This window comes from Halococcus dombrowskii (assembly GCF_022870485.1).
GTDB classification, from domain to species: Archaea; Halobacteriota; Halobacteria; order Halobacteriales; family Halococcaceae; genus Halococcus; species Halococcus morrhuae.
On record NZ_CP095005.1, the window covers coordinates 2,665,665 to 2,721,970 of the forward strand.

General features: G+C 63.7%; 54 protein-coding genes and 2 pseudogenes (2 of these 56 cut by a window edge). 26 read left to right on the forward strand and 30 right to left on the reverse strand.

The genetic code is table 11. From position 1 onward, the window contains the following. Positions 1–1,067 carry the 5' portion of a hemolysin family protein gene (locus MUK72_RS13835; RefSeq protein ID WP_244702197.1) on the reverse strand. The gene continues 277 nt to the left of window position 1, outside the view, so 1,067 of the gene's 1,344 nt are visible here — the first part of the coding sequence; it begins with the start codon at positions 1,065–1,067; the stop codon falls past the left edge of the window. Positions 1,068–1,462: 395 nt separating this feature from the next. Here MUK72_RS13835 and MUK72_RS13840 point away from each other — a divergent pair, with 395 nt between their 5' ends. From MUK72_RS13840 to MUK72_RS13850, 3 genes are all read left to right on the forward strand, one after another. After that, positions 1,463–2,044 carry an HdeD family acid-resistance protein gene (locus MUK72_RS13840; RefSeq protein ID WP_343749945.1) on the forward strand — a complete coding sequence of 194 codons (582 nt, stop codon included), beginning with the start codon at positions 1,463–1,465 and terminating at the stop codon, positions 2,042–2,044. A 126-nt stretch (positions 2,045–2,170) separates the two neighbouring features. Continuing rightward, positions 2,171–4,273: an acetate--CoA ligase family protein gene (locus MUK72_RS13845; RefSeq protein ID WP_244702200.1), complete on the forward strand. Its 2,103-nt coding sequence runs from the start codon at positions 2,171–2,173 to the stop codon at positions 4,271–4,273. Then, the gene (locus MUK72_RS13850) at positions 4,270–5,331 is read left to right on the forward strand and encodes a phosphotransacetylase family protein (RefSeq protein WP_244702202.1); all 1,062 of its coding nucleotides are present in this window, start codon (positions 4,270–4,272) and stop codon (positions 5,329–5,331) included. Before MUK72_RS13845 ends, MUK72_RS13850 begins: the two co-directional genes overlap by 4 nt. A gap of 11 nt (positions 5,332–5,342) precedes the next feature. On the opposite strand, the gene MUK72_RS13855 is transcribed toward MUK72_RS13850, so the two are convergent. The 4 genes from MUK72_RS13855 to MUK72_RS13870 all read right to left on the reverse strand — a co-directional run bounded on the left by MUK72_RS13855 (position 5,343) and on the right by MUK72_RS13870 (position 9,433). After that, positions 5,343–6,596, reverse strand: a complete 1,254-nt coding sequence (locus MUK72_RS13855; RefSeq protein ID WP_244702204.1) for a M20 family metallopeptidase — start codon at positions 6,594–6,596, stop codon at positions 5,343–5,345. After that, the gene (locus MUK72_RS13860; RefSeq protein ID WP_004053799.1) at positions 6,589–8,007 is read right to left on the reverse strand and encodes an APC family permease; all 1,419 of its coding nucleotides are present in this window, start codon (positions 8,005–8,007) and stop codon (positions 6,589–6,591) included. The genes MUK72_RS13855 and MUK72_RS13860 overlap by 8 nt, the downstream gene beginning before the upstream one ends. Positions 8,008–8,095: 88 nt before the next feature. Continuing rightward, complete coding sequence (locus MUK72_RS13865) at positions 8,096–8,794, reverse strand: helix-turn-helix domain-containing protein (RefSeq protein WP_244702206.1); 699 nt, start codon at positions 8,792–8,794, stop codon at positions 8,096–8,098. A gap of 105 nt (positions 8,795–8,899) precedes the next feature. Further along, positions 8,900–9,433 (reverse strand): inorganic diphosphatase, encoded by a 534-nt coding sequence (locus MUK72_RS13870; protein ID WP_244702208.1) that lies wholly within the window; start codon positions 9,431–9,433, stop codon positions 8,900–8,902. A gap of 181 nt (positions 9,434–9,614) precedes the next feature. Here MUK72_RS13870 and MUK72_RS13875 point away from each other — a divergent pair, with 181 nt between their 5' ends. Next, positions 9,615–9,965, forward strand: coding sequence for a PadR family transcriptional regulator (locus tag MUK72_RS13875; RefSeq protein WP_004053794.1), 351 nt, complete (start codon positions 9,615–9,617; stop codon positions 9,963–9,965). A 160-nt stretch (positions 9,966–10,125) separates the two neighbouring features. Beyond that, positions 10,126–11,364, forward strand: a complete 1,239-nt coding sequence (locus MUK72_RS13880) for an RNA-guided endonuclease InsQ/TnpB family protein (protein ID WP_049916189.1) — start codon at positions 10,126–10,128, stop codon at positions 11,362–11,364. 1 nt (position 11,365) lies between these two features. Here MUK72_RS13880 and MUK72_RS13885 read toward each other — a convergent pair whose 3' ends face one another. After that, a complete protein-coding gene (locus tag MUK72_RS13885) occupies positions 11,366–11,914 on the reverse strand; it encodes a DUF7108 domain-containing protein (protein ID WP_244702210.1) in 549 nt (182 codons plus the stop codon). Then, entirely contained in the window at positions 11,907–12,497 is a 591-nt protein-coding gene (gene rnhA / locus MUK72_RS13890; RefSeq protein ID WP_244702212.1) for a ribonuclease HI, read from the reverse strand. Before rnhA ends, MUK72_RS13885 begins: the two co-directional genes overlap by 8 nt. A 150-nt stretch (positions 12,498–12,647) precedes the next feature. On the opposite strand from rnhA, the gene MUK72_RS13895 reads away from it, so the two are divergent. The 5 genes and pseudogenes from MUK72_RS13895 to MUK72_RS13915 all read left to right on the forward strand — a co-directional run. Then, the gene (locus tag MUK72_RS13895; protein ID WP_049916188.1) at positions 12,648–13,613 is read left to right on the forward strand and encodes a transcription initiation factor IIB; all 966 of its coding nucleotides are present in this window, start codon (positions 12,648–12,650) and stop codon (positions 13,611–13,613) included. 187 nt (positions 13,614–13,800) lie between these two features. Next, on the forward strand, positions 13,801–14,085 hold the full coding sequence (locus tag MUK72_RS13900) for an AbrB/MazE/SpoVT family DNA-binding domain-containing protein (protein WP_244702214.1): 285 nt from the start codon (positions 13,801–13,803) through the stop codon (positions 14,083–14,085). Beyond that, positions 14,078–14,302: pseudogene (locus MUK72_RS13905) on the forward strand (hypothetical protein); the annotation flags it as partial. The gene MUK72_RS13900 and the pseudogene MUK72_RS13905, both read left to right, overlap by 8 nt. 163 nt (positions 14,303–14,465) lie before the next feature. Beyond that, the gene (locus tag MUK72_RS13910; RefSeq protein WP_244702218.1) at positions 14,466–15,707 is read left to right on the forward strand and encodes an RNA-guided endonuclease InsQ/TnpB family protein; all 1,242 of its coding nucleotides are present in this window, start codon (positions 14,466–14,468) and stop codon (positions 15,705–15,707) included. 16 nt (positions 15,708–15,723) lie between these two features. Then, positions 15,724–15,966: pseudogene (locus tag MUK72_RS13915) on the forward strand (hypothetical protein); the annotation flags it as partial. Between the two features lie 28 nt (positions 15,967–15,994). Here the strand turns inward: MUK72_RS13915 and MUK72_RS13920 are convergent. Next, complete coding sequence (locus MUK72_RS13920; RefSeq protein ID WP_244702222.1) at positions 15,995–17,185, reverse strand: MFS transporter; 1,191 nt, start codon at positions 17,183–17,185, stop codon at positions 15,995–15,997. A 111-nt stretch (positions 17,186–17,296) separates the two neighbouring features. Between MUK72_RS13920 and nreA the strand changes: the two genes are divergently transcribed. Both nreA and MUK72_RS13930 read left to right on the forward strand, forming a co-directional pair. After that, the gene (gene nreA, locus MUK72_RS13925) at positions 17,297–18,565 is read left to right on the forward strand and encodes a DNA repair protein NreA (protein WP_244702224.1); all 1,269 of its coding nucleotides are present in this window, start codon (positions 17,297–17,299) and stop codon (positions 18,563–18,565) included. 38 nt (positions 18,566–18,603) lie between these two features. Further along, on the forward strand, positions 18,604–19,359 hold the full coding sequence (locus MUK72_RS13930) for a CPBP family intramembrane glutamic endopeptidase (protein ID WP_244702226.1): 756 nt from the start codon (positions 18,604–18,606) through the stop codon (positions 19,357–19,359). 6 nt (positions 19,360–19,365) lie between these two features. On the opposite strand, the gene MUK72_RS13935 is transcribed toward MUK72_RS13930, so the two are convergent. Together MUK72_RS13935 and MUK72_RS13940 are read right to left on the reverse strand one after the other, a co-directional pair. Further along, the gene (locus MUK72_RS13935) at positions 19,366–19,962 is read right to left on the reverse strand and encodes a CPBP family glutamic-type intramembrane protease (RefSeq protein ID WP_343749946.1); all 597 of its coding nucleotides are present in this window, start codon (positions 19,960–19,962) and stop codon (positions 19,366–19,368) included. 73 nt (positions 19,963–20,035) lie between these two features. Next, positions 20,036–20,332: a DUF5789 family protein gene (locus MUK72_RS13940; RefSeq protein WP_244702236.1), complete on the reverse strand. Its 297-nt coding sequence runs from the start codon at positions 20,330–20,332 to the stop codon at positions 20,036–20,038. A gap of 406 nt (positions 20,333–20,738) precedes the next feature. Between MUK72_RS13940 and MUK72_RS13945 the strand changes: the two genes are divergently transcribed. Beyond that, the gene (locus tag MUK72_RS13945; RefSeq protein WP_244702238.1) at positions 20,739–21,404 is read left to right on the forward strand and encodes a type I 3-dehydroquinate dehydratase; all 666 of its coding nucleotides are present in this window, start codon (positions 20,739–20,741) and stop codon (positions 21,402–21,404) included. Here the strand turns inward: MUK72_RS13945 and MUK72_RS13950 are convergent. Then, a complete protein-coding gene (locus MUK72_RS13950) occupies positions 21,401–22,543 on the reverse strand; it encodes a DUF373 family protein (RefSeq protein ID WP_244702240.1) in 1,143 nt (380 codons plus the stop codon). The genes MUK72_RS13945 and MUK72_RS13950 overlap by 4 nt on opposite strands. 87 nt (positions 22,544–22,630) lie before the next feature. Here MUK72_RS13950 and MUK72_RS13955 point away from each other — a divergent pair, with 87 nt between their 5' ends. The 4 genes from MUK72_RS13955 to MUK72_RS20240 all read left to right on the forward strand — a co-directional run bounded on the left by MUK72_RS13955 (position 22,631) and on the right by MUK72_RS20240 (position 24,467). After that, positions 22,631–22,873, forward strand: a complete 243-nt coding sequence (locus tag MUK72_RS13955; RefSeq protein WP_244702242.1) for a nucleoside deaminase — start codon at positions 22,631–22,633, stop codon at positions 22,871–22,873. A 107-nt stretch (positions 22,874–22,980) separates the two neighbouring features. Beyond that, on the forward strand, positions 22,981–23,109 hold the full coding sequence (locus tag MUK72_RS20235) for a hypothetical protein (RefSeq protein WP_256686301.1): 129 nt from the start codon (positions 22,981–22,983) through the stop codon (positions 23,107–23,109). Positions 23,110–23,112: 3 nt separating this feature from the next. Continuing rightward, complete coding sequence (locus MUK72_RS13960) at positions 23,113–24,339, forward strand: RNA-guided endonuclease InsQ/TnpB family protein (protein WP_244702244.1); 1,227 nt, start codon at positions 23,113–23,115, stop codon at positions 24,337–24,339. Then, a complete protein-coding gene (locus MUK72_RS20240) occupies positions 24,336–24,467 on the forward strand; it encodes a hypothetical protein (RefSeq protein ID WP_280518307.1) in 132 nt (43 codons plus the stop codon). The genes MUK72_RS13960 and MUK72_RS20240 overlap by 4 nt, the downstream gene beginning before the upstream one ends. 12 nt (positions 24,468–24,479) lie before the next feature. On the opposite strand, the gene sppA is transcribed toward MUK72_RS20240, so the two are convergent. From sppA to MUK72_RS13975, 3 genes are all read right to left on the reverse strand, one after another. Beyond that, positions 24,480–25,388, reverse strand: a complete 909-nt coding sequence (gene sppA, locus MUK72_RS13965; RefSeq protein WP_244702246.1) for a signal peptide peptidase SppA — start codon at positions 25,386–25,388, stop codon at positions 24,480–24,482. A gap of 78 nt (positions 25,389–25,466) precedes the next feature. Further along, entirely contained in the window at positions 25,467–26,357 is an 891-nt protein-coding gene (locus MUK72_RS13970; protein WP_004053769.1) for a coiled-coil protein, read from the reverse strand. A 188-nt stretch (positions 26,358–26,545) separates the two neighbouring features. Next, positions 26,546–28,207 carry a glycoside hydrolase family 2 protein gene (locus MUK72_RS13975; protein ID WP_244702247.1) on the reverse strand — a complete coding sequence of 554 codons (1,662 nt, stop codon included), beginning with the start codon at positions 28,205–28,207 and terminating at the stop codon, positions 26,546–26,548. 93 nt (positions 28,208–28,300) lie between these two features. Between MUK72_RS13975 and MUK72_RS13980 the strand changes: the two genes are divergently transcribed. Continuing rightward, positions 28,301–28,714, forward strand: coding sequence for a DUF371 domain-containing protein (locus MUK72_RS13980; RefSeq protein WP_244702249.1), 414 nt, complete (start codon positions 28,301–28,303; stop codon positions 28,712–28,714). Positions 28,715–28,744: 30 nt separating this feature from the next. Then, positions 28,745–29,548: an endonuclease III domain-containing protein gene (locus tag MUK72_RS13985; RefSeq protein WP_244702251.1), complete on the forward strand. Its 804-nt coding sequence runs from the start codon at positions 28,745–28,747 to the stop codon at positions 29,546–29,548. A 41-nt stretch (positions 29,549–29,589) separates the two neighbouring features. Here the strand turns inward: MUK72_RS13985 and MUK72_RS13990 are convergent, their stop codons facing one another. From MUK72_RS13990 to MUK72_RS14005, 4 genes are all read right to left on the reverse strand, one after another. Beyond that, positions 29,590–30,534 (reverse strand): BMP family protein, encoded by a 945-nt coding sequence (locus MUK72_RS13990; protein ID WP_244702253.1) that lies wholly within the window; start codon positions 30,532–30,534, stop codon positions 29,590–29,592. Positions 30,535–30,709: 175 nt separating this feature from the next. Next, positions 30,710–31,612 (reverse strand): DMT family transporter, encoded by a 903-nt coding sequence (locus MUK72_RS13995; protein WP_244702255.1) that lies wholly within the window; start codon positions 31,610–31,612, stop codon positions 30,710–30,712. Positions 31,613–31,786: 174 nt separating this feature from the next. After that, a complete protein-coding gene (locus MUK72_RS14000) occupies positions 31,787–32,080 on the reverse strand; it encodes a hypothetical protein (RefSeq protein WP_244702258.1) in 294 nt (97 codons plus the stop codon). 133 nt (positions 32,081–32,213) lie between these two features. After that, positions 32,214–34,124: a beta-CASP ribonuclease aCPSF1 gene (locus MUK72_RS14005; RefSeq protein ID WP_004053753.1), complete on the reverse strand. Its 1,911-nt coding sequence runs from the start codon at positions 34,122–34,124 to the stop codon at positions 32,214–32,216. A gap of 264 nt (positions 34,125–34,388) precedes the next feature. On the opposite strand from MUK72_RS14005, the gene MUK72_RS14010 reads away from it, so the two are divergent. Further along, positions 34,389–34,865: a DUF7984 family protein gene (locus tag MUK72_RS14010; RefSeq protein ID WP_244702260.1), complete on the forward strand. Its 477-nt coding sequence runs from the start codon at positions 34,389–34,391 to the stop codon at positions 34,863–34,865. Here the strand turns inward: MUK72_RS14010 and MUK72_RS14015 are convergent. The 4 genes from MUK72_RS14015 to MUK72_RS14030 form a co-directional block, all read right to left on the reverse strand. Then, a complete protein-coding gene (locus MUK72_RS14015) occupies positions 34,862–37,600 on the reverse strand; it encodes a TRAP transporter permease (protein WP_244702262.1) in 2,739 nt (912 codons plus the stop codon). The two genes, MUK72_RS14010 and MUK72_RS14015, sit on opposite strands and share 4 nt — an antisense overlap. Further along, on the reverse strand, positions 37,597–38,103 hold the full coding sequence (locus MUK72_RS14020) for a DUF1850 domain-containing protein (protein WP_244702264.1): 507 nt from the start codon (positions 38,101–38,103) through the stop codon (positions 37,597–37,599). Before MUK72_RS14020 ends, MUK72_RS14015 begins: the two co-directional genes overlap by 4 nt. 63 nt (positions 38,104–38,166) lie before the next feature. Next, entirely contained in the window at positions 38,167–39,375 is a 1,209-nt protein-coding gene (locus MUK72_RS14025; protein ID WP_244702266.1) for a TAXI family TRAP transporter solute-binding subunit, read from the reverse strand. 156 nt (positions 39,376–39,531) lie between these two features. Then, on the reverse strand, positions 39,532–40,044 hold the full coding sequence (locus MUK72_RS14030; protein WP_244702275.1) for a macro domain-containing protein: 513 nt from the start codon (positions 40,042–40,044) through the stop codon (positions 39,532–39,534). A 182-nt stretch (positions 40,045–40,226) separates the two neighbouring features. Between MUK72_RS14030 and MUK72_RS14035 the strand changes: the two genes are divergently transcribed. After that, complete coding sequence (locus MUK72_RS14035) at positions 40,227–41,696, forward strand: MDR family MFS transporter (RefSeq protein ID WP_004053741.1); 1,470 nt, start codon at positions 40,227–40,229, stop codon at positions 41,694–41,696. Between the two features lie 94 nt (positions 41,697–41,790). On the opposite strand, the gene MUK72_RS14040 is transcribed toward MUK72_RS14035, so the two are convergent. Then, positions 41,791–42,726 (reverse strand): pre-peptidase, encoded by a 936-nt coding sequence (locus tag MUK72_RS14040; RefSeq protein ID WP_342346232.1) that lies wholly within the window; start codon positions 42,724–42,726, stop codon positions 41,791–41,793. A gap of 201 nt (positions 42,727–42,927) precedes the next feature. Then, positions 42,928–43,533 (reverse strand): zinc ribbon domain-containing protein, encoded by a 606-nt coding sequence (locus tag MUK72_RS14045; protein WP_244702277.1) that lies wholly within the window; start codon positions 43,531–43,533, stop codon positions 42,928–42,930. A 546-nt stretch (positions 43,534–44,079) separates the two neighbouring features. Here MUK72_RS14045 and MUK72_RS14050 point away from each other — a divergent pair. Further along, positions 44,080–44,232: a DUF2080 family transposase-associated protein gene (locus MUK72_RS14050; RefSeq protein WP_004053736.1), complete on the forward strand. Its 153-nt coding sequence runs from the start codon at positions 44,080–44,082 to the stop codon at positions 44,230–44,232. 9 nt (positions 44,233–44,241) lie between these two features. Further along, positions 44,242–45,468: an RNA-guided endonuclease InsQ/TnpB family protein gene (locus MUK72_RS14055; protein ID WP_244702279.1), complete on the forward strand. Its 1,227-nt coding sequence runs from the start codon at positions 44,242–44,244 to the stop codon at positions 45,466–45,468. Positions 45,469–45,694: 226 nt separating this feature from the next. On the opposite strand, the gene MUK72_RS14060 is transcribed toward MUK72_RS14055, so the two are convergent. From MUK72_RS14060 to MUK72_RS14070, 3 genes are read right to left on the reverse strand one after another with little or no spacing between them, the layout of a single operon-like run. Then, on the reverse strand, positions 45,695–47,239 hold the full coding sequence (locus MUK72_RS14060) for an alkaline phosphatase family protein (protein WP_244702281.1): 1,545 nt from the start codon (positions 47,237–47,239) through the stop codon (positions 45,695–45,697). A gap of 39 nt (positions 47,240–47,278) precedes the next feature. Further along, the gene (locus MUK72_RS14065) at positions 47,279–48,313 is read right to left on the reverse strand and encodes a lysylphosphatidylglycerol synthase transmembrane domain-containing protein (protein ID WP_244702283.1); all 1,035 of its coding nucleotides are present in this window, start codon (positions 48,311–48,313) and stop codon (positions 47,279–47,281) included. Positions 48,314–48,317: 4 nt separating this feature from the next. After that, positions 48,318–49,196 (reverse strand): polysaccharide deacetylase family protein, encoded by an 879-nt coding sequence (locus MUK72_RS14070; RefSeq protein ID WP_244702285.1) that lies wholly within the window; start codon positions 49,194–49,196, stop codon positions 48,318–48,320. A 149-nt stretch (positions 49,197–49,345) separates the two neighbouring features. Between MUK72_RS14070 and MUK72_RS14075 the strand changes: the two genes are divergently transcribed. Beyond that, a complete protein-coding gene (locus MUK72_RS14075; RefSeq protein WP_244702288.1) occupies positions 49,346–50,443 on the forward strand; it encodes a DUF2304 family protein in 1,098 nt (365 codons plus the stop codon). Positions 50,444–50,551: 108 nt separating this feature from the next. Next, positions 50,552–51,412 (forward strand): glycosyltransferase family 2 protein, encoded by an 861-nt coding sequence (locus MUK72_RS14080; protein ID WP_244702290.1) that lies wholly within the window; start codon positions 50,552–50,554, stop codon positions 51,410–51,412. 27 nt (positions 51,413–51,439) lie between these two features. Here the strand turns inward: MUK72_RS14080 and MUK72_RS14085 are convergent, their stop codons facing one another. Then, positions 51,440–52,243: a class I SAM-dependent methyltransferase gene (locus MUK72_RS14085; protein WP_244702292.1), complete on the reverse strand. Its 804-nt coding sequence runs from the start codon at positions 52,241–52,243 to the stop codon at positions 51,440–51,442. A 126-nt stretch (positions 52,244–52,369) separates the two neighbouring features. Between MUK72_RS14085 and MUK72_RS14090 the strand changes: the two genes are divergently transcribed. Next, positions 52,370–53,749, forward strand: a complete 1,380-nt coding sequence (locus MUK72_RS14090; RefSeq protein WP_280518326.1) for an IS701 family transposase — start codon at positions 52,370–52,372, stop codon at positions 53,747–53,749. A gap of 747 nt (positions 53,750–54,496) precedes the next feature. Here the strand turns inward: MUK72_RS14090 and MUK72_RS14095 are convergent. After that, positions 54,497–55,258: a class I SAM-dependent methyltransferase gene (locus MUK72_RS14095; protein WP_244702297.1), complete on the reverse strand. Its 762-nt coding sequence runs from the start codon at positions 55,256–55,258 to the stop codon at positions 54,497–54,499. A 218-nt stretch (positions 55,259–55,476) separates the two neighbouring features. Then, on the reverse strand, positions 55,477–56,306 hold the 3' portion of the coding sequence (locus MUK72_RS14100) for an ISH3 family transposase (RefSeq protein WP_244698896.1). 340 nt of this gene lie beyond the right edge of the window; 830 of the gene's 1,170 nt are visible here — the last part of the coding sequence; its start codon lies beyond the right edge, outside the window — the gene reads right to left on this strand; it ends in the stop codon at positions 55,477–55,479.

The following is a 56,306-nucleotide window of genomic DNA, read 5'->3' on the forward strand; positions in this document are numbered from 1 at the left end:
GCATCGAACTCGTCGTGGATCTCACCGACGATCTCCTCGACGATGTCCTCGACGGTGAGGATGCCCTCGAACGATCCCCATTCGTCGATCACCGCGGCCATCTGCCGATCCTCACGCTGGAAGTCGGTGAACACGTCGTCGATGAGCTTGTCCTCCGGCACGATCAGGATGTCCCGGGCGAGATCGCCGGCGGTCGGTTCGGGCTCGTCGGGCGCTGTCCCCCGACGATCGATCTCGATTCGCAGCAAATCCTGGACGTGGACGAAGCCGATCGGATGTTCGCCGTCACCCTGCTTGACCACGGGATAGCGCATGTGATGGCCCGTGGTGGCGATCTCGTACAGCGTCGAGAGCGGCGTTTCGGTATCGACCGCCTCGACGTCGGGGCGGGGCACCATGATCTGCCGAGCGATGGTCTCTTCGAGATCGAAGACACCCTCGATCATGTTCAGTTCGTCAGTGTCGATGTGGCCCTGTGCTTGGGACTGTGAGGCGGCGGTTCTGAGTTCGGCTTCGGTCTGTGACGTGTCGACCTCGGACGCCGGCGGGACACCGAGTGCTCGCGTGAACAGGTTCGCCGTCCCGTTGAACAGCACGAGTCCGGGCAGGAACAGATAGTAACAGGCCTTCATGAGCGGGGCGACGAGCAGGGCCATCCGACCGGGGCGATGGATCGAGAAACTCTTCGCCGCGAGCTCGCCGAACGTCACGTGAAAGTACGTGACGACGAACAGTCCGATCACGCTGCTGATCGCGGCGACAGCCACCTCCGGAACCAACGACCCCACCACCGGTTCGATCACCACGGCGACGGCCGGCTCGCCGACCCAGCCCAACGCGAGCGACGCGATCGTGATCCCGAGCTGCGTCACGGCGAGATAGTCGTCCAGGTTTTCGAACCCCTCCTCGACGATCGAGGCGAACCGGCGGTTCTCCTCGACCAGCGTGTTCACCTTCGCGGCAGTGAGGCGAGTGAACGCGTATTCGGCGACCACGAACACGCCGTTCATCACCACGAGAAACAGCGCGAAGAGCAATCGGCCAGCCGCGGCGACGGCGTCAACCATCAGCAGTCGGCCGCTCGACCGGAAGGTCGATTTCCCTCATCAGGAGCAGTTATATCCAGTACGGTCCCGATGGCGTCTCGTGGAACGGGCGGTTCGGCTGTGTCGATACTCACTTGTGTTGTCTCAACATCGGTAAGTAGCGTCTAAAGCCTCACGCTATGGCTCCCTTTCCTAATTGATCGAAGGAGCGTCGTGTTTGCCACCGAAAACCTCGATCGAAATCAATTGGAGTCATCCCCTCCACCACCTCTTCAAAATAGTACCATATTTCAAATATTTCACTATCGAGATCGTCATTCTGCTTCTGCTTTGAATTTGTAAATATTCATGTACAATACTATCGACCATCCCAATCACTTATATTTCTGCTCGTAATATTACCGTTTAGATATATCATGAGCACTCAAACAGGGACGAACCCCAGTACGACGCCGTTGGCAACGACGTGGCGGTATCTCGCGGCTGTCGGACTCCTCATCTCGCTGTTGGGCGTGGTTGCGATCGTCGCCCCGTTGGTGACGGGTCTCGCGCTGTCCGCGCTTCTGGGAGCGTTGCTCGTCGTGAGCGGGGTCAGTCACGGGGTCCACGTGTTCTCCGCACGCGGCTGGATAGGTGCACTCAGCCAAGGGCTGCTGGCGCTGTTGTACGTCGTCGGCGGGATCGTCACGCTGGTCAACCCCGTGCTCGGACTGACGACGCTCACGCTCGTCCTGGCCGTCGTGTTCGTGTTCAACGGCGTGCTCGAAATCTTCATGGGACTCAGACTGCGTTCGCGGCCGAACTGGTGGTGGCCGATCGCGAGCGGAGTCCTCGCGCTGGCCGTTGGCGTGTTGCTGTGGATCGGCTGGCCGAGCACCGCCGAATGGGCGATCGGCCTGCTCTTCGGCGTGAACCTGCTGAGCTCCGGCCTTTCGATGGTGTTCCTCGCGCTGAACGGGCGACGTGCAGCACGTGATGGGTCTGCCATCGGTACTTGAACAGCTCTCTGCGTCGTCATCGTCAGTTCGGATCACGCCGAAATCCCGACGACGATCGGAACGAAGGCGCGAGCAAAGAGAGAAATGTACTAGTATCTTTACGCTGCGTCCCGATGGTCGCTAGTGATGAGTGAACTCCCGGGCCTGTTCGCCCCCGAGCGCGTCGCCGTCGTCGGTGCAACCGAGCGCGACGGGTCGGTCGGGCGGGCGGTCACGGCCAACCTCCTCGAATTCGACGGTGACGTGGTTCCCGTCAACCCGGGCACGGAGACGGTGTTCGACCGTGCGTGCTATCCCGATCTCGGCTCGGTTCCCGATCCTGTCGATCTCGCCGTCGTGGTCGTGCCGGCCGATATCGCCGTCGACGTCGTCCACGACGCCGGGGAGGCCGGTATCGAAAACGTCGTCGTGCTCACGGCCGGCTTCGGCGAGACCGGCAGCAAAGGGGCCACACGCGAGCGCGACCTCCAGGAGACGGCCAGCGAATACGGGCTGAATCTCGTCGGGCCGAACAGCGTCGGGGTCATGAGCACCGCGGTGAACATGAACGCGACGTTCGGTCCCGAGGCCGCCCAGGATGGGTCGATATCGTTCATGAGCCAATCGGGCGCGTTCATCACCGCCGTGCTCGACTGGGCCAACGACCGCGACATCGGCTTTCGCGACGTGGTGTCGCTCGGCAACAAGGCCGTCCTCGACGAGCGCGATTTCGTCGCGGCGTGGGGCGAGAGCGACGACACGAGTGCCGTCATCGGCTATCTGGAGGATATCGCCGACGGCAGCGGGTTCATCGAGACGGCCCGGGCGGTCACGCAGGAAACGCCGATCGTGGTGGTGAAATCCGGCCGGACGGAGGCAGGCGCGCAAGCGGCCTCCTCGCACACGGGAGCGATCGCCGGTAGCGAGCGCGCGTACGAGGCGGGTCTCGAACAGGCGGGCGTCATCCGTGCGGAGACGGTCGAGGAGCTGTTCGACGCCGCGACCATGCTCGACGGCCAGCCGCTCCCCGAGAGCGATGGGGTTGCCGTCATCACGAACGCCGGCGGACCGGGGGTGCTGGCGACCGATGCGATCGGCGACTCACAGCTGGAGCTGGCCTCGTTCACCGACGACACGCTCGATTCGTTCGCGGGGAGCCTCCCCGACGAAGCGAACATCTACAACCCGGTCGACGTTATCGGCGATGCAGCGGCCGAGCGCTTCAGCGACGCGCTCGACGTCGCGCTTGCCGATCCGAACGTCGGTGCGGCGCTCGTCCTCGCCTGTCCGACGGCCGTGCTCTCCTTCGAGGCGCTCGCCGAGATCACGACCGCGACGCAGGCCGAGCACGGCCTCCCGGTGGCCGCCTGTCTGATGGGTGGCGAGTCGACGGCGGATGCCCAGTCGGTCCTCGACGACGCGGGCATCCCGACGTATTTCGACCCGGCACGGGCGGTGACGGGTCTCGACTCGCTCGCCCGCTATCGAGAGATCTCGACCCGCGAGTACGAGGCCCCGACGACGTTCGACGTCGACGAGACGGCCGCTCGGGAGATCATCGAACGGGCGGCCGAACGCCCCTCGAACGCGCTCGGCATCGAAGCGATGGAGCTGCTCGATGCCTACGGTATTCCGACGCCCGAGGGAACCGTCGTCGACACGCCAAGCGATGCCGAACGCCGTGCGGCCGAGATCGACGGCGACGTCGTCATGAAGGTCGCCAGCCCGGACATTCAGCACAAATCCGATATCGGTGGCGTCCGTGTCGGCGTTCCCGACGACGCGGTGGCGGACACCTACGAGGATCTCGTCGCTCGCGCGAAGAACTACCAGCCGAACGCGACCGTGCTCGGTGTCCAGCTTCAGGAACAGATCGACCTCGACGCCGGAACCGAGACCATCGTCGGGGTGAACCGCGACCCGCAGTTCGGCCCCCTGCTGTTGTTCGGTCTCGGCGGCATCTTCGTCGAAACGCTCGAAGACATCGCCGTCAGGGTCGCCCCCGTGAGCGAACCGATGGCGGCGGCCATGATCGACGAGATCGATGCTGCACCGTTGCTTCGCGGCGCTCGGGGCCGTGATCCCGTCGACGAGGCGGCGCTCGTCGAGACCATCCAGCGCATCTCGCAGTTAGTGACCGATTTCCCGTCCCTTCTCGAACTCGATATCAACCCACTCGTCGCCACGCCGGACGGCGTCGTGGCGGTGGATCTCGCGGCGACGATCGACCCGGAGGAACTCGACCGATGAACCCGATACTATTCACCACGACCGACGAAAGCACCGGGAAGACGGCCATCGCACTCGCGATCGCACGGATCGCCGACGAGCGCGACGTGGACGCCGGCTACATGAAACCGAAGGGGACGCGCCTCCAGAGCAACGTCGGCAAGACGCTCGACAAGGACCCGCTGCTCGCGGGCGAACTGCTCGATCTCGATGCCGAGGTACACGACCTGGAGCCGGTGGTCTACTCACAGACGCTCGTCGAGACGGCACTGCGTGGCCAGGCCGACCCAGGGGAGTTGCGCGAGCGCGTCACCGAGAGCTACCGCGAACTCGCCGCCGATCGTGAGCTGATCGTGGTCGAGGGCGGCAGCCGACTCTCGACGGGCGGGATCATCGATCTCACCGATCGGGACGTCGCGGAGTTGCTCGACGCACGGGTGGTTCTCATCGCCCACTACGACGAGCCCGGCGACGTCGACGACGTGCTCGCGGCGACCCGACAGCTCGACGAGGTGGACGGCGTGCTGTTCAACGGCGTGTCGGACGACAACTACGACGAACTAACGACCGACGCCATCCCCTTCCTCGAAGACCGTGGGATACCGATTCTCGGGGTGGTGCCCCACCAGCGCGAGCTCGCAGGCATCACCGTGAGGGATCTCGCCGACGAACTCGGGGCACGGATACTCACCGACGAAGCACCGCTCGATGGACTCGTCGAACGGGTTTCCGTCGGTGCGATGGGCTCCGAAGCCGCACTCGGACAGTTCCGTCGCACGCGCTCGGCGGCGATGATCACCGGCGGTGATCGATCCGAGATCCAGACCGCGGCGCTGCAGGCGTCCGGCATCGCCTGTCTGCTTCTCACTGGCGGCCACAGTCCCCCACAGGCGGTTCTCGGTCGTGCTGAACAGGCCGACGTGCCGGTACTACGCGTCCCCTCCGACACGATCACGGCCGTCGACCGCGCCGAGGACGCCATCGCTGCCGGTCCCGCACGGAGCGCCGACACCATCGAGCGGATGCAGTCGCTACTCGTCGATCGGCTCGATATCGACAGACTCCTCGATCAGGATTGACACAGTAGCATTCAGCCGAGCAGGGAGACACAGCCAGCGGTGACGATACGGGCCACAGCAACCACGTCATCGGTGTGAACGAACTCGCCGGCACCATGGATGTTCTCGCCGTCGGGACCGACGATAACGGTCGGCAGACCGGCACGGTGGCCGAAGTAGTTGAAGTCACCGACGCTCGAAAAGTAGCCGATGGCTGGTTCGTCGTCGGTGACCGTTTCGACACCACTCGATAGTGCGTTCACGAGCGGGTCGTCGGCATCGGTGACGTAGGGACCGTAGCGAACGTCCGGGGCGGGCGCGTCCCGAAAGTCGATCTGTACGTCGGAGTCGAGATCGAGATCCGCGACGACGCGTTCTGCGTCCGCTCGGACGACGTCTTCGGTTTCACCGATAACGACGTGGCGGTCGGCAAGCAGACGGCACGATTCCGGTACGGACAGCGTCTCACCGCCACCCTCGATTTCGATCGGACAGACGGAGCCGTCGCCGAGTTTCTCGTGTGTGCCGACGTCCATCGCCGCGAGCGCATCGGCCAACCGTCCCGCATCGACCACGGCGTTCGTCCCCTTCTGTGGCTGTGAGCCGTGTGCGGCCTCGCCGGTCACGGTGATGTCGTAGAGGAACCGTCCGCGCGCACCGAGCAGCAGGGCGGGATTTTCGATGGTCGTTTGAGCGAGAATCGGGCCGGGTTCGGTGACGATAGCGGCGTCACACTCGTCGGTGATCCCGTCACGAACGAGTTGATTTGCGCCCAGTCCGTAGGGACCCTCCTCGTCGACGACCGCACTGAAGAGGAGATCGCCCGCGAGATCCACGTCGGCCGTGGCAAGTGCGTCGAACGCGACCATGATGCCCGCAAGACCGCCCTTCATGTCACAGGCCCCCTGGCCGTAGAGTTTGCCGTCCTCGATCCGTCCCGAGAGTGGGTCTTCCTCCCACGCCTCGACGATCTCGACAGTGTCCATGTGGGCGTTCAACAGCAGCGTTGGAGCCCCCGGGTCGGAGCCTTCCAGTCGGGCGAGGACGTTGTTGCCCTCGAATCCCGTGATATCGGGTTCGCTCACTGGATGGTACTCTGGATCGTGCCCTCGTGAATCGAGCCAGTCGTAGACGAACTCGGTGATTGCTTCCTCCTCGAAATACGGACTACGGATGCGAACGAGCTCCTGGAGGAGGTCGATGGTTTCGTCGTGATCGATCCGTCCTACGAGCGTGCCTGGGTCAGTCGTTGCAGTGTCGAGCATGTCGGCGGGATCGTCAGTCATCGGCGGTGGTCTCCTGAATATCGGGATCGTATTCGGCGGAGGGTACGCCCGGCAGCGTGTCGAGGATCGATTCGACATCGGTGCCGGCCTGCTGGCCACGATACCAGTAGATGCCGAACACGACAAGCCCGATAATCACCCACGGGACGTAGACCGTGAGGGTGCCCTGGTAGGCCTGGGTGAGCAATACGAATGCGCCGATCGCACCGACGAGGCCCGAAACGAGGAGACCGCTACGAGGGTTGAAATCCGCCTGTTCGACGATATCGGGCCGGGCGTACTGGGCATACAGCAACGATACCGAGACCGCGAAGTACGCGATGAGGTAGCTGAAGGTGGCGATCACGATCACCTGATTGAGTCCCGAGGCGTAGAACGTCAGTGCCGAGGAGACCACATACAGCGTGAGCAACGACCAGTGGGGCGAGCCGAACCGTTCGTTCACCATCGAGAACCGCTGTGGGAAGATCTCGTCCCACGACCACGAATATGGCATCTTGATGGCCGCCGCCATCACGGCGTTCACGCTCGATGCAGTGGCGAGCAGGCCGCCGAATGCAACGATGGCGGTCGCGTCCGTCCCGAGGAACGTCTCGGCGGCGGTGGCGAGCGGGCGCGCCGAGTTGGCGAGGACAGTATAATCGCCGACCACGCCGTAGATCACCGCTGCGGTCCACATATACAGCAGGGTGAGGATGATCGTCCCGCCGATCATCGCCAGCGGGAGGTTCCGACCGGGGTTTTTCACCTCAGCACCCATCTGGCCCGCGACGGCGATCCCGATGTAGGCGTAGAACAGCGGCGCGGCAGCGGCGAGGAAGCCGCTCGATCCCCCGGTGAAAAACGGCCGATAGTTCGCAGTATCGATTGAGAGTGATCCGGGGAGGACGAGCACGAGGATCGCGAGAACGAGCACTCCGAGAATGGCGCTCTGGGCGATGCTGTACCCGCGCGTTCCGACGAGATTGACCAAAAAGAGGACGGTGAGAACCCCGAACCCGGCGAGGGCGATCCCGGTCCGACCCGCGATGAGGTCGGGAAAGAACACCTGAAGATAGCTTCCGAAGCCGATGGCGAGGCTCGCGTCGGCGGCCATATACCCGAGCCATTTCGACCACGTGACGACGAATCCGGGCAGGCGGCTGTTGAACGTGCGCGAGACGTACGAGTACGATCCCGCCGCAGCGGGAAAGATCGTCGACATCCAGCTGTAGTTGATGGCGATAGCGGTTGCGATCACGCCCGCGAGCAACACCACGAGGATCACGCTCGGCCCGGTCGTGGAACTCGCGGTCCCGAGCGTGACGAACAGCCCCGCCCCGAGCGTCCCGCCGATGACGGTGCTCATCGCTCCATACGGTCCGATATCGCGTGCGAGACTACGGTCGTCTTTCTCGCTCGATTGTGCCATATGTTATCATACTATAGTGGGCCAATAAGCCACCTCCCTAGCATGAACGGGTTATCCACACAGCGAAATTTCATCATTCCGAACGAAGTCACTGGTGTCCGAAGAGTTTGGCCTCGGCTTTCCGGAGATGTTCGAGAAGAGTAGCCTTCGCAACGTCGAGTTCCTCGGCCAGCTCGGTGGCGCTCACTTCTCGGGGCCACGCGTAGTAGTTCCGACGACGGGCAAGATCGAAGACCTCTCGTTGGCGTCCTGAGAGGTCGTCGGTCGGGAGCACGCCGGGTCCGCCGCGAGGGACCACGATGTCCTCGATCCGAATCTCTGCGTCGTTCTCCGCGCGGACGGCGTCGAGACGCTTGCCGAGTGTCTCGCGGTCGGTCTGAACGATGACCGTCCAATACTCCCTCCCGCCGTGCATTCTGACCGGTTCGTCGGGGATGAAGCCGCGTGAGACGAGCGCATCGTTGATCGAGTTCTCGATCGCATAGCGGACGACGATCGCACGGGACGCGCTTCCGGGAACCGTCTCACTCGTGGCGTGAAGATGGTCGGTTTCCCAAACCGAGTCGGTGAGCGGCGAGTTCTGGATGGCGGCGACGAGCCGTTCGACCGCATCGGTCGTCTCGCCATAAACGGTAAATCGGCCAGTGGCGGCCCCGTCGATGGGATAGACACCGTGGCCGAGCAGGCCGCCGTCAGCGTCTTCGGTCACCGTGAGAGTCCAGCAGTCGGGGTGCCAGATGTCGAGGGTGACACGCAAGCCCACTGCGGACTGCGACGGCGGGACCATCGGGAGTGATAGGCCCAACGGAGTCAAAAACCGTTCGCCCGGTCGATCTCGTCACTGATCCGTTACGACGTGTCGAGACGAGCGCAGCGATCCCGCCGAAACGACTCAGGCGAACTGTTCGTCGTAGAGATCCTGGGCGTGTTCGATGGCGTCGTAGGCGGCCTGTCGATCCTCCCAGCCCTGCGTCTCGACTTCCTTGCCGGCTTCGAGGTTCTTGTACGTCTCGAAGAACTCGTCGATCTCGTCGAGTTCCTGCTGGGGGATGTCGTCGAGGTCTTCGATATGGTCGAATCGGGGGTCCTCGGCCGGGACGGCAATCACCTTGTCGTCCTGCTCGCCGTCGTCGTCCATGCGCATCAGCGCGACGGGGCGGGCCTCGATGATGCAGCCGGGGAAGGTCGCGTCCTCGACGAGCACCATCACGTCGAAGGGGTCCTCGTCGTCGTAGTACGACTGCGGGATGAAGCCGTAGTCGTTGGGGTAGTGGACGTTCGAGTGGAGCACGCGATCGAGAACGACACCGGGCACGTCCTTGTCGTACTCGTATTTGTTGCGCTCGCCCTTGAGACACTCGACGACGGCGTGGATCGTCTCGGGTGCGTTCGGGCCGGTTTCCAGGTCTTCCCAGAGGTTCGTCATCACCCCCTCGTCCGACGAGGCGACGAAAAAGCGTTTTCTATCGCATCGCCCGCGCCGACCGACGGTTCGACGGTAGTATTAATGAGTGGTACCACCTATTTATTCCAGTCACGTCCCCTATCTCGGACAACGTCCGTTATGGTTGCGAAGGATTAAATATGTGGGTGACATCTTCCTGCTGATGCCAGAGGCACAAGCGGTCCAGGACAGTGGTATCGCCCGCGATCTTACGGCGTTCCAACAGAACATCCTCGCCATCCTGTCGGACGAGCCGATGTACGGCCTTGCGATCAAGCGCCAGCTCGAATCGTACTACGACTCGGAGGTCAACCACGGTCGACTCTACCCGAACCTCGACGATCTCGTGGAGATGGATCTGGTCGAGAAATCCGAGCGGGACAAGCGCACCAACGACTACGCGCTCACCGACGATGGCTACGAGGCGGTCGTCGACCAGCTCGATTGGACACTCGACAAGTTCGTCACCGACGAGGAACGCGCCGAGACCGTCCGCGAGCTCATCGACAACTAACCACCGCTCGCGCGGTTTTATCCGTAACGCAGGACGCCAAGACCCCTTCCTCAGCGAGCGCCGCAGGCGCGAGCAGGGAGGGGATACGGCGTCCGTCATCATCTGATCTTTCGTCCGAAGCAGAACCCTTACTAATCGCAAGACATAAAGCCGATTCACCGTGCGCCGTACCCACAAATATCGTCTCAAGCCGCCCGACGCTCTCCGCAAGGAGTTGGACCGGCACCGCGATATTTGCAGGCAAGCGTACAACCACTTCCTCCACCGATTGAACCGCGTTGAGGGGACATCCCGATATGACGAACTCGGCGTCCTCACCGATCTCAAGGAGTGGTGGGATGCCCTCGGCGACGTGTATTCGCGCACGCTTCAGAACGTCGTTGAGAGGTTGTACGACAACCTCGAAACGCTTCACCGACTCAAAGAGGAGGGCCACCGCGTCGGCCACCTCCGGTGGAAGTCACCGCGAGAGTATCGGTCATTCACCTACCGACAGTCCGGCTTCAAGCTCCACGAAACGGGCGGTCGAACTGTCTTATCGCTCTCAAAAATTGGTGACGTGCCGATTACCCTCCACCGCGAGATACCCGACGATGCCGCACTAAAGCAAGTCACGGTGAAACGCGAACCCACGGGCGAATGGTTCGCGTCTATCAGTATCGAAACCGGCGACGACCCGCCCGCAAAACCCGACGATCCCGAGAAGTGTGTCGGCATCGACGTGGGCATCCTGAAATTCGCCCACGATACCGACGGGTTCGCACTCGGATCGCTTGACCTCTCGGACGAACGCAACCGTCTCGACCGCGAGCATCGAAAGCTCTCCCGCAAAGAGCACGGGTCGAACAACTGGGAACAGCAGCGGAAGGTCGTCGCCAAACGTCACGCCGACCTGAAACGGAAGCGTCGGGACTTTCTCCACCGCGTCTCGGCGTACTACGCACGAGAGTACGACCTCGTGGCTGTCGAAGACCTGAACATCAGCGGGATGCTTGAATCCCCGTCGAATAGCCGCAACACCGCGTCCGCTGCATGGGGTGAGTTTCGCCGGATGCTCGAATACAAGTGCGAGCGCGAAGGGACACACTTTGCAGCTGTTCGCCCCGGTGGAACCACCAAAGAGTGTTCCCGGTGCGGCGTCGAGACCGACAAACCGCTATGGGTGCGTGAGCACTCGTGTCCGGCGTGCGGTTTTCAGGCCGACCGAGACGCAAACGCGGCCCGTAACATCCTTTCTCGCGGCTTCGATGATGTAGGGGTGGTTCACCCCGAACGAACGCCCTCGGAGACTGCGACCGCTGTGGGAACCACGGTTTCGCCGGTTCCTGCACGTCGCGTCATGGAACAGGGAAGCCCCGCCCTCAACGAGTGCCCGCAGGGCGCGAGTAGGGCGGGGTAGTTCACCCGTTCGAATCGTCGATAGCGTCGGCTTCCGTCATGGCGAGCGACAGCGACTCCTCGATGGCCGCGCGCTGCTCGTCGGTCGGCCACGCGTTCCGGACGAAGTATTCGGTACGGAACTCCCGACGCTCGGCTTCGGTCGCCGACTCGACGGGCCGTGCGTAGTGGTTGCTCATGAAATCGGCGAAGGCCCGCGCGTTCGCACCGTGGATCGCGTCGTGTGCGGCGACGGCCTCGACGACCGCGTCGTTGTGTGCCGCAACCTGCCCCCAGTCGTCGGGATCGCCGGCCCCCGACAGCGAGCGCTCGACGGCCCGATCGGTGTCCTCGATGCGCTCGGGCCGGATCTTACCGTCGGCGAGCCACTCGTCGGGGTGACAGACGAGTGTGTCGTCGGCCTCGCGGACGCGCACCCGGAAGTCGTGCTCGGCGAGCAGTTCGCGGCGGCGCTCGCGGTAGGCCTCGCGTTCGTCTTCGTCGGTGACGGTGCGTGCCAGCCGCGTGAGTCGTTCGGCCTCGTCGACGACCGCTTCTGGAAGCTCACTCATCGAAGGCCTCGTTTGCGCGGGCGTCGGCCCGCTCGTTCGCCTCGCGCGGGACGTGCTCGATCGACCAGTCGTCGAACCGTTCGAGCAGCTCGCGCACCCGCACCCGGCGCTCGCGCAGCGCGGGATCGTTGGTCTGCCATGCACCCTTGACCTGCTCGACGACGAGCTGTGAGTCACCACGGAGTTCGACAGTGTCGAACCCGTAGTCGACGGCGCGTTCGAGCACCCGGGTGAGCGCGTCGTACTCGGCGCGGTTGTTGGTCGTCTCACCGATGCGCTCGCCGCCCTCGGCGACGATGCCACTGCTGTCGACGATCACCCAGCCGATGGCCGCCGGGCCGGGGTTACCACGCGACGCGCCGTCGAAATAGCAGTGTGCGCGCCCGCCGTCCTCTCGGAGCAACCCTTCGAGACGGGCCGGTGTTGCGCCCTGAATCACGACCTTTCCGTCGTAGGCGACGGCAGTCGCCTCCGCATCGACGGCTCGCCAGCGTTCGTGATCGGTGTTGCCCGGTTCGATCGCGACCCCGGCGGATTCGAGGCGCTCGCGGGCCTGATCGACGTCACACTCGATGACCGGCATTGCCGACACTCGCCGTAGCGGTCGCATAGCGGTTGCGATACGAGGCCATCGGAAGCACTATCGGACGAGCGGCGGCGATCCGATGGGTCGAATATCAACCGTTCGCCCCCAAGAGTTTATACGTTCTGAGGATACTACTATAAAAGTGCAATGACACGGTCCACTCGTCAGCGGGAGCGTCAGGCCGAACCGGAGCAGGTGGACGACGAAAACGAGGGGGTACGCCGCTGTCCGGAGTGTGATTCGGACAATCTCGCCAAGAGCACCGACCGTGGCGAGCTGGTCTGTGAGGACTGCGGGCTGGTCGTCGAGGAGGAGAACATCGATCCCGGCCCGGAGTGGCGAGCGTTCAACCACGCCGAACGCCAGCAGAAATCCCGTGTGGGTGCGCCGACCACCCAGACGATGCACGACAAGGGGCTCACGACCACGATCGACTGGAAGGACAAGGACGCATATGGGAGATCGATCTCCTCGAAGAAGCGCTCGCAGATGCACCGGCTGCGCAAATGGCAAGAGCGCATCCGAACGAAGGACGCCGGCGAGCGCAACCTTCAGTTCGCGCTCTCGGAGATCGACCGGATGGCCTCTGCATTGGGTGTTCCACGGTCGGTACGCGAGGTCGCCTCGGTCATCTACCGGCGCTCGCTCGCCGACGATCTCATCCGCGGGCGCTCGATCGAGGGCGTCGCCACCTCGGCGCTGTATGCGGCCTGTCGGAAGGAGGGCATCCCCCGAAGCCTGGAGGAAATTTCGGAAGTGTCGCGCGTCGAACGCAAGGAGATCGGGCGGACGTATCGGTACGTGTCCCAGGAACTCGCCCTCGAAATGCGCCCTGTCGACCCCAAAAAATACGTTCCCCGCTTCTGTTCGGAGCTCACCCTTTCCGAAGAGGTTCAGGCGAAGGCCAACGACATCATCGAGACGACCGCCGAGGAAGGTCTGCTCTCGGGAAAGTCACCCACCGGCTACGCCGCCGCGGCGATCTACGCCGCCTCCCTGCTCTGCAACGAGAAGAAAACCCAGCGCGAGGTCGCCGATGTCGCTCAGGTCACCGAAGTGACGATCCGCAACCGCTATCAAGAGCAGATCGAGGCGATGGGCATTCACAGCTGAGACCCGCAACCTGATTTTCGTTCGCGAGATTTACGCTTCCGATTCACCGCCTGTCCGGCGGAGGACCGACCTCGCGCAGTGAATGGGGAAATATTCCTCGACCGGCCCTCACAACGGGGAGCAGGTTCGAATACACGGAACGTCCCTAGACGAAACCGTTACGTGCTTTCCCACCAAAAGTGGGACGATGGTGACCGTCGATTCGAAAGGACGGATCGTTCTTCCCCGGGAAACGCGGGAACGGCTCGGGATCACTCCCGGGACGGAAGTGGTGATCCACGAGAAGGAGGGGAAAGCGGTCGTCGAGCCCGAAGACGCTCCCGAGCGGATCATCGAGCGCCTGGAGCGACTCGTCGAGGAGACGACGCCGGAGCGTGCGGCAACGTCGCCGCTTTCCGACGGGCCCGACCCGATCGCTCGACGACACCGGGACGCGATACGGCGCGGTGCGGAGCGCAGCAGCGATGAGTGACGCGGGCGGGCCCTATCTCTTCGACGTCGGGGTGATCGCCCTGGCGCACACCGAAGCCCCGGTTCGTGACGCCGCGCTCTCGTACGTTCGCGATGCCATCGCTGGCGACATCGAGGCCGTCGTCCCGTACCCTGCGCTGTTCGGGGCACACACCGTGCTGACGACGTATTACGGCCGCTCGAACGCGGCGGCAGCCCGACTACTCCGGAACTTCATACGAGGCTGAACAGCGCGGATACCACGGCCTTTAGGCCGTGGAGGAAGCGCATGCGCCGTCTCGCTCCCTCGTGTTGTTTGAATGCCGGTTCCGTGTCGACCAGCCGACTCCCCTTCGGGGGTCGGTATCGGCGTTTTTTAAGCATGCGCTCTCTACATGATGTATGGAGGTCCGGCGCACTGTTCCGGTCAAGCTCGACTTGAGCGACAGCGACGCCGACCTTCTTCACGAGACGATTGACGAGTTCCGATGGGCCGCGAACTACGTCGTTGACGCCGCGTTTGACGACGAGTACGCCGTTACGTCGAAGCGCAAACTCCACGACCGGACCTACCAACAGGTCCGCGAGGAGACGCGCCTGCACTCGAATCTCGTCCAAGCCGCGCGAAGCCGTGCCGCCGAGTCGCTGCAAAGCGTCGTCGCCAAGTGGAAGCGTGGGAAGTACGCGAGCCGGCCCTACTTCTCGTCGTCGTTCCTCGAATACGACAAGCGGAGCGCGACGTTCAACGCCGACTACGCTACCCTCTCGACCGTCGATGGGCGCATCACCGCCGAGTACGTGTTGCCCGACGAAGACCGCGACACGCCCCACGCCGAGTACCTGTTCGGCGACGAGTACGAGACGACGGGCGCAACGCTCCACTATCGCAATGGTGAGTTCTACCTCCACGTCCGAACAAAGGCGGACGTGGAAGACCCCGAACCCCCCGAGAACGGAACGGTTCTCGGCGTGGACCTCGGCGTCGAGAACATCGCCGTCACTTCCACAGGTAAGTTCTGGTCCGGCAACGAACTCAACCACTGGCATCGTGAGTACGAGAAGCGACGTGCATCGATGCAACAGCGCGGAACGCGGTACGCTCACGAAGCGATGCAACGTGTCGGTCGAAAGGAGACGGGGCGATTCGAGCAGATGCTCCACCGGATTGCGAACGGCATCGTCCGCGAAGCGCGCGAGAACGGCTGTTCGGTTGTCGCCTTCGAGGACTTGACGGACATCCGTGAGCGGATGGCGGGTGCGAAGCGACTCCACGCATGGGCGTTCCGCCGCCTGTTCGACTACGTGACGTACAAAGCCGAACGGTTTGGCATCGACACCGAACAGGTCAATCCGGCGTACACGAGTCAGCGGTGTTCCCGTATCGGTTGTGGGTTCACCGTCGATGCGAACCGTCCGTCTCAAGACACGTTTGAGTGCCAGAGTTGTGGATACGAGGCCCACGCCGACTACAACGCGGCGAAGAACATCGGTCTGAAGTATCTCCGTCGGTCGCACAGGTCTTCCGGCGGAGGCGCAGTCGTAGGCCTGCGCTTGAACACCGGGATGCTGAACGCGAGCGGGTTTACCTCCGCACCGTGCGAATCGGTTAGAGCGGGAGTCCATGGTGAAGGCCACGCCCTGTAGGGCGTGGTAGCTTACGGACGCGAAGCGAATCCGGTGGCACGGCACCATTCCCGAAGCCGTCGCTCGCGGGGGACTGTCCATGGCGGGTGAGGCGAACGTCGGCGGGTGGGACGGTTACTACGCCCAGGTGGCGATCACTGAAGGAGTGAACACCGTACTGACGATCGACGACGAGTTCGAGCGATTCGACGCGTTCGATACGCACGTCGTTCTCTCCACCGCCGAATTCCGCGAACTGAATCGATTCCTCGACCGCTGACGCCGTTCGCTGCCGACTCCCACGGTATTCACGCCTCCGATTCGCCCGCGTGCCGACCGCTCGGAAAGCCGACCGTGACCTGGACGCCGGCGAAGACGACGACGAACCCGAGCGCGGCGACGGCGAACCCGCGGAAGATCGTCGTGTAGGCGAGGCCGGCGTCGAGCAGCGCGCCGACGACGACGCTGCCGAGCGCGCTCAGCGTGATGATGCCCGCGCTGAACACCGCGTAGGCGCTCGCACGGTGGGCATCCGGTAGCGAGTCGAGCACGTAGGTGTCCATCGCCGGGAAGATGCTGTGGATGGCCAGCCCGAGCGCGACGCTCACGGCGACGAGCCCTGCGGTGGTCGTGACCACCGTCAGCCCGAGCAGCGAGGCGGCGAAGGCGGTGATGATGGCGAGCACGAGCGGGACGTAGGGCAGGCGATCGGCGAGGCGGCCGCCGAGGGTGAAGGCGGGAACGCCGGCGGCGAAGACGACCGCGAGCAGCGTCCGAGCAGTACCCTCGGCGATCGGCTTCTCGCTGACGAGGTAGGACACATAGAAGTTGAACACGCCGTTCCAGGCGAGATCGGTGAACCCCGCGAGGACGATCGCCCCGACGACGAGTTTCCACTGTTCGCGGACCGCACCGAGGAAGTTCCGACTCTCGCGCTCGCCGTTCGGCACGGTGCTACTGCGAGCGATGAGGAAGAACGCGAGCGTCGCGGCCGCGGCGGCCCCGCTCATCAGGACGAACACGGTACGCCACTCGCTCACGATCAGAACGGCGGTGACGAACAGCGGCGCGCCCGCCGCGGCGAGCTGGCTCGCGGTGCCGTGGACGCCGACCGCGCTACCGATGCGTGCCGGAAAGAGGTCGCTCAACAGCGGTTTGGCCGCGATGAAGTACATTCCGCTGGACAGTCCCATCAGGAACGCGCTCGCCCAGAGAACCGGGAGCGAGCTGGCCGTCGCGGCGAGCAGCGGCGAGATCGAGAGGGTCGTTCCGGCGGCGAGGATCACCGCGTGACGGGGAACGCGCGTGAGGAGATAGCCCGTCGGCAGGCGCGGCGAGGCGCTGCCGAGCCAGGCGAGCGTCGCCAGCAGGCCGACGCCCGTGGCCGACGCGCCGAAATCCGTCCGCACGGGTTCGAGCAGCGGCGCGAAGATCACTCGCGCGAGGTTCACCAGCAGCACCATCGAACACAGCGACCCGAACAGTCGTCGTCGTGACACTCTCCGAAGCGACGTGTGCGGCCGGGTCAAGCCTTTCGTCTCTCACGGTCGCTACCGCCGATTTCGACCGGTAGCGGAGGGTTCAAGCCGCTGAAACCCCTTCTCCCATCGATGCAGCTCGACGAATACTTCGAGGAGATCGAGCGCGACGAGCGCGACGAGCGCCGGCAGTTGGCGGCCGAGAAGTCCTACGCCATCACCGACTACCTCGACGACGTCGAGACGAACTTCGAGCGGCGGGTCTCCGACGACGCACTGCTCGGCAGCACCTCGCCCACGATCTTCGTCGGTCGCTCCTCGTATCCGAACGTCTCGACGGGTGTCCTCTCGCCCGTCGGCCACGAGGAACGCGCTGCCGACTTCGAGACGGGTGGTCACTGGTACGATCGGGACTTCTCGATCGAGGACGTCTTCCAGCACCGCACGGGGCTCGTGAACACCGCGAAGACGACCAGCGTGACGAACGTCGCCGACGCCTGGAACGGCTTTCTGGGAACGCAGCGCGAGGTCGCCATCGCCGACAGACCCGTCGACGTCGAGATCGGGCTCGACAGCTCGCTCGACGTGGATTTCTCCGTGTCAGCCGGGGACGTCACCTCGCCGACCGGGCCGCGTGCACGGGCCGAGAGCGCGACGCTGACAGAGAACCCACACGTCCCGCGCCCGGTCAAGAAGACTCTCGAAGACGACGACTGGCGCGCCGAGGGTGCAATGAACTACCTCTACAACCGTGGCTTCGACGTCTACGACATCAACACGATCCTCTCGGCCGGCGCACTCGGCGAAGGTGAGAACCGCCGGCTCGTCCCGACGCGCTGGTCGATCACCGCCGTCGACGACACGGTGGGACAGTTCCTCCGCGGACAGATCCGCAACGCGACGGCGGTGGACAAACCCGAACTGTTCTACAACGAGTATCTGGGGAACAAGTTCTGGATCCTGCTCACACCCGGCCAGTGGGAGTTCGAGCTGGTGGAATGCAAGGCTCCCGGCAGCGTCTGGAACCCCGCCCCCGAGCGAGGGATGATGCTCGCCGCCGATCGCGAGGGCCACGAGGGCCGGACGTCCTATGTCGACGAGACCGCCGGCGCGTACTACGCCGCCCGCTTGGGCGTGCTCGAACAGCTCGTCGAGCGCGGCCGGCAGGCGTCGGTGCTCGTCGTACGCCACGTGACGCCCGACTACTGGGGACCCACGGGCGTGTGGCAGGTCCGCGAATCGGTGCGAAACGCCTTCGACGGCGAATCGGGCACGGCCGAATCGTTCGGGGACGCCCTCCGCCAGCTCGAACCCCAACTGCCGATCTCGCTTGCGCGCCTCCGCCGAAAGTCATCGCTCGCGGCGGGCGTCCAGTCCAGTCTGTCGGCGTTCGGGAACTGAAAGGCAATCCTTTCGCCCCCGGCCACTCGAAACGACGTATGAGTGCCACAGGCGGGCAGACCGGTCGCGTGCGCGCCCTCGTCGTCGCGCTCGCCGTTGGGGGTCTCGGTATCGGGGTTGCGTCCGTTCTCGGCAGGGCGATCGTGCGCTCGCTCGCGTTCCTCGATATCGAACTCAGTGCACTGGCGCTGCTGGTCATCTCCCTGGTAACCGGGCAGGGGATCGCCTTCGGTAGTGCTGCCCTGCTGTATCTCCGATTCAGAGGTCTCGGGCGGACGTATCTCGGCATCGACGTTCCGTCGCTTCGAGACGTCGTTACGGCGCTGAGCGGCTACGCGCTGGCGCTCATCGCACAGTTCGTCGGATCGATACTGCTCACGGTCGTAGGGGTTCAGCCGGCGGAAAACCAGGTCGGGCAGATCGCCGCCCAGAACCCCGAACTGCTGCTCCTGTTGATTCCCGCCTCGTTCGTCATCATCGGCCCCGGCGAGGAACTGCTCTTCCGTGGCATCGTGCAGGGTCGGCTCCGAGAATCGTTCGGCCCCGTCCCCGGTGTGATGCTCGCGAGCGCCGTCTTCGCCGCGATCCACTTTCAGTCCCTGACCGGCGGCGTCGGCGGGCGACTGGCGACCATCACGGTGCTCTTTCTGCCGAGCCTGGTCTTCGGCGCGGCCTACGAGTTCTCCGACAACCTCGTCGTGCCGGCGTTCATCCACGGCGCGTACAACGCGACGCTGTTCACGCTGCTCTATTTCGTCCTCCAAGCGGACCTGCCGGTCAGCGTACTCTTCTGATCGATCTCACACCGGTATCGGGAGCCATCGCAGCCAGCCCGCAACCCGTTCGGGCGCGAGCAGCGGCGGATGGAGCACGAGCCAATCGAGCAGCGTCAGCCCGAACCCGTGGGCGACGACCGAGGGGAGGATCGACCGGCTCCGGTAGTCGACCGCGCCGAAGAGCACGTCGGTGGGCCCCGACAACAGTAGTTCGATCGGCGGCTTGCTCGCGTGCTGGAGCGCATACACGACGGGACTGATGAACACGCTCTTGAAGCCCACCTCGCGCACGCCGACACAGAGCAACCCGCGAAAGTACGTCTCGGCGGCGAGCACGACGACGAACTGCCCGACGGCATGGGGCACGAACGACGACACGGTCGGCGCGACGCTCCACATCGGGTAGTACGCCCGCACCGTCGGCAACGACGACCCGACCAGATAGAACGGCAACACGAACAGTGCGAGCAAAACGGTGTTCCGCAGCGCGCGCCGATCGACGCGCCAGCCGAGCCGTCGGCCGTACAGTCGCGCGAGCGCCGCCGGCCCGACGAGATAGAGCAATCCGTCACGGACGACCCGCGCCCACAGCGCCGTGCTCGTGCTGCGTTCGAGCGCCATCCACGCGATCGCGAGCACCGCACCCCACAGCAGTGCGAGCACGACCCACCGCCGCCCCGACGAGCGATCCACCCTACTCCTCGGTCTGGACGGGCCCCGCTCCGACGACCTCGCGCACGCTCTCCTCGAACTCCTGGCGGCGCTCGAAGTACGGCTCGTCGACCTCCGCGAGCACGTCGCTCAGGCTGGTCGGCCCATCCGGCGTCCGGATCTCGGTATCACCCACGCGCTGTTCGACCGTCGAGTGCTCCATCCCCCACGTCAACCGCGAGGTGACGCGCGCCAGCGGCACGCCCTCGACGGACGCCCCCTCGCCCAGTTCGACGACCGGTCCCTCGTCGGCTTCCTCGTCGGCTTCGTCATCGGCCATACGAACACCGCGTGACGGCCCGCTTTGTGTTTTACGAACCACTTTTTTACTCGTCGGGTTCGCGCAGAGCGCGAACCACTCCTCGCAAAAACCCGGACTAAAAAGAACCGCTCACTCACTCGCTCCGCTCGTTCGCTCACGGCGAACCACGCTCGCTCCGCTCGCGTGGACTCTCCACCATCACATCACCGCAGCTTCCAACCGCACAGCACCGCCTCCGCCGAAGCCCTCGGGACGCGCTCACTCCGTTCGCTGCTCGCTCGGCTTCGCCTCGCTCGCGCCCCTCGCCCTTCATCCGCCAGGCACCGCTCGGCAATCGCCACCGCCGCGGCCGCGCCGCGGCCACACCGCAGCTGTAGGCCACACAAGCCGAACGAGTTTTCGCCCGCTCGGGCCGAGGGCGGGCATGGACTTCGACTCGCTCGTGCTCGCGGCGGCCACTGCCGATCTGAGCGACGAACCCGCCGCACGCACCCACGCCGACGCCGTCGAGTTCCGCATGGATCTCGCCGACGACCCGATCGATGCACTCGCAACCTACGACGGCGAACTCCCGCTGATCGCGACCAACCGAACGGCCGAAGAGGGTGGTGAAGCTCCCGATAATTCCGATCGACTCGACACACTCTCGCGCGCTGCCGAGTTCCCGACCGTCGCGGCGATCGACGTCGAACTGGCGACGATCACAGACGAGGAATGGCTCGCCGACGAGGCCCGCGACCACGACGCGGACTGCATCGTCTCGACACACGATTTCGACGCGACCCCATCACGATCGGCGATGGAGGACACGCTGGAACGCGCGAGCGAGTACGGCACGGTCGCGAAACTCGCTGTCACGGCCACCGACCCGAGCGACGTGCTCGATCTGCTCGCGGCCACGCACGCCTGCACGGAACGCGGCAAGCGCGTGGCGACGATGGCGATGGGCGCGGTCGGCGGCCACTCGCGGGCTATCGCTCCCCTCTACGGCTCGCGGATCGCCTACGCACCGGTCGATCCCGAACGGGCGACCGCGCCCGGCCAGTACGACCTCGCGACGCTCGCCGGACTGCTCGACACCCTCGATTAGTCGATGCTCTCCGTGCGTTCGTCGGCGCTGCTCTCGCCCATCCGCATCGCAACGACGACACCGAGCAGGCTCACGAACACGCCGGCGATCACGAACGCCACGAGTCGGGCATCACCGCCGATCGTGAACCCACGGATCGAGACGACGCCGAGACTCGTCGCCGGCATCCGCAACGGGTCGATGATGCCGGCGCGTTCCAGGAAGTAGGCTCCGAACCCCCGAACGACGAGCCCGACCGCCGCCAGCACGAACGGGAGGTTGAGCGTGGCGTTGCCGACACGACTACTGTGCAGCCACTCGTCGATCGCCCGACCGGTGCTCGCGGTCAGCCCCGCCGTCGTCAGCCACGGCACGCTGTCGAACAGGAACGCCATGACCGTCACGAGCGCGCTCGCCTCGCCAGCCAGCGGCGAGGCGCTGATGATTCCGACGACCAGGCCTACGAGCGCGAACCCACCGGCGATCACACCCGTGACGACCGAGAGCCGCCCGGTGTAGAGCCCATCGCGCACCCCACCGGTAAGCGCCGCGAGCGCGTCGTCGACACCCAACCCCTTGTAGAGGACGAACAGACCGGTGAGAGCGGCGACAGCGGCGACGGCGGCCCGCAGGCTCTGTGCGAACACCACCAACACGGGCACCGCGAGCAGCGCGACACCGATCGGTACCAACACCGTTTGTCGGAGCTCCTCGTTGGCGAGGAACTGCTTCAGGAGATAGTAGGCCGATTCGAGATCGCGGGCCTGTCGGACGACGACCCGCGAGACGGCATCGACGCGCACCCGGCTCTCGACGACGTGGACGACGCGCTCTTCCGCCGTGCTGTCGGTGACGACGACCGCCGACTCGATCGACCGGTCGGCGAGCAATCGTTCAATCTGCCGGGCGAGATCCCGATCGGCATCGACCGAGTCGTCGACGCCCGAGACGACCGCGACCACCGGCTCCGCGCCCGAGTCGCGAAGCTCGCCGGCGAGGCGCAGCCCTTCGAGCAGGCAGTTCACGCGGCTGCTTTCGGGATCGGCGAGCCCTACGTCGGTGACGAGCGAGCGAACCGCCCGCTCGCCGACCACCGGCAGCTCGCCCGCGATGTCGGCGACGGTCTCGCCGCGGTCGATACAGACGACGAGCGTACTCACGGCTCACTGTTCACGACCCCGCCATGAAAACACCCGCGATGGTGCCGGTTTGCGAACATCCATGGCTCCGGCCGACGTCGTTCGTCCGTGTCCACCACTGCAGACCACGAGTTCGTCGATCGAACGCTTGAGATCGCCCGCGAGAACGTCGAGGATGGCGGCCGTCCGTTCTCCTGTCTCATCGTCCGCGACGGCGAGATCCTGGCTGAAAGTCCCAATCTCGTCGCTCAGACCAACAACCCCGTGGCCCACGCCGAAACCGTCGCCATCGAACAGGCCTGCAAGCGCGTCGGCAGCGAGGACCTCTCGGGCTGTGACGCCTACAGGTAGTGCAGCGAGAGTGCCGCGGGGCTTGACCCCGCGGGTGAATCGCGTAAGCTCAACGGATGTCAGACGCATTCATGTGTGCGAAATTGCTAACTGAATCTGTAACGGATATGGAACAGCGACACCTTCGCGTCGACCTTACCGACGAAGACATCGAGCGAGCGACCGAGTACGCCGAGGAACACGGGCTTCGGATGCCGCGTGCCTACGGCGACCTCATCCGCGAAGGCCTGGACTAGTCGATGGATCTCACGCTTCGTTTCCGTGCGTATCCCGACGATCCCACGGTGAGCGAGGCGTGGCGGCACATCGACATCCACCGCCAGATACGGAATCACGCGGTGCGTGACTACTATCACGCCGAGTGGAACGACCGACCGAGTGCCTACGACCAGCACTCGAAACTCACCGATTGGAAGCGTGAGTGGCCGACCTTCGCGGAAGTTTCGGCGCACGCCGCCCAACAGACCGTCTCACAGATCCACCGCGACCTGACCGTCCTCAAGGAACATCGGCAGAACGGGCGGAAGGTCGGACGGCTCAAATGGCAGGGCGCAGGTGACTTTCGTTCGGTTACGTATCAGTCCGAGGGCTACGACGTGGATCACAACACGGGCCGGGACGGATATGCAACCCTTCACCTCTCGAAGATCGGCGATATGCCCATTCGCACCCACCGGAACCTGCCGGAAACGGATGAGATCAAACGGGTCGCTCTCAAGAAGGAGACCACCGGCGAGTGGTTCGCCACGTTCGTCATCGAGGCCGACGAACCCGAGAAGCCCGACCCGAAGGAGATCGACCGTAACGACTGCGTGGGCGTGGATCTCGGCATCCTCTCGTACATCCATACGTCCGATGACTGCTCGGTCGAACCGCTCGCCCTCTCCGACGAATACGACCGCTATGCGCGCGAACAGCGGTCGCTCGACCGAAAGGAACACGGGTCGGCCAACTGGGAGAAACAGCGGCGGGCGGTGGCGACGGCGAGACGCCACATCAAGCGGAAAGTCATCGACTTTCAGCACAAGCTGACCTCGTGGCTCGTGACCGAGTACGAGGTGGTGTGCGTCGAAGACCTCGATGTGAAGCCGATGCTCGAAACCTCACAGTCGGCGAAGAACAAACAGGATGCGGCATGGTCGCAGTTCCTCTCGCTCCTTGAATATAAGGCCGATCTGCACGGAACACACATCGTGTCGGTCGATCCTCGGAATACGACGAAGGAGTGCAACCGATGCGGCGTGAAGACCGACAAGCCGCTGTGGGTGCGCGAACACTCGTGTCCGGCCTGCGGCCACGAGGAAGACCGTGACCTGAACGCAGCGAAGAATATTCTCGACAGAGGTCTCGAACAGATAGGGGCGGGATGCTCCGAATCAACGCCCGTGCAGACTGCGCTCCCTGCGTTCACTCGCGTTCGAGTGGATGCAAAGCGCGTCGTCGAAGCGGGAAGCCCCGCGGCTTGACCGCGGGGTCCGTTCACGACGAGTACGAGAAAGACTGGGAGGACCGGAACCTTCCATTGATCCACGCCGACGAGGCCGACGAGGACGCCCTCTCGATCTACGAGCACTGGCAGGAGCTGAACGAATAATCGAGTAGCCCGCTATCGAAGTTCCAGACTGAACTCTTCGTCGACACCGATCGAATCGGCCACGCCCGCACCGAACGCGTAGGCCACGCCCTGCGACTGGCTTCTGATGCGCTCCATCAGGCTCTGCTCGGGCGTGAACTCCTCGATCTCGACGTCGTGGCCGAGGCGCTCTTCGATGCGCTCCTCGACGTCCTCACGGGTGCCGAGCTCGTCGACGAGCCCGTTGTCGATGGCGTCGGTCCCGAGATAGACCCGGGCTTCGGTCTCGCGGATCGTCTCCTCGTCGAGCTCGCGGCCCTCGGCGACGTGCTCGACGAACGTCTCGTAGTAGTCGTCGACGAGCCCCTGGAGATATTCGTCGTCCTGCTCTTCGGGCTCCTTGAGCGGGTAGCCAGCGTCCTTGTACTCGCCGGCGGTCTTCGGGCGGTAGTCGAGCCCGAGTTTGTCGGCCAGTCCCTTCGCGTTGACCGACGAGCCACGAACCCCGATGCTCCCGACGACGCTCGCCTCGCGCGCCCAGAGCTCGTCACAGCCGGCAGCGATCCAGTAGCCGCCGCTCGCACAGGTGTCGGTCGCGTAGCCGATCGTCGGACCGTCGAAACGCTCGGCCGCCAGACGGATGTCCTCGCTCGGCAGGACCTCGCCGCCGGGCGTGTTGAGCTTGACGACCAGCGCCTCGACGTTCGGATCCTCGTCGGCGCGCTCGATCTGCTCGACGATCTTGTCCGCCGGGATCGAACGCTGGCTGCTGCTCGGAAGACGGCTTCCCTCGCGGGAGATGGGGCCCTCGACGGCGACTTCGACCGTATTATATCCGTTTTTCGCCTGCGCGCGGAGCCGTTTGACCGTCCCCCAGATGCCAGCGCCCGCGCTCGCGCCGATGGCTGCACTCATGAATGTCGTTCGTGAATCAGTCGGCATACCCACTCGTCGGGCGCGCGGCGGATGAATCGTTCGCTCGTGACGACGATCGTGGGCGTCGCGGTCGAAACGGTGAACTTAGAGCTTGCCGGCTTTCTGCAGTTTCATCAGGTCCTCGGTGTCGAGGGTCTCGCCCTGCTTGAACTGCTCGTAGATCTCTTCGGCCTCGGCTTCGGCCTCCTCGCGCTTCTTGTCGCGCTCGGATTTGCGCTCCTCTTCCTCCTCTTTGTCCATCTCGCGCAGGCGCTTTTGCACCTCGACGAAGTCCTCGTGATGACGGTCGGCGGCTTCCTGAGCATCGACGAACTTCTCGTGCCACTCGTCGGCCTCGTCACGGACGTCGTCGGCCTCGCGGTAGGCCTCGATCATCTGGTTGTGGTGCTCCTGGGCCTCATCGGCGAGCTCCGTCACCTTCTCGTGGTGCTCGGAGGCCTCGGCACGGATCTCCTCGGCCTCGGCTTTGACCTCTTCGAGCCCGTCGGTGTCGTCGAGCGCTTCCTTTCGCTCGCGATACTGCTCGCGTTTGTTCTCGATTTTCTCGATGAGTTCGCGCTCGTCCTCCGTCGAGAGCACCTCGGTCTGCTGACGGAACTCGAGTTTCTCGATTTCCTCTTCGAGCTCGTCGAGGTCCTTCCCCTCGTCGAGTTCGAGGTCGCCTTTCAGCTCGTCGACCTCGTCGAACAGCTCGTTGGCCTCGGCGTTGAGCTCGTTGCGCTTCTGTTTGTGCTCCTGTACCTCCTCGTTGAGCTCGTCGCGTTTCTCGCGGTGTTCCTGTGCGAGGTCGACCTGCTCTCGTGTCTTCGCGTTGAGCTCGTCGCGCTTGTCGGCGCGCTCGGAGGCTGCCTGATTCAGGTCGTTGCGCCGGTCGCGGAGCTTGCCGGCGAGTTTGATGAGCTGTCCTTTCGAGTCGCTTTCGAGGTCGTCGTCGGTCAGTTCGACGTTTTCGGATTGATCGATCGTGCTTGCCATGGTTCTGTTACTATCCCAGCCGCGCCAGCGTACGGTTGCCACTCACGGGCGCTCGTCGTCTCTGAGGAGTGGTCCGTATCATTCTCTGTGCGATACCACTGTGACGCCGGCAGCGTTCTGGCATGTACCAATACTGCCAGAAACGGTTTAAGCGTTGTGATCGTGTGGGTCGTTCTCTCTCAACTCGTTCACCGCTCGTCCCCGTTTTCCACCCGTCGGTCGTCGGTCACGAGCGTCAACGCGATCTGTTCGCCGTCGATCGACGCGTCGAGTTCGCCAGCCACGGCCCGTGAGAACGGGTCGGCGGTGACCGACAGGCTCCCGCTCTCGCTTCCGGCCCGCCAGTCGATCTCGCCGGAGAACGTTTCGGGCGTGTCGTTGACGACGACGGCCCGTGGCTCCGCCGCCGTGTCGTCGAGCATTGCCGCAAGTGGCTCGAAAGCGGCTTCAATAGTGTCGGTGCCCTCTCCCGACGGATCGAAGGCCGTCACGAACGGTTTCGCCGACAGCCGAAGCGCCTCGATCGCTCGTCGTGCCCGCGTCGCCCCGCCATCGGCTCCTGGTACTACATAGCGCGTTCGGGTCCCGTCGCTTGCGTGGCCGTCGAGCACCCACGACTCCATGATTCCGTCGTCGGCATCGGTCCCGGTATCGAGACCCGGCATCGAGAGCACGATCGCGTCGTCGGGCAGCGACGTTGTGGCTGCCGTCGCCGTCGCCGCACCGCCGTCACCGTTGCCCGTCGAGCGGAGCACGCGCCGGTCTTCTTCCTCGGTCGTGACGTCGAACCCGTGGGCGTCGTCGCGAACGCCGAAGGCGGCGAGGCTCGGTCGATGGCCGACCGCACCGACGAGCGTACGCGCGACCAACCGCGCGCGTTCGGCATCAAGCGCACCCGCACTCATCGGCACGTCCTGGCAGACGAGCACGCCAGCCGCGTCGGCGGCCTCGTAGAACGATTCCGACGGGACGTGACTGTACGGGCGGATAAGCGTCGCGTTCGCCGCGATTGCGCGGTCGATGACGTCGGTCGCGCTCTCGTCGGGCAGCGAGACGAGCCCGCGCACCGGAACGTGCGTCCCGTTGATCGACAACCCCTCCGGACCGTATTCGATGGTTCGAAAGCCGGTCGTCGCCGTCCGATCGTGCCCACCGAGCTGTGCCCGGACGGTGTAGCGGTTCTGTGGGCCGGTGTCGCGAGGCCACCAGCGGTCGGGATCGCGCACAGACAGCTGTCCCTGGACGACGACGCGCTCGCCCGCGCTCGCCTGGACGCCGACCTGTGTCAGCGCGCTCGCGCCGTCCGCCCCCTCGGGCTGCAGCGAGAGTCGCACGCGACCGTCGAGATCGCTGCCCGCATCGATCGTGACGATGGCGTTGACGCCCACTTCTTCGTCTGTTTCGGCGGTGCGAACCGTGAGATCGGTGATGACGGCCGCTGGCACGCCCTCGACGCTGGCACCCCAGCGTATCCCGGGCACACGTTCGCGTTCGGAGACGAGTGCCGTCTCGAAGACGCCGCCAAAACGGTCCTCGGGCGCGCGACACTCGACGAGCAGCTCGTTTTCCGCTTCGGGGTCGAACACCGTCCGGAACGGCGTGAAATAGGTGTCGTGGCGGCCGACGAACTCGCCGTTCAGCCAGACACGAGCGTGGGCGTAGAGTCCGCGGAGGGTGAGCAACGCCCGCTCGTCGTCCTCACGCGGATCGGCGAACTCCGTTCGGTAGGCAACGGCGTGCTCGCCGGCGAACGCATCGGGAGCCGCCGGATCGACGGTTTGCCAATCGTCCGCCTCGGGCGGGCCGTCGCCGGGTTCGACCGCAGCGGCCGTCCACTCGTGCAGATTCATAGCAGTTGGGCGTTCGCCGCAGCCATAGCCCTTGCGTCGTGGGTCAGCGCCCGAAACGCGAAGCTATAACCGTCGATTCCGGTGATGGCTGCTATGGAACAACGCGTCCGTGCGCACGGCCACGAGAACGTCACCGCGCGCCACGCGAGCACGCTCGAACTGACGCGAGACGACTATCTGACGCCGGCGGGTGACTGCATTCTCGGCATCGAGGCCGACCGCACGCCCGCTGATTTCGACCGCGCGTTCGTCGCGGCCTGCCAGGATGGCGAGGCGACGATCACGCTGACGCTCGACGCCGGCGATCACACCGAAACCGTCACCGGTCGCGGTCATCCGGAACTTGAATTCACGAACGACCGAAGCCTCGTCTGCCGGACGAGCGACTACGTCGACGATCGAACCGTGATGGTCGGAGCCGATAAGGCAGCCGCCGATCTCGACCGAGCCTTCGTGGATGCGCTCGCCGACGGAGTCGAGATCACGGCTGTGTTCCGCGTCGAATAGCGTTTTGTGGCCGGCCCACAAAGGTAGTTCATGAGCGAGGATGAACCGACGGAGAACATCAGCGGCGGGTCCGACGGCGGCGGTCTCGCCGCGGCGTTCGACGAGCGCGACGCCGAAACCCGTGCCGAGGCGGTCGTCGATCGGCTCGGCGAGCTCTACTGGCAGAAGACGTACGGCGGCCAGGACGCCTTCGAATGTCTCGTGCGCACGATCCTGAGTCAGAACACGAGCGACAAGGCGAGCCAGCCCGCCCACGACGCGCTGATGGAGCGCTACGGCGAGGGGCCGGATCTCGCGAAGGCGCTCGCCGATGCCGAGCAGTCGACGCTCGCCGAGACGATCGAATCTGCGGGCCTCTACAACCAGAAATCCGAGACGATGATCGCCATCGCCGAACGCGTCGTCGACGAGTACGGCAGCGCCGCAGCGTTCGACGCGTTCGTCACCGACGAGGAGCCCGCGACGGTACGCGAGACGCTGCTCGATTTCTCGGGTGTCGGCCCGAAAACCGCCGACTGCGTGCTCCTGTTTTCCGGCGGGCGTGCCGGCGTCTTCCCGGTCGATACACACGTCCACCGGATCTATCGCCGACTCGGGATCGCCCCGGCCGATGCCGATCACGAAAAAGTCCGGGAGGTGCTCGAAGCGCAGGTTCCCGCCGAGAAATGTGGGTTCGGCCACACGGCGACGATCCAGTTCGGTCGCGAATACTGCACCGCACGCAGCCCCGCCTGTCTCGACGATCCCGACGCCTGCCCGATGGGCGATCGCTGCGAGCAGGTGGGCGTCTATCCCGCAACCGACGAGGTCGTCGACCCGTCCGAGGCGGACTGAGGTCGACGTATCGAGCATCTCCCGATATTTGTTCCGGTCGCTCACTCCGCATCGAGCGGATCGAACTCCGGACCGTCGTAGTCGGTCTCGACCGCGAGATCGCCCGCGACGATGCGCTCGGCTAGCGAATCGACACGTTTGCGAACGTCGTCCGGCACGTCCGGTGCGAGCGACAGCCGGACGGCCTCCGGCTCCTCCAGTCCGATTTCGACGATCCGACCGGCCTGCCAGTCGCCGTTTTCGAGATCTCTGGCGGCCTCGATCGCGCCGATACCGACGTCCGCGACCGCCGATCCGGCGAAGGTTTCGGGATGCTCGGGATACCAGGTGCCGACGTTGCCGAACAGCTCGATCCCGTGCTCGTCGGCGGCCGTGATCGCGCCCGAACGGCCCGCATTGAGCATGGTGAAGATCAGGTCCGCACCCTGTTCGATCTGGGCTTCGGCGACGCGTCGAGCGAGATCCGCGTCGTCCTGATCGCCGGCGAAGGTGGTGAGCAGCGTCGCGTCCGGGTTGGTGTGCTCGACGCCGGCGGCGTAGGCGGCCCGTCCCTTGAGACCGGGCGGGACGCGAATCCCGGAGATATGGCCCACGACGTCGCTCTCGGTGAGTAGGCCGGCGGCGGCCCCGGCGAGAAAGGCCGACTGCTCCTGGAGGACCACGTAGCTCGCGAGATTCGGGCCGGTGACCGAACCCTGTGTCACCGCGAACGCAACGTCCGGATGCTCCGGGGCCACGTCGGCCGCGGCCGGCGAGCCCTGCCCGCCGTGGACGATAAGCAGATCGGGCTCGTCGGCCGCGAGTTCCCTGATGGCTGTCTCCAGCGATTCCGTCTCCGACGCCACGCCATCGACGGAGCGGGTCTCGGCACCGAGTTCGTCCTCGATGGTGGAGAGTGCTTCATCGCCCGCCTGGACGAATCCGTCGTCGTCAACGTTCCCCGGGAGGACCATCGCGACCGCCAGCCGCGTCGAAGTGGTGGTCATCGTCTCGCTACCCCGACATCGAGGCGGGTGAGCCATCGTGACTGTGAGTCGACGGCCTGTATCGGGCATTGCTCCGTGCGTGATCTGCCGTGGTCCATCGTCGAACGACTCACGATCGCGTCGCATGAAACTGTCGTTTATCGGACTCGATCGCTACGCCGCGTATTCGCTCGGATCACAGCGTCAGGAACTGTGGTCCGGTGATGAGCACGACACCCGCTATCACCAGAACTGCACCGACGAGCAGCCGTCGCGTGATCGATTCGACCTGGCGGAAGAACAGGGCCGTCACGAGGATCGCGAACAGGGAGGTCGGACTCGAGAGCGGGTCGACGACGGTCACCTGGCCCCGTTCCAGGGCAGCGAACAGCCCGAACAGCGCGAGTGCGCTGAAGACGCCACAGCCGACGAAATACGCGTACGCTTGCCGCGGAACCTGGAAAAACGAGCGCAGCTGCCCGCGTTGCGAGTAGAGGATAAAGGATAGCAGTCCGACGAGCCCGGCGAGTTCGTTGAGCGCGACCGCATCGAGCGGTGTCGCGCCCGTGTTGGTGAACAGAAATCGGCGGGCGACGTTCCCGAACGCGAACGTGAGCGCCGCCCCGAGCGGGAAGAGCAGATCGCGTTTGTTCCAGCCGGTGATGTCACCGCCACCCGAGAACGCGACGAGTCCCAGCCCACTCACGACACAGAGAATGCCCACTATTCCCTGGGCCGTGATCGATTCGCCGAGAAAGACGATCGCGAGGATCGTCGCCCACAGCGGACGCGTGTTGACCGTCGCGCTGTTGACGCTGGCCCCGGCGCGCTCGACGCCGACGTAGTTCAGCAGGCGCGCGAGCCCGGTCGAGACGAGCCCGATCCCGAAAAACGCACCCACCACCCAGAACGGCAGCGCGAAGAGATCGAACCCTCTGAGGACGAGCGAGAGCCAGTAGCCGATCACGCTCACCGAGACGACGACGATCGATGCCAACAGTGGCGTTCCACCCCGCTCCATGCCTGCCTTCGAGAGCGGATCCGAGATGCCCCAACTCGTCGCAGTCAGAAGAGCAAGCCCCACAACAACAGTATCCATGGCAGAGACTGTATCGGTCTCTGGATAGCTTTTGTGATCGATCTACGATCGATAATAATGTTAATCCGCGGTCGTGACGCAGCGAGCGGCGCATGCCACCGGAACGCGTCCACCCGCGTGCAAGGCGATTCGCTGCCTCGTTCGTGGCACGCGAGCAACAGAATCGAGCAGCAGTTATGTGGAATCTCGCCCCGCCTGCCACTCCCAGAGCAGTTCGAGACCGATCCACGCGATACACCAGACGAGAACGACTACCGAAACGAGCGCCGTCGTGGCAAGCATCTCGAGTCCGAGTGCGAGCGAGACCAACAGCGGATAGAACAGTACCGTGAGCATGATGGCCAACAGCAAGCCGCCAGCGCCACAGAGATGATGCTCGAACGATCCGATACGTTTTGCCCCGTCACCGTCGGAGACGGTCGGCCGGCCGTTGCCAGCCGATCCGTGTGGTGTGTACACTCTCGACACCCATGTGAAGATACGCTGTCGCTCCGTGTTAATCGTTTCGCCGACGGAATCGAGTCCGGAAGGAACGCTGTGTCGCGCCAAACGATAGTCAGGACAGTCAGCACACCGCCCCGTGCAGGGGTCGCTATGGCCGTTACTTGAATCGGAACGTTTCGAGGTTCTTCGGCGCGAACGTCCGCATGTTGTAGTTGTGATAGAGCGCCGAGGAGAAGTCCTGGACGCTCTGTTCGTCGCCGTGGACGCAGAGCACCTTCTCGGGGCGCGGATTCATCGTCTTCACGAAGTTTTCGAGCCCCTGCCGGTCGGCGTGGCCCGAGAACCCGTCGACGGTCTCGACTTCGAGTTCGAGGTTCAGCGTGCCCGAGCGTCCGCGCCCACCGTTCATCGGGATCTCGTCCCAACCGTTCTGAATGCGGCGGCCGAGCGTGCCCTGAGCCTGATAGCCGACGAAGGTCATCGTGCTGTCGGGATCGGCTCCCAAATGTTCGAGCCAGGACATGATCGGGCCACCGGTGACCATCCCTGACGTCGAGAGGATGATCGCGGGATCGCCGGCGGCGACCTCCTCGCGTTCGTCCTCACCCTCGTCGATGTGGTTGAACTGCGGCGCGAGGAAGGGGTTCTCGTCGTCGTGGAAGATGCGATCGCGGAGGTCGTCACGGAGATATTCGGGATAGGTCGAGTGGATCGCCGTCGCTTCCCAGATCATCCCGTCGAGATGGACCGGCATCTCCGGGATCTTCCCGTTGCGCATCGCCTCTTCGAGCACGAGCATGATCTCCTGTGAGCGCCCGACCGCGAAGGAGGGGACCAGGACCTTGCCACCACGATCGGCGGTCTCGTTGATGATCTCGACGAGCCGTTCTTCGGAATCGGCCTGGTCGGTCTTGTAGTCGTTGCGCCCGCCGTAGGTCGACTCCATCACGAGCGTCTCGACGCGCGGGAAGTCGTTGACCGCACCGTTGAACAGTCGGGTGTCGTCGTAGTGGATGTCGCCGGAGAAGGCGACGTTGTAGTGGCCCTCGCCGATGTGGAAGTGCGAGACCGCGCTGCCGAGGATGTGGCCCGCGTTGTGCATCGTCAGTTTGACGTCGGGCGCGATGTCGGTCACGTCGCCGTACTCGATGGGGATCGTGTGTTTGACCGCCTCGCGCACCATCGCGCTGTCGTAGGGCGGACTCCGGCCTTCCTTGGCCGCGACGTCGAGATAGTCCAGCTGGAGCAGCCCCATCAGATCACGCGTCGGCTCGGTCGTGTAGATCGGGCCGTCGTAGCCGTATTTGAACAGCAGCGGGATCAGCGCCGAGTGATCGAGATGGGCGTGCGTCAGGACGACGGCGTCGATCGAGTTGAGTGGGTTCGCCTCGGGCACCTGGAGATAGGGCGCATCGTCGGAGCCGGGCTTGTCGCCACAGTCGATGAGAATTCTGGTTTCCGGTGTCGAGAGGATGAAGCTCGCTCGCCCCACTTCGCGACAGCAGCCGAGCGTCGTGATGCGCACCCACTCGCCGTCGGACATCTCCTCGCGGTGGATCTGTCGGCCGACCCGTTCGAGGATATCGCGGCGCTCCTCGCGCTCCTGTTTGAGGAAGTTCCTGACATTTGAGACCGTCGAGGACTCGATCGGCGGCGTTCTGACGACTTCTGGCGTCCAGCCGACCTCCTGTGTGATCTCCCGGAGGGTGGAGCCGTGGCGGCCGATCACCATGCCCGGCTTCGCGGCCTCGATGACGACTTCGCCGGTGTCCTCGTGGAAGTCGACGTTCGAGACGTCGGCATCGTCGGGGATCACCGACCGTACCGTCTCGCGGGCGCTTTCGGGCGGCGTGAGTGCGTCGGGTTCGGGGCGCACCGTGATGCGCTTTCTGAGCTTGCCCGCGAGGGTCCGGATCAGGTCGCCGTTGCGCGCGAACTTCTTCGGATCACGCGTGTAGATGACCAGCTCCGGCCCTTCGTAGGTGACGTCCGAAACCGAGATGTCGTTTGGCAGTTCGTCCGTTATCGTCGACGTTATCTCGTCGAGTTGCTTGTCTACCGTGCTCATACTGGAACTCAGTCCATGAGATTTCACCCGTCCGGGTCACCCCCGATCGCCACCGGCGATCGGATCTCGTCGCTCGCCGTCGCGAACACGACGCGTAGCCTATGCGGTACGCTCTGGAGGTCTTCGACCCAGCGGGCGGGTTCGGGTTCGGACTCCGCGTTCGATGCTGAGAGTCCGGAAAACCCGCGTGTACTCGGAGGTATAGGACGACGATTATAAAACCTTTCGCAAAACCGTGACATCCCCTCGCCCCTTTGCCCACACATGCGAGTCACCGCCGACACCGTGGCCGCCGCCCACGAGCGCACCGCCGACCGCGCCCCAACGGTCGTCGCACTCATCAACGACGTGCGCGCCGATCTCGGTGACGCCTTCGACACCGACGTCGCGAGCGTCACCGTCGAGACCTACCGCGACGAAGTGGACACCGTCTTCGCCGATGGCGATCGCGCGGTCAACGTCGCCGCGCTGCTCGCGCTCCTCGAGGATCTCGACGTCGGGGGCGACTATCCGGGGTTCGTCGTCGACGAATTGCTCGGCCGCGAACTCGCCGGCACGATCGCCGGTCAGCAACCGCTCAGACTGCTCGCCGAGGCGACCTTCCACTACGCGGATATCCACACTCACATCGAGGGGCCGGCGGGTGCCGACGACGCGCTCGCGGCGCTTGCAGCGGGGTTTCAGACGCGACTCCCCGGTTGGGAGTGGAAACGGAACGAGAGTCCGTTCGCGGTCGACTAGGCCTCGGCCGCCGTGTCGTCGCCCTGCTCCGCGCGCTCGGCCTCCGGCTCCATCTGACGGCGATTGGTGAGCGCGAGCGCGGCGAACAGCACGCCGCCGATGGCGCGCAACGCGAGGTCGAAGGTGAGTGCGTCGAACGAGACGGCCATGCCGAGCGCCGCGAGAATGCTCTCGGCGCTGTTGAACAGCAGTCCGGGTGCCATCAACAGGAGCGCCGTGAGCGCGAACGCGGCCCGTTCGGCCCACGACACCTCGCTGTAGAGGAAGCCGATGACCGTCGCCCCGAGCGCGACCACGCCGAGGAACACGCCCACGATCGGGATCAGCACCTCGGGCACGAAGTAGCCGACGTCGAGGACGTCACTGACCCCGATGACGCGGTAGACCTGATCGGCGTCGGCCGGCACGCCCGGGATCCGCCGTAGCAACACGACGCCCGGAACCAGCACGAACGCGAACGGCACGATCGCCTTGTTGAGCGACAGCGAGAACGCCTCGATGCCCGTCTGGAACGGGTCGGACTTCGCCACGCCGGAGGCCGCATACGCCGCGACCGCCACCGGTGGCGTGATATCGGCGATCACGCCGAAATAGAGGATGAACAGGTGGGCGGCCAGCAGCGGCACCTCGAAATTGGAGATGGCCGGGCCGAGCAGCGAGACGAGGATGATGTAGGTGACGGTCGTCGGCATCCCCATCCCGAGGATGATCGAGGAGATCGCGGTGATCACCAACAGGAGGACGAGCGAGTCGCCCGCAACGCTGAGGATCAGCGTCGTCAGGTTCGGCCCCAGCCCCGTGGTACTGATGACGCCGGGGATGATGCCGGCGGCGGCGACCGCGATCACCACGGGCGTGGCGGTGCGCGCACCGGCTTCCATCGCCTTTTCGAGGAACGTGAGGAACCCGACCGCCCGGTTGGTGCCGAACTGCGGGCGTCCAACCGCGCTCGTCACGGTGTCGATGGCGTCGTCGACCTGGTCGTCGTAGTCGATCAGCGGCGCGTCGCCGTGTGAGCGCGCGAGCAGCGTGAGGAAACTCACGGCGATGACGAGCCAGCCCATCTTGCCAGCGACGGCCGCCGCGGCCGCGCCGGGAGCCATCCCCGCACCACCCGCGCCGGTGAGCGCGGCGATGACACCGACACCGGCAACGAGATGAGCGAGGAACTCCGCGATCGCGAGCCCGCCGATGACGCCGACCAGCGGCCAGCGCGTACGCTCGTTGTAGGCCGCGACGAGCGCGATGAGCGCGGTGATCGCCAGAATCGTATACCATGCCGAGCGTGCGACCGTCAGCCGTGCGACGAGGAGGTAGTACAGCAGGAGGACGAGCGGTACGAGATAGAACCAGCCCTGTCGCAGATGCGAACGCAGCCCGACGAGATCGGACGCGTCGACGCCGCCGATCCCCGCTCGCGAGGCTTCGAGATGGACCATCACCCAGACGCCGAAGAAGAAGACGATCGCGGGGATCGCCGCCGCGACGATGACGTTCGCGAACGGTGTCTGGGTGTATTCGACGATGAGGAACGCCGCCGCACCCATCACGGGTGGGAGGATCTGCCCGCCCGAGGACGCGGAGGCTTCGACCGCACCGGAGAACTCGGCGCGATAGCCCGTCTTCTTCATCAGCGGGATCGTGAACGCGCCGGTGGTGACGGTGTTCGCGATCGAGGAGCCAGAGATCATCCCCATGAACCCCGAGGCGAGGATCGATGCCTTCGCCGGCCCGCCCTTGCGTCGCCCCGTGACCGAGTAAGCGAGGTCGATGAACCACTTGCCCGCGCCGCTCATTTCGAGGAAGGCCCCGAAGAGGATGAAGATGTAGATGAACTGCACGCTCACCCGAACCGGGACGCCGAAGACGCCGTTGGCGGTGTTGTACCAGAGGTTCTGGATGACGGTCGACCACGGACTCGGCGGGATCTGTCCGAGCACGCCGACGATCGGTGCGTCACCCGGGATCAGGTAACCAAAGCGCGCGTAGACGATGAACAGGGTGACGATCGACATGAGGTAGAAGCCGAGCGTCCGCCGGGTCGCTTCGAGCACGAGCAACACGCCGAGCGCCCCGAGGACGAACGCGGCCGAGGTCTCGTCGAGCGGGATTCCGATCGCGGAGAGCGCGTCGACGGGTGCCGACAGCACCGGCACCAGTTCGGCGATCGTCTGCCCGGAATCGAGCCCGAGCGAGCGGAGCAGCTGGACCTCGTCGAAATCGAGCAGGATGTAGAGCGTGCTGAGGATCGAAACGATCATCAAGAGAATATCGACGGGCGTGACGCGTTCGCGCTCGGGATCGAGCAGAAGCCAGCGAATCACGCCACGAACGCCGCGCGCACCGCGGGTAACCGGGTTCGTCTCGCCCAGCCAGGTTTCGAGCGCCGGGACGATCCGTGCCAGTCGCCGCGAGAGAAAGCCATCGCCCTGCGTCGCCGGAAAGAGCAGGAAGGTGAGCAACAGCCCGAACGTGACGTGGATGCTGTTGACCTGCAGCGACTGGAGCGAGCCGAGGGTGATCTCGCCGAGCAGTGGGAGCGAGAACGAGAACGTGAACCCGCGGGCGGCGAGCCAGAGCTGGAACGCCGAGAACGCGACCGCGATGACGATGACGGCCATCCCCGCCAGCCCGCGCAGCGAACGCCGCCGTTCGAGTTCGTCGATCAGTTCGTCGGCGTCTTCGGCAGCGTCACCTGTGACGCCTGTCTCGTCGGTTGCTGTATCAGTGCTCATGAATCAAGAGTGTCGAGTGTGTTCTGCAGGACCGATCGTTCAGTGAGGTGGAGGCGGACGCCCTCGGCATCGGATCGGGCAACGAGATCATAGCTGTTGTTGCCCACCCGAAGCCGATGGTCGGCGGTCCGGCCCGGCTTCACGTACAGTTCCTCGTAGCGTCCCTGTGGATCGAAGGTGAACGAACCGTTCTCGCGGGTGACGTTCGCACGCGCCGGCAGCCCCCAGCCATAGGACTGGAACTCCATGCCCGTCATCACGAGCGAGTCGTTGTCCACCACGTAGATATCGTGGACGGGCGTCTTCTCGACGCTGTGATTGTAGCTGAGGATGACCGGCGTCCCGTTCGAGACGGGTGTGGCGAGCAGTTTCTCGCCGCTGTTTGCGTCCTCGACGACGAGTGCGCGGCCGGCCGGCGTCGCCGCGGCGACGGCGGTGACCGCCAGCCCGATGGCTGCCACCACGAGTAACAGACGAACGGTCCGTCGCTGTCGGTCGGTCATCGGTAATGCTGTTCGGTCGTCGGTGTTCGACAGACGGTTCGAAACGCGTGGTCGGCCACCGCGTTAGGACGAGGTGGTGTCGTTGCCCATCGCGGTTCCGGCCTCGGTTCCCATCCCGTCGTCGGTACCGCCATCCATCGTCGTGCCGCCACCCATCGTCGTCCCACCGCTCGCGGTGCCGGAGCCACCGCCCGCCGAGTCGAAGTACGCCGCCGCACCGGGGTGGAGATCGATCGACATCCCGTCCTGAGCGGAGTCGGCGCTGATGGAGTCCGTCTTGATCGTGAGATCGGAGACGTTGTCGAAGATCGCGGCCGTCACGTTCTGGACCGTCTCCTCGGGCACCTGCGTCGTCGTGGCGATCATCGCCTGAACGGCGACGGTGGGTTTGGCGTCGCTGACGCCCTGGTAGGTGCCGCCGGGGATCTCGTCGTTGGCGAAGAAGTCCGCAGCCTGTTTGACCTGCTTGCGCTCGTCGCCGTCGATGGCGACGATGCCGATCGAACTCGTCTCGGCGAGCTCCGAGATCGCGCCGACCGGCCAGCCGCCGACGACGAACGAGGCGTCGATGTCGCCGTTCTGGATCTGTTCGGCGGCCTGCGAGAAGTCGGTGTTCTGCTCGGTGAAATCGGACACACCAACTGCTTCGAGGATCGTCTTCGCGTCGACCTGCGTCCCGCTGCCGAGATCACCGGTGTTGATCGTCTTGCCGCTCAAGTCGGCGATCTTTTCGACATCGCTGCTGCCGGGCGTGACGACGGTGATCGTCTCCGGGTAGAGCGTGGCGACGCCGCGCAGGTTCTTGATCGCGTTGTCCTGAAAGGCGTCGATACCCGTGCCGTTTTTCGCGAACGAGGCGATGTCGTTTTGGATCAGCGCGAAGTCGGCCGACCCGTCGGCGAGGCTGCCGACGTTCTCGACGGAGGCACCCGTCGAACGTACCTGCAGGCTGAAGTCGGTGTTCGACTGGACGACCTGTTTGATCTCGTTCGAGAGCGGGTAGTAGGTCCCGCCGGTGCCGCCGGCGTCCCAGACGAGGTTGTTGGAGCCGCCACCACCACCGCCGGAGCCGTTGCCCCCGGAACCGTTACCACCACCGCTCCCGCCGCTCGTCCCGTTGCCGCCGGAGCCGTTGTCACCGCCGCCACCGGCACAGCCCGCGAGCCCGGTCGCGCCGACGACGCCGAGCGCACCGGCCGTTCGCAGGAACGTCCGTCGGGAGGAGCCCGTCGTGTCTCCCTTCAGGTCCCCACTAGAGTCATTTTTTGCCATACACTATTGAGTCGGCTCCGCCGGCATTAATCTACCGGAGACGATCGTCCATGATAGTCGTGCCGTGACGCGATTTTTTCGCCAGCGACGCTACGAAGCGAGCGATGCCCACATCAGCGACGGTCAGATCCGTGTCGAACTGTACAACTTCTGCATTTATTCATCGTCTCGAACATCGGTCGCCACTTCGCGGATGGTTTCGACCTCGCTGTCGCTGTAGCCGATGAGTCGCACATCGCTCAGTGATACCGGATCGTACGCTGCGAGCTCCTCACAGATGAGTCGTGCACCTTCCCCGAGATCGAATCCGGCGACGCCACAGCCCAGTGCCGGCAGCACGAGCGACTCACAGCCCAGATCGTCGGCACGTGCGAGGCTGTTTCGCGTCGCCGTACGAATGCTCTCGGCGGTGGCTTGTCCGTCCCCGTAATGTGGCATCGCGGCGGCGTGGAGCACCCACTCGGCGTCGAGGTCGTAGGCGTCGGTGACGGCCACAGTCCCGAGGTCGATCGGCCCCTGTGAGACGGCCTCCTCGTTGATCTCCTCGCCCGCACCGCGTCTGAGCGCGCCCGCAACGCCCGATCCCATCTCCAGACTCGTGCCGGCGGCGTTCACGAGCGCATCGGCCTCCTGGGCGGCGATATCGCCCCGCATCACGGTGAACTCCATATCCGCTGTCTGACCGCCGACGGCTAAAATCCACCACCCCTCTGCTCAAGGGCCGGCGTCGTTGTCAACGGAGAGATAGAAGCTGGGCCCGAGTTTAAGGGCTCAAATCGAGTAGCATCCCCATGCACGGAACACGCAGCGTTCGATCGGACGGACCTCACAGTTCCCGGGAGGCCTAGTCCGTGGAGGAGCGAGAACGGCGGTTCGTGACCATCGGCGTGCTGGTCGGGATCTTCCTCGCCGCGATCGACGGCACCGTCGTGACGACCGCGATGCCGACGGTCGTTGCCGCGCTCGGCGGCCTCGAACTCTACCCGTGGGTATTCACTTCGTATATGCTGTTCACTGCGGTGACGATGCCGCTGTTCGGCCGGCTGGCCGACGCCTACGGCCGGAAGAAACTCTTCTACGTCGGCATCGCCGCCTTCGTCGCCGGCAGCGTGCTCTCGGGGGCGGCCGGCAGCATGGCCGAACTCGTCGCCTTCCGTGCGATCCAGGGCATCGGCGGCGGGGCGATGCTCGCGCTGCCCTACACGATCCTCGGCGTGATCTACCCGCCCGAGCGCCGTGGCTGGGCCATCGGGCTCGGCGGTTCGGTCTGGGGCGTTGCGAGCGTGCTCGGCCCGCCGCTCGGCTACGCGATCGTCTCGACGCTCGGCTGGCGATGGGTCTTCTACGTGAACGTCCCCGTCGGAATCATCGCCGTCGCGTTCATCGCGACGACGCTTGAGGAATCGACGGGTACGGCCACGGGCGATATCGACTACGCAGGGGCACTCGCCATCGCGGTGGGCGTCGGCACGATCCTGATCGGCCTCGAACTGCTCACGACCCGGCCGCTCGCCGCCGGCATCGCCGTCGTAATCGGCCTCGCCTCGCTTGGGGGCTTCTATTTCGCCGAACGACGGGCCAGCGAACCGATCATTCCGCTGGCGCTGTTCGGCGATCGGACCTTCCTCGCCACCATCACGGCCGGCTTCCTCACGAGCTTCGTCGTCTTCGCCGGGCTGACGTATATCCCGCTGTTCGTCCAGAGTGTTCACGGCGGTGCGAACAGCTCGGCGATCGCGGTCGTGCCGATTTCGATCGGCTGGTCGGGCATGAGCGTACTCGCGGGCCGTATGACCGAACGCATCGGCGAGCGTCGGCTCTCGATCGTCGGCACGGCCTGTATCGCGGTGAGTTTCGCCGCAGGCGCGTTCTGGACGCCCGCAACGTCGCTCGTCGTGATCGTCGCCGTCGCGTTCGTCATGGGCGTCGGCATGGGGACGGTGACGCCGCCGTTGCTCACCGTGATCCAGAACCATCTCGGAGCCGAGCAGATGGGGCTCGCGACCTCCTCCCAGCAGTTCTTCCGCCAACTCGGCGGCGCGATGGGCGTGTCCGTGCTCGGGTTCGTGATCACGACGCTCGCACGCGGACAGCTCGCGGCCGTCCCCGGCGTGTCGACGCTCGGCGATCTCCAACGCGTGCTCTTCGAGACGAACACGCCGCCGGCGGGGGCGGCCGCTGCGCTGGCGAGCGGGCTCTCGTCGGCGTTCGTCGTTTCGGCGGTCATCGGGCTCGTCGCGCTCGTGGTCGTCTTCAAGCTGCCACGCGGGGAGAGTGAGAGTAATGCGAGTACCGAACGAGCCGACCCCGCGACGGACTGAACGGTGGTCGCAGCCATCCAACCGATTCACCTGGAAACCACAGAAAAGAGTACGAACGTAGCATTCGGGCAGTCGAGGACGATCGGTATCGTTCTCAGTAGTCGGTGCTGGTGACGACCTCGTCATTGCTGTGTATCACGGGCGAGCAGTCGTCGGGGTACGTGAGCTCGGTCAGGTCGCCGTCGTAGGTGTACGTGTCGCGTCCGTCGCCGCTCACGGCACCGGAGACAATGGGGCTGTCGACGATGGCCTGTTCCTCGTCGATTTCGATTATTCCCCGGATCGAACCGCTGACCGAGAACTCGTAGGGGGTGTACTCGCCATCGCCGGCGATCGTCAGCGTTCGATCGGGTCGCCGGCCGACGTGGGCGGCCTCCCCATCGATGGTGACGTTGATCTCGCCGGCTCGATCGAAGTCGAACGACTGGAGGAAGCCGTCGTAGACGTACGCGTCCGTTCCGGACCGGACCGCACCGCCAGTGCCGAAGTCGGTGGTCTGGTCGCTGTCGTTGACGCTTGCATCGCAGGCGTCACTCTGGCTAGCGGTCCCCTTCCCGATGACGAACGAGTAGGGAGTGGTTGTGCCGAACCCCTCGATGACGAGCGTGTGATCGGGGCGGTTCCCAACGTGTGCTGGCTCGCCATCGAGCAGGACGTTGATCTCGCCGGAGCCATCGAAATCGAACGAGGAGAGCTCCCCGGTGAACGTGTAGGCGTCTTTCCCATCGCCGACCGCTCCGTGGGCGCTCCGATCGACGATCCGGTCGCTGCGATCGATCGTTGCGCCCTCGGCCGTGCTCTTCTCCAGATCGCCACCCACGGTGAACGAGTAGGAGGTCGGTGGACCGAAGCCGTCGATGGTGAGCGTGTGCCTGTCGGGGGCCGCACGTGCGCTGCCGAGCGTGCCGAGTCCGGCGATCCCCGCTGCCCCCGCTGCGAGGAACCGACGCCGTGTCGTATCCACGGCGGGCGATGGATCGGAAGCCTGTGCCCTCCCCACCTCGTGACGGGATGCAGTGAATTGCGTCACTAGTAAGCAGTCAGAAGGGTTTGCAATAAGTCTTGTGTATGTGTACCACACACATGGTATGGTTTTCGCGAGTCTCGCCCTCATCAGATCGGTTCTTGGTGCTCTCGAAAGGGAATGCAACGGTGGCCGACGAACTGCCGCTGGTTCGCAGGAATCCTGCCGGCAATCGTCGGTGGACAGGTCGTGTGTATAGTGTGGTCGCTACGATTGGGAGTCGTCTGCCGGCACGTATCGGCCGGCGAGGCGTCCAACACCAGCGACGATGGCGACGGGGATGGCCAGGATGACGAGCAAACCGACGAAGTCGGTCAGACGAGTGCTCAGACTGTTCGCTTCCCACGTCGAACTGAACGGGATCAGCGCATACAGCAGGAGGGCAAGCGCGATCCCATAGGCGGCTTTCGAGACGGCCTCCTGGACGGTCCGCCGTCGGGCAAAGTAGATCGTCGTGCCGAGCCACACGAGGAAGCCGGTGGCAATGCCGAGAGTAGCCGACAGCATCCCGGTGACGAAGAGCAACAGCAGGACGCCTACAACGAACCCACCGACGAGGCCCACTACGGCGGTCAGGAACGTGCTCCCTACGCCGTCGGGATCGAGTAGTGGTTGCTTACCCGTGGTGGTGTTCTCGATCGGTGTCGATGCGTGCGGCGGTGACGATCGCTGCGTGTCGTCTCGCTGCTCGTCAGTACCGAGGATCGTGTCCTCGGAGTACTCGGTCAGATCGGCTGAACAGTACATACAGAACGCCGACGTCATACCGATGGGCTCGCCACATTCCGGACAGCGCGGATCGACGGAGCTCATCGTACCCATCCACGATTCACCGTCCGTCCACGAGAGCTGTGTGACCTATCTGTTGTGCGTATCAAGGGCCTTCAGAGCGTTCTTCTCATGATACGATTACACTCTATAAGACGGTACTGCTTCGATCGAACCGATCCGTTTCGGACTCGGAGGCCAGAATCGGCCTCGGCCCAGCATCTGCCGATGATCAACGATACGTTCTTTTCGGGCCGGCAGTTCGTCACTCTGCAGCTTCGAACGGCCGGTCTCTGGCAGTTTCGTACCGGTACCCCAGAACGGATCTGGACATGGAGTCTGCTTTGTGCGCGGTTGCTTACCTAAATTCAGGCGCTAAGGCCCCACCCTCAAGGAGCACGCCGGGCGGTGCGGAGAGGCCTGCGAGTAGGGAGGGGATACAGCGTTGACAAGAGCTTCGCTCTTGTGCGCGAACGAGACGCTTCGCGTCTCGTCAACGCCGTCATCATCTGACCGTCCGTGGTTTCGGCGCGTCGGCTGGCCGGACCACGAGCGATAGTCTTATTTGTATCTACTACGTAGATACAGGCGATGGACCGGCACGAGATAGAAGGTCACGAAGTCGTGGAGAAAACCGTGAAGCCCACCGGCAACGGCGCTCACGTCTACCTCCCGAAGTCGTGGATAGGAGCGACCGTCAAGGTCGTCCGCACCTCCGAACTCGACACCGATTCTGACGAGTAGACCATACAGATGCTCAACTACAGGTTCCGGCTCAATCCCACGTCCAACCAACGCGAGCAGTTAGCGTGGACGCTGGACACCTGCCGACAGGTCTACAACCACTTTCTCCACCGACTGAATCGGGTCGAGAGCACGTCGTCGTACAAAGAGCAAAAGCGCCTGCCGAAGCTCAAAGAATGGTGGACCGACCTCAAATCGGTCCACTCCAAAGTGCTTCAGAAGGTCGTCCAACGTCTGTACGACAACCTCTCAACGCTGAAAGGCCTCAAAGAGAACGGCCACCGCGTCGGCCACCTTCGGTGGAAGGGTGCGGGATACTACCACTCGTTCACGTACAGCCAGTCCGGTTTCAAGCTCGACAAAAAGAGCGACCGCGACGAACTGTACCTCTCGAAGATTGGCAGCATCCCCGTGGTCGCACACCGCGACCTCCCGACCGACACAACCGTGAAAACCGTCACGGTCAAACGCGAACCCACTGGGAAGTGGTACGCCGTTCTGTCGGTCGAAACACCCAACGAACCACCCGCAAAACCAGAGAAACCCGAGAACATCGTCGGTATCGACATGGGCATCCTGAAGTTCGCCCACGACACGGACGGTACGGCGGTCGGGTCGCTTGATCTTTCGCACGAACGCGAGCGACTGGAACACGAACAGCGCGTCCTCTCACGGAAAGAACACGGCTCCGCGAACTGGGAGAAACAGCGCCGGAAGGTCGCCCGCCGTCACGCCGACCTCAAGCGAAAGCGTCGGGACTTCCTCCACAAGTTGTCGAACTACTACGCGGAGGAATACGACCTCGTGGCGGTCGAAGACCTCGACGCGAAGGGACTGATGGAACTCGGCGGCAACAGTCGGAACCGGGCGTCGGCAGCGTGGGGAACGTTCCGCCGGATGCTCGCGTACAAGTGCGAACGCGAAGGCACGCACTTCGCGGAGGTCCGGCCTCACGGAACCACCAAAGAGTGCGCCCGATGTGGTGCGGAAACGGATAAGCCGTTGTGGGTCCGTGAGCACTCGTGTCCGGCGTGTGGCTTCACCGCCGACAGAGATGAAAACGCCGCGTGGAACGTCCTTCAGCGCGGTATCGAGCAGATAGGCATGGGCGATGCCGAATCAACGCCTGCGGAGACTGTGGTCCCTACGGCGACCGCCTTTCAGCCGGTCGCTGCAAACCACGTCGCGGAAACAGGAAGCCCCACCCTCAAGCGCGAGCCGTCAGGCGAGCGGTAGGGTGGGAGGATGTCACGAGACGCCCGCCGCGGTCACGATCTCTCGGCGCACGACGAATCGGATCGTCCGTGTCATCGCCGAAACGACCGATGTGTTTCGTTGACCGGCTCTCTCGGGTCCTGTTCGGTCAGTCCTCCGATAGCGGGAGAAGCAAGGGACATCCGTCCGAAGGTCGGCGATGATCGTCCGCCTGAAACTCGTACGCTTCAACCGATCATCGGTGAGACTACTCCATATATCCAAGCTGCTTGAGTCGGTCCGAGACCTGTTCGGAGTGTTGCTTCGTGTCGTTTCGATCCAGCTGTATCGGATCGCGTGATTCCCACGAGGGGTTCTCAGTGAAGATCGGCAGCACGTCACCGTTCATGTCCCCTGGAACGTCAGTTCCGTTCGTGACCAGTAGCGTCGGTGCGATATCGAGGATACTGATCCGATCGATCTCACCGCGAGTGTCGAAATCGGGGCCATTGGCGACGAAGATACCGTGTGGTGTGTTCTCCGCTGCCCAGCGGTCGGGATCGGTATGGATCGAGCCACCGCCGACTCCATCGTTGACGTGGACGCCTGGACGCTGATCGACGACGATTTCCGGTGCTTGGTCGAGATATGGACCGGAGTAAACGTCCTCGCCGCGATGGACTGCAGTGAACAGTTCCCCCTCCTCGTCCGAGACCGAGCGGAGAGTCTCGATGAGTTCGTCGCGGAGTGCGTCGGTCTCGAACGAGGGGTTGAGATAGATCGGGCCTTGTGAGCTCGCGACGGCGCTCGTCCGATCGAGATCGATCGCTTCGAGTTTCCGTCCGCGCTTGACACCCGCCCGCTGTGGGACCAGCTGTTGAAGCCGTTCGGGAACGGCTCGTTTCAGGACGTCGACGGCACCAGCGCGTTTTGCGACACGCAGAACGTTCTCCCGATCGAGACCGACCGTACGGAGGACGTCCTCGATGGTCCGTTCGCGGGACTGGTAGTCGTTCTCGGCAAGCCACTCGTTGATGTAGAACTCCGTCGTCGTCGGCGCGCTCCCATGATCCGAGAGAACGACGAGATTGGTGTCGTCGAGATCGTTCAGTCGTCCAAGCCACTCGTCGACGAGTTTCCACGCCCGTAGCGTTGGCTCGTCGTCCCAGAAGAAGTGATGCAGGACGTTGAGATAAAACAGCGTCACGTGCATGAAATCGAGCTCCTGCTCCTCGAACAGCCGCAGTGCGACTTCGAAGCGACTTTCGAGCACCGAGAGGATGGCGTCGACTTCCGCACCACGTTCCTCGTTCGAGGAGAGGAGCGGTTCGGGATGGACTCGGTAATCGAACTCCTCGGTGAGCTGCTGATCGAGTCCCTCGGGGTACGTGTAGCCCGAGCTGATCGAGCGATACTCCCCCTCGACGGTGCTCGGTCCGCCGGAGACGACGACACCGTCGAGTTCACGCGGCGGATACATCGTTGGCATATTGACGACGCCCGTCGAACGGCCGGCGTCGTTGAGATAGTCCCACAGCTCCGCAGTGTGGAAATCCCGGCTGTCGGTCGTTTCGATGCGTTCGTTCGCGAGATCGACGTTTTCGAACCAGAACACGCCGAAGCCGCCGGGATCCTTACCGGAAGAGTAACACTTCCAGTTCGGGAACGTCACGGGCGGGAGGCAGCTCCGGCTCTCGGCCCACACGCCGCCGGACCGAAGCGAAGCGAGGTTCGGGAGCTCACCGGCCTCGATCCACGGTTCGAGCAATCGCCAGCCCGCACCGTCGAGACCGACGACGAACGTCCGTGTCATGCCAGCCATGATACTGCAACGAGGATATAGGTTCTCGTTTCACTCCTGACTCGGTGACTCGACGAGTTTCGAGAGATCCATCTTGAGGGAGGGATACCAGCCGACGAGCGCCGGGAGATAGGAGCCGAGCAGTCGATCGACGAAAATCGCCGTGACGATCGCCGTACTCGGCACGCCGAGGGCGATAAACACCGCCGTCGCCGTCGCCTCGGTGACCCCGACGCCGCCCGGCGTGAGTGGTAACAGCGTGACGCTGTATGCCATGACGAGATAGAGCGGCAGGAAGAGTGCTGGCTCCAGACTGACGCCGAGACTCTCGAAGATCAGCCAGACTCGCAGGCCGGGGACGATCAACTGTGCAACCACGAACCCGGCCGTGTAGGAGACGATCGCAACGGGGTCGCGCAGCAGCGTGCGGAAGGTATCCGCGGATGCCGCCGAGAACTCGGGGAGTTTTTTGGCAAGTGCTGCGAGCCGATCGCCCACGATCGGAACCCGGCGAGCGATGATCTCGATCCCGCCGGCGATGCGCTCGACGGCGCTGAGATTGATACCGGTGAGCAACACAACCGTTCCGGCAGCGGCATACAGTGCGGTCGAGAGCACGAGAACGAGCGCAAGTCCCAGCGGCAGTTGCCCCACACTGAGGACGAGACCGAGGAATGCAACGAAACCATACAGAAGCGCATACAGGCCGGTGTGAACGCCCGAAACCCCGACAGCACCCGAATACGCCATGCCGGTCCGATGGTGGACGACGAACGGTGCGACGGCCCGTCCCGACAGCCGTGATGGCAGGAGATGGTTGACGAAGAGGACGATGAGACCGGTGTCGATGGCGGCCCGAAAGCGCGTGTCCTCGATCCTGTCGAGCAGCACGTGCCACATGGCAAGCGCAACGAGAAGTCCAACTCCGCTCACGGCGATGAGCGCCACGGTCGTTTCGATGGAGACGGAAGCGAACAGCGATACCGTACGCTCCCATTCGACCTGCCCGAGCACCCATGCGAGCGTGAGCGCCCCAAGGAGATACTGGGCCGCTCTGAACAGCCATGCCCGACGTTTCGAATCCACCACGCTACTGTCCTCCAACGGCAGTGTCGCTGGTGGTACTGCTGGCCGGGCCGTCGCTCTCGGTCGCGCTCTCGACGGCCGACCGTGCGGTGATGAACTCGAACGGACCGTCGAGTATCCTGAGCAGTGAGCGGCGCATCCAGCTGCCGGTGTGCCAGTACACCCGGTTCGGAACGCCTGCCACGTCCGGAAGGTCGGCGAACTCCCACGGATGGACGTAGAGCACCGGACAGATCCCACGACGGGCGAGCAGTCGCATGCCGACGGTCGTATACCGGGGGCCGAAAAATCGAAGCCAGGTACCCGTGAGTGGGAGCCGTATCCCGGGGAAGGTACTCACCGGCAGTTCGGTGATCGTGGCGGGAGCAGCCGACTGCACCTGCGTCGCCGGCACGGGGCTGTCGATATCGTGTTCGCCGCCGTACCAGCCCGGAATCGATCGACACGGAACGATGCTGGAGTCGTACTCGTAGCCGGCTGCCGCGAGCATCGAGAAGTGATCCCCAGCAGTGTCGAACGACGGCGCGCGAAATCCCGTGACCGACGTTCCCGTCACGTCTTCGAGGAGCGTTCGAGAGCGATCGATTTCCTCGCGACGCTCGTGCTCGTCCAGCGTCGTGAGATGGCGATGGCGGTGAGTGTGAGAGGCAATCTCGTGACCGGCAGCGGCGACCCGTTCGACACAGTCGGGATGGCGCTCGGCGATGTCGCTAACCACGAAGAACGTCGTCGATACGTCGTAGTCGTCGAAGACGGCAATGAGATCGTCGACGGCAGCGAGACCGATATCGTCTCGCTCGGTCCGCCCGCGTGCGTTCCGGTAGGCTGGAAGATGGGTGAAGAATTCGAGATCGACCGAGAGAACGGCCGGCGAGTCAGTCATCGATCAGTCGATACTGGTTTAGCGGTCGGCATAACTCATGTGCTTTGTCAGTGTCGACAGCGGGTCTGGCCAGCAGCCACCACCGGGCAGAACGGGACTGCAGCCACAAGCGCTAATAGTCATGTCGTCGAGAGACCGAACAGGCAACAATGCCGGTGTGGGAAGCAGGCCTGCAGACTGCAAACGGACCCGTGTTGCAAGCCTTCGGTCTCGACAGTGGTACGCTCACCGCGTTCCTCATCGGCCTCGCCGTCGTGATTTTCCTCTGGGGGTTCGAGCGCTACCGAACCACGTTCTCGCGGCAGGAGTTCCTGATCGCGATCGCGCTCTCGCTCGGCGTGTTCGCCGCCGGGGCGTTTCCAGCCGTGTACAGTGCCCTCGCGGCGGCGTTTCACGTCGAACGCCGGTCGCTCATCGTGTCGTTGCTCGCCAACAGCGCGCTGGTGCTGCTCGTCCTGTATCTGTTGGCACAGGTGCGGAGCAATCAACTGTCGATCACCGAACTCACGCGGGATCTCGCAGTGGAGCGAGCCACCGAGACAGCCAGTAGCGACACCAGCACGGAACGAACGGTCTGTGTGGTGATTCCCGCCTACAACGAGGCCGAAAGCATCCGAAACGTCGTCAGTTCACTGCCGGAATCGGTCCACGACTACGCGGTCGAAACGCTCGTCGTCTCCGATGGATCGACCGATGGAACGGTCGATCGGGTTGCGACGACCGCGGCGACTGCCGTCGAGCATCCGCTCAATCAGGGACAGGGCGGCGCACTCAAGACGGGCTTCGAACTCGCCCAGCAACGCGGTGCGAACATCGTCGTCACGATCGACGCCGATGGCCAACATCCGATCGAACAGCTCGACGCGCTCGTCGCGCCGATCGCCGCTGATGAAGCGGATTACGTGGTCGGATCACGGTATGCGGGCGTTGACGAATCAGGGAACGGTGTCGCCCGCCGAGCGGGAATCCGACTGTTCACGAAAGTGATCAACGTGATCACCAAGTCGAACATCTCTGACTGTACGAACGGGTTTCGCGCGATCCGCGGGGCAAAGCTCGGTGACCTCACACTCACCGAAGAGCGGTTCAGTGCGCCCGAACTGATCATCGAAGCCCGCAAAAACGGGCTGCGGATCCGAGAGATCCCGGTCTCCATTGCACAGCGTGAAACCGGAACGACGAAAAAGCCGAAACTCGGCTACGCACTCGGCCTCGCTCGCACCATCTTCACCACGTGGATCCGATAGCCGAACGTGATCGAGACGAGTCGGTCGTCAGTCTGATAGCAACGTCGATGGAACGAAACCACGATCCATGACCGTTTCACCAATGCGCTGCCGACCAGCAAACCAGTGATGGAGACGGACTCGCGACCGCTGTTCTCGCTCGTATTTCTCACGTGGAACGCGGGAGAGGCGATCCTCCGGACGCTCGAATCGGTCGAGCAACAGTCGTTTACCGACTACGAGATCGTCGTCGTGGACAACAACAGCCAGGACGACACGCTGCAGTTGCTTCGGAACGCCCACTCGGAGGACGATTCGGTACGGATAGTCGAAAACGAGCAAAATCGTGGCTTCAGCCGGGGTATCAACCGAGGCATCCGCGAAAGCGATGGGCAGTATATCTGCTGTTACAATCACGATACGCTGTTTCCCGACGGATACTTGCGGACGCTTTCCGAGCGAGTTACGCCGGACGCGGTATGGACGACGGCTCGGCGCAACTACCGCGTGTCGTCGGAACGGACGTGCGTACGCCTCCTCTCGCAGTATCGGTTTACGCTCCCGTATCGCGTCGATTCGCTGTCCGGGGTTGCCGAGGTGAACTACGTTCCCGGTGATGGCGTGATCGTTCCCCGAGGGATATATCGGGACGTGCTTTCGAGGCAGGTGTTCGATCCGGCGATGCCGCTGCGCGTCGAGGACGTCGATCTGTCGTTGCGGCTTGCCGATGCCGGCGTCCCGATGCGAGCGATACTGGACACACAGTCGATCCACCCGGACAACGACGATATGTACGCCCCGAGCGTTCGAAATTTCGTCACCTTGGCGAAGATGATCCGGGCACGCGTCGTCGTGCATCGGAAAAACACCGATTCACTGCTGCCAATCGTCATTGCAGCCAGCAGTATCGTTCTCAATCCGCTGGTGATCTACTGCACTGCCTACCCCCGTTCGGCCGACGCGTTCGTCGATGCGACGTCCGTATCGTGATCGGCATCGTCGACAGCGATGGACTCGTCACCAGTGAACGAGACCGACGCCGCCGCGATCCTGCCGTGGATCGGCAACGATCTCGGTCGTCTCGTACTCCTCACGGAGTTCGTGCCAGAATCGGTCGACCTCGCAGTCGGGGTCGTGGTCGATAGTGACGATATCGTGGAACGCGATGAGCCCGCCGTCGGCGACGAACGGTGAATACCGCTCGAAGTCGTCTTTGACACCGTCGTAGGTGTGATCCCCGTCGATAAACAGGAAGTCGATGGCATCACCGTCGAGGATCTCCTCGACGTGGCGAGCGGTCGCCGGCGAGTGGGAATCGCCGCGGAGAAACGCCTGGTCGAGACCCGGACGATCACAGACGTCACGAAGGAACTCGGCGCGTCTGAGCGAGTGTCCGCCGCCGAAACGGCCGCCGGGAAGGTCGATGCTGAGGTAGTTCGAGGCAGCGAGATACTGCGCCCAAACGTAGTAGCTCCCGCCGCGGGCGGTGCCGATTTCACACACCGTCTCGGGATCGCTTGCAGCGACCGCTTCGACGAAGTCCCGGAGCTCCGCACGGATCTGCATCGGCTCGATGGATCGATACGCACCGTAGCCCCGATAATCGTACGCCGTGTCGATGATATCGGTGAGATCGTCCTCGGACGATTGGTAGCCACGCAGCTCTCGGACGGACAGCGCTCGACAGAGGGTATCGCCGATGGCGGGGAGTGCATTGCCCACGTCCCGCTCGACCTTTTCGAGACCGCGGTGAAAGACCGAATCGAACCCGTCGCGACGGTAGAGTCGGCTTGCACCGGTTAGATACGATCTGAGAGCCATACGAACATCACTACCGCCTCCCGTGCTCGGCTTGGCAACTCTACATTACGCTCGCTGACTGGTCAGCGAGCAGTAGGTCATGAGACCGAACGGCGGTTGCCGGTGTAGTCCTGATGTCTTCGTCCCGTGCTCGGTGTTACTCATCTTCCGCCGTGGTTCGAACAAGCTTTCTCGACGTTTGAGTCAGCATTCTCCGACAGCCGCAACGTCGATTCGTTCAAGCACCTCGTGAGTGCGCTGATTCACAGTGAAACGCAGTGGACCGTGAGTGGACTCTCCCGAGGGATTTCGCGTCCCGACGCGGACGCGAAATCCCGCAGAGCCTACGACTACTTCTTCGGTGGTGCCGACTGGTCGGCCACCGATCTCGCTCAGCTCCACGCTGAGTACGTCTTTGACCAACTTCAGGTCGGTGCTGGTGACGACGTACTCCTTCACATCGACGATACGTTCGCTCCGAAAACCGGCGACGCCACCGATGGCGTCGCCCGGTTGTACAATCCCGTCGCTGCTGAGACCGAACTAGGCAACAAGATCGTCACGTCTTGCCTCCAGATCGGCGACGTCTACGTTCCGTATCTCGCGCGGATGTACGTTCCAGAGGATCTCGCACCGGATTTCGACGAACCGTTCAAGAAAAAGACCGAGATCGCCGTCGAAGAGATCGTGACGCCGCTCCAGCTGCCGGCTGGAGCGGCTCTCACAGTTGTTTTCGACGCCGCGTACTACGGTGACGAAAGAGTCGCTACGATCCAAAATCAGGGCCATGATGTCGTCTGTCGGCTGAAATCCGACAAACACGTCTCGCCACAGGGTGTCGTCTGGACCCAACGCGTCGACGCCTTCGCGTCGACGCTGGAGTATGAATCGACAACGATCACCGTTCGTGGGAAGGAGAAAACCTACGACGTCGCGAGCGAGGTCGTCGAAATCGAAGGCGTTGGTCCAGTAAAGGTCGTCGCAAGCCAGACCGAGGACACGATTCGGCACTACTTGAGTACGGATCTCGGCCGGTCAGCGGCCGAGATCCTCGAACGCGTCGAACACAGGTGGAACATTGAGACGGTCCACGAGGAATCGAACGCGAAGTTTGGCTTCAAGCAGTACCAGCTAGAGCGAAAACAGGCAATCGAGCGCTACGTCCAGTTAGTGTTCCTCGCGTGGACGCTGGTAACGTTCGCTGAACGGGCAAATGTAGCTTTTTGGGACGAACGAGGCGGACTGAGCGTCCGCCTCGATCACGCCAAAGAAGCGTACCTCGTGGAAACGTTGCTCGAAATCAACGACAGGGTTGCCCCGTCGCTCCCGCGAGCGGAACGACGGGAGCAACTACATGAACTGGTGCGTGAGTTCTCATGGACTTCTTTCGCGATTTCGTTTGTTCCAGCTGCCAAAATATATACTCCAGCAAACGATCAATATGGTTTTTATTGGATGTTAGTTCGTAGATCCAGCTATGGTGAAACGAATACAGAGTCTCTGGGGATTTTAGCCACAGTTCGCTGAGTCAAACGATCTTGCCAAGCCGAGCTCCCGTGATGGTTCTTTCTAGATGGAAACAATCCAACCACCGATTTCGCTCTCGAAAATCGGACGGAAGTCGGTCTACAGGAAATACAGCGAGAGTGCCTCGCGGCTTGACCGCGAGGGTGAATCGCGTAAGTGTAGCTTCAACCCTCGATTTGAGGGCTTACCGTAAATTTTACTGTAAAACGCTTTCGTCTACCTCGTCCACACGTTCGGCGAGGAGTTGAACAAGCTCTCGTATAGTGATTTCATCTTCTTGAATAAGTGTTGTATCGGCAGCATACTTGATTGCTTCAGCGTAGCTGGAGCAATCATGACGCACCATGATCCGAGTGAGTTTGGCAGCTAATCTGTCACTAACCGTGATTGTCGTGTAGCCCTCTGGAGGCATGAACGATCTACGGGCCAGTTTACGGTATAACTTACGGTAAACTGGCTAGTTCACGGTTGAAGCTACAGTAAGCTTTATTATTTGTCTGGACCTTTGTTCGGACGTGATGGGCCACGTGGCCCGCCAGAACGTAAGTACGGGAGGTTGAACAAACCCCCGGCGTTCGGTGTGGCGCGTTCCAGAACGCCCATCCAGCAAGATAGGGCCGGGACGGTCCGAATCTCCCAGCAAGGGACAACGCCCGTAGAGTCCGGAACCGCTCTGTCGTCCTCGGCTGGACGATGGAAGTTCCGACGCCGAAGCAGGAAGCCTCGGGGCTTGACCCCGAGGCAGGTTCACGGAGCCGCCGTCGAACCGAGTTTTCGGAGGACTGCGAGGCCACTACACTGTGGATACTGCTCGAAGACAAAGTCATCCAGGACAGTGACGAACGATTCGGTTTCGTCGAGGTCGCAGTCGAAGTGGTCCTCGATCGCTCGGATGACGCCCCGGTCCGCGATCGGACTCAACCCTCTCGTCCGGTCGTTTCGCCGATAGAGCCGCTGCATATTGGTGTCGTGAAAGAGGACGACTGCGTTCTCGCTGAGATGGGGAAACCACGCCTCGATCTCGGCGAGCGTGTGCTCGTAGCGATGGCTCGTGTCCACGAACAGGACGTCGATGGCGGGATCGACGTCGGTCTCGTCACACCAGCCCTCGAACTCCGCGGCGAAATCGATATCATCGGCGTTGACGAACTGCCAGTCGTCGTAGTCGGTGGTGTAGGACGTTTCCTCGATGTCGACGCTCACCACGTCGGCGTCAGTGAGGCGTGCAACGCGCTCGAAGACGAACGTCGATTCACCGCTACGGACGCCGCATTCGACGATGGTGTCGGGAGAGACCTGCATCGCCTCGACGAACAGTCGTTCGAGGTGGTCACTGATGTCGGTCGGTTCCCGCGAATGGCGTCGTACCGCACGAAACTCGTGGTGGTCGGTTGGGGGGTCGTACGGTGCGGATCGGTAGAGCCGGTTGTATCGGTCGATCGCCGTTCGAACCCAATCGAGAACCCCACTCCGGCGAAGCGAGCGGCGAAGCAGGCCTTCGTCCGGCATACACCTATCGCGAACGGGCAAGGAGAATAAACTCAGTACCTCACAAAGCTCGTCGGTTGACTGCTTCTGAGTGTGAATTCGGTGGAGAAATCGGTGCCGAGTAACTGCTGAGGAGGGTTGTTCGACACCGAGAGCATCAAACCTGTCGCAGTCGGCGGCGGAACGCCGCCGACGCAACGGTGTTGCCACTCGCTGAGTAGGCGTTCCCGGTCGGTGGATTACCGCTCGAAGCGGTCGTCCGGTGGCTTGTTTGCGGGGACGGCGCGACGCACCGCGAGCGCCGTCTCCGCTGCTCTCCGCACCATTCCGAGGAATTCATCGAATCGCCACGGCCAGAGGCGTCGCGCGCCTCGGCGCGGCGACGCCACGTACTCCCAGTGGAGATACCGCCACGCATTCTGGAGGAGGTAGCTGATCAGCACGTACAGAAACCTCACCGCCGGATTCTGTGTCGTCGTCATCGCAATACTTCGTTCGGACAACCGGTAGGTCGATTCGATCCCGAAGCGTCGGCTGTAGTACTTCCGAGCCTGACGCGGTGTGTCGATGAACGGCGCGTCAACGGCGTAGCCGTGACGCGCCACACCTTCCTCGTCGTACTTTCCTTGTTGGTACGTACAGTCGATGTAGACCGGGAAATCGACGGTCCACGTGTGACCGTCGATTTCCCCTCGGAGGTCGTGGTCGATCACGCGGCTCCAGCCTTCACTCAGTTCGGTCTGAATCTTCTCGCCCCACTTCACGATCGGCATGACGAAAGCGTAGTTGTGGGCAGCGAGCAGCGTCAGACAGTACGTATCGTAGAATTCCCGATCGAGGTAGACGGCCTTGACTTCAAGGTTAAGGCCGTTGAGCACGCCGAGCAGTTCCGCGAGGATCGAGCTGGCGGTGTCGCCGTCGGTGAGACGGCGCACCGCCAGCGTGTAGCGTTTGTTGCGTACGCGGGCGTAGAGTGTGGCATAGCCGTGGAACGTGGTCGTTCCAGCTTTGGCGAGTGACTCGTAGAGTTCTTCCTTGGAGTCGTACTCCTCGCCGTAGTACGGACGGA

Bases quoted from the DNA above. Each gene is read 5' to 3' on its own strand.
- MUK72_RS13970 (WP_004053769.1), bottom strand. From the start codon at position 26,357: ATGGCAAGCACGATCGATCAATCCGAAAACGTCGAACTGACCGACGAC.
- MUK72_RS13995 (WP_244702255.1), bottom strand. From the start codon at position 31,612: ATGGATACTGTTGTTGTGGGGCTTGCTCTTCTGACTGCGACGAGTTGG.
- MUK72_RS14055 (WP_244702279.1), top strand. From the start codon at position 44,242: ATGCTCAACTACAGGTTCCGGCTCAATCCCACGTCCAACCAACGCGAG.
- nreA (WP_244702224.1), top strand. From the start codon at position 17,297: ATGCAGCTCGACGAATACTTCGAGGAGATCGAGCGCGACGAGCGCGAC.
- MUK72_RS13885 (WP_244702210.1), bottom strand. From the start codon at position 11,914: ATGAGTGAGCTTCCAGAAGCGGTCGTCGACGAGGCCGAACGACTCACG.
- MUK72_RS13985 (WP_244702251.1), top strand. From the start codon at position 28,745: ATGAGCGAGGATGAACCGACGGAGAACATCAGCGGCGGGTCCGACGGC.
- MUK72_RS14005 (WP_004053753.1), bottom strand. From the start codon at position 34,124: ATGAGCACGGTAGACAAGCAACTCGACGAGATAACGTCGACGATAACG.
- MUK72_RS13940 (WP_244702236.1), bottom strand. From the start codon at position 20,332: ATGGCCGATGACGAAGCCGACGAGGAAGCCGACGAGGGACCGGTCGTC.
- MUK72_RS14030 (WP_244702275.1), bottom strand. From the start codon at position 40,044: ATGGAGTTCACCGTGATGCGGGGCGATATCGCCGCCCAGGAGGCCGAT.
- MUK72_RS14075 (WP_244702288.1), top strand. From the start codon at position 49,346: ATGCCGGTGTGGGAAGCAGGCCTGCAGACTGCAAACGGACCCGTGTTG.
- MUK72_RS13980 (WP_244702249.1), top strand. From the start codon at position 28,301: ATGGAACAACGCGTCCGTGCGCACGGCCACGAGAACGTCACCGCGCGC.
- MUK72_RS13860 (WP_004053799.1), bottom strand. From the start codon at position 8,007: ATGGCACAATCGAGCGAGAAAGACGACCGTAGTCTCGCACGCGATATC.
- MUK72_RS13930 (WP_244702226.1), top strand. From the start codon at position 18,604: ATGAGTGCCACAGGCGGGCAGACCGGTCGCGTGCGCGCCCTCGTCGTC.
- MUK72_RS14045 (WP_244702277.1), bottom strand. From the start codon at position 43,533: ATGAGCTCCGTCGATCCGCGCTGTCCGGAATGTGGCGAGCCCATCGGT.
- MUK72_RS13935 (WP_343749946.1), bottom strand. From the start codon at position 19,962: ATGGCGCTCGAACGCAGCACGAGCACGGCGCTGTGGGCGCGGGTCGTC.
- MUK72_RS13900 (WP_244702214.1), top strand. From the start codon at position 13,801: ATGGTGACCGTCGATTCGAAAGGACGGATCGTTCTTCCCCGGGAAACG.
- MUK72_RS14060 (WP_244702281.1), bottom strand. From the start codon at position 47,239: ATGACACGGACGTTCGTCGTCGGTCTCGACGGTGCGGGCTGGCGATTG.
- MUK72_RS20235 (WP_256686301.1), top strand. From the start codon at position 22,981: ATGGAACAGCGACACCTTCGCGTCGACCTTACCGACGAAGACATCGAG.
- MUK72_RS14020 (WP_244702264.1), bottom strand. From the start codon at position 38,103: ATGACCGACCGACAGCGACGGACCGTTCGTCTGTTACTCGTGGTGGCA.
- MUK72_RS14050 (WP_004053736.1), top strand. From the start codon at position 44,080: ATGGACCGGCACGAGATAGAAGGTCACGAAGTCGTGGAGAAAACCGTG.
- MUK72_RS13840 (WP_343749945.1), top strand. From the start codon at position 1,463: ATGAGCACTCAAACAGGGACGAACCCCAGTACGACGCCGTTGGCAACG.
- MUK72_RS13910 (WP_244702218.1), top strand. From the start codon at position 14,466: ATGGAGGTCCGGCGCACTGTTCCGGTCAAGCTCGACTTGAGCGACAGC.
- MUK72_RS13945 (WP_244702238.1), top strand. From the start codon at position 20,739: ATGGACTTCGACTCGCTCGTGCTCGCGGCGGCCACTGCCGATCTGAGC.
- MUK72_RS13865 (WP_244702206.1), bottom strand. From the start codon at position 8,794: ATGGTCCCGCCGTCGCAGTCCGCAGTGGGCTTGCGTGTCACCCTCGAC.
- MUK72_RS14025 (WP_244702266.1), bottom strand. From the start codon at position 39,375: ATGGCAAAAAATGACTCTAGTGGGGACCTGAAGGGAGACACGACGGGC.
- MUK72_RS13870 (WP_244702208.1), bottom strand. From the start codon at position 9,433: ATGACGAACCTCTGGGAAGACCTGGAAACCGGCCCGAACGCACCCGAG.
- MUK72_RS14070 (WP_244702285.1), bottom strand. From the start codon at position 49,196: ATGACTGACTCGCCGGCCGTTCTCTCGGTCGATCTCGAATTCTTCACC.
- MUK72_RS14085 (WP_244702292.1), bottom strand. From the start codon at position 52,243: ATGGCTCTCAGATCGTATCTAACCGGTGCAAGCCGACTCTACCGTCGC.
- MUK72_RS14080 (WP_244702290.1), top strand. From the start codon at position 50,552: ATGGAGACGGACTCGCGACCGCTGTTCTCGCTCGTATTTCTCACGTGG.
- MUK72_RS13990 (WP_244702253.1), bottom strand. From the start codon at position 30,534: ATGACCACCACTTCGACGCGGCTGGCGGTCGCGATGGTCCTCCCGGGG.
- MUK72_RS14095 (WP_244702297.1), bottom strand. From the start codon at position 55,258: ATGCCGGACGAAGGCCTGCTTCGCCGCTCGCTTCGCCGGAGTGGGGTT.
- MUK72_RS13875 (WP_004053794.1), top strand. From the start codon at position 9,615: ATGCCAGAGGCACAAGCGGTCCAGGACAGTGGTATCGCCCGCGATCTT.
- MUK72_RS13845 (WP_244702200.1), top strand. From the start codon at position 2,171: ATGAGTGAACTCCCGGGCCTGTTCGCCCCCGAGCGCGTCGCCGTCGTC.
- MUK72_RS13895 (WP_049916188.1), top strand. From the start codon at position 12,648: ATGACACGGTCCACTCGTCAGCGGGAGCGTCAGGCCGAACCGGAGCAG.
- sppA (WP_244702246.1), bottom strand. From the start codon at position 25,388: ATGCCGACTGATTCACGAACGACATTCATGAGTGCAGCCATCGGCGCG.
- MUK72_RS14015 (WP_244702262.1), bottom strand. From the start codon at position 37,600: ATGAGCACTGATACAGCAACCGACGAGACAGGCGTCACAGGTGACGCT.
- MUK72_RS14010 (WP_244702260.1), top strand. From the start codon at position 34,389: ATGCGAGTCACCGCCGACACCGTGGCCGCCGCCCACGAGCGCACCGCC.
- MUK72_RS13850 (WP_244702202.1), top strand. From the start codon at position 4,270: ATGAACCCGATACTATTCACCACGACCGACGAAAGCACCGGGAAGACG.
- MUK72_RS13960 (WP_244702244.1), top strand. From the start codon at position 23,113: ATGGATCTCACGCTTCGTTTCCGTGCGTATCCCGACGATCCCACGGTG.
- rnhA (WP_244702212.1), bottom strand. From the start codon at position 12,497: ATGCCGGTCATCGAGTGTGACGTCGATCAGGCCCGCGAGCGCCTCGAA.
- MUK72_RS13855 (WP_244702204.1), bottom strand. From the start codon at position 6,596: ATGACTGACGATCCCGCCGACATGCTCGACACTGCAACGACTGACCCA.
- MUK72_RS13975 (WP_244702247.1), bottom strand. From the start codon at position 28,207: ATGAATCTGCACGAGTGGACGGCCGCTGCGGTCGAACCCGGCGACGGC.